Origin of the sequence: Bacteroides sp. D55t1_190419_B8 (assembly GCF_015558905.1) — a bacterium.
GTDB classification, from domain to species: Bacteria; Bacteroidota; Bacteroidia; order Bacteroidales; family Bacteroidaceae; genus Bacteroides; species Bacteroides vicugnae.
Genome location: NZ_JADMOU010000037.1, coordinates 1 through 50,239, shown reverse-complemented (window position 1 = coordinate 50,239; position 50,239 = coordinate 1). Strand labels below are relative to the sequence as shown.

Here is a 50,239-nt window from a genome sequence, read left to right as displayed (position 1 = left end):
ATTCCGAACAGAGAAGTTAAGCCTCGTCACGCCGATGGTACTGCGTAACAGTGGGAGAGTAGGTAGCCGCCGTTTTTGAAGAAGCCCCTTGATTCATTTTGAGTCAAGGGGCTTTCTGTGTTTTATTACTTCTGTTTTTATTAATATTCAACTTCCGTCAGCTTGGTTTCCTGTTTTTTAAGAATTTGGTGAAATACCGATAGCTTTTGTTATTTAATCTTGTATTAATATCCCATTTGCCGTTTTAAGTATCTACATGTTTCCAAATGTCTTTTGGATTTCTTATATTTGTTTTCCGGCTTGAAAAATCCGGTAAATGTGTCATTTAGTAATAAGAAAAGGGCTAAATCGGAACAAAATAGGTGTAGGACTGTAATTTTTTCGCAAATGGTTCTTTTTCTTTTCTTCTTTCTCTTTTTTATCAAATTGATTTTTGTAAATTTGGCGAGAATCTGATAAAGGACACACAGTTAAGTTAATATAGTAATAATACTAAATTCTCCTGTTAATATGGAAAACAAAATTCAAGAGTTGACCGATAAGATTTATCGTGAAGGCGTGGAAAAAGGAAACGAAGAAGCGCAGAGACTTATCGCGAATGCTCAGGAAGAAGCTAAGAAAATCATTGAGGATGCCCGCAAGGAGGCAGAATCAATTGTAAACTCCTCTCGTAAATCTGCTGATGAGTTGGCAGAGAATACTAAATCAGAGTTAAAACTATTTGCCGGTCAGGCTGTGAATGCACTCAAATCTGAGGTGGCTACAATGGTAACTGACAAGTTGATAACCGCTTCCGTGAAAGATTTCGCCCAGGATAAAGATTATCTGAATGCGTTTATCGTAGCATTGGCATCCAAATGGAGTGTAGACGAACCTATCGTTATCTCAACAGCCGATGCGGAATCACTGAAAAAGTATTTTGCAGCTCATGCAAAAGCCTTATTAGACAAGGGAGTGACTATCCAGCAAGTAAATGGTATCAAAACTCTGTTCACAGTTTCTCCGGCGGACGGTTCGTATAAGGTGAACTTCGGAGAAGAAGAATTCATGAATTACTTCAAAGCGTTCTTGCGTCCTCAATTAGTAGAAATGCTATTTTAAAAGAAGCGACTATGAGTAGTAAGTACTATTACTTGGTAGCAGGTTTGCCGGAACTTTCGCTGGAAGACAGCAAACTGAGCTATACAGTAGCCGATTTTAAAACTGAAATCTACAATGGATTGTCTGTTTCAGACCAGAAGTTGATTGACTTGTTTTATCTGAAGTTTGATAATGCAAATGTGCTGAAACTTCTCAAAGATAAAGAAGCGGAAATCGACAAACGGGGAAACTACTCTGCTGAAGAACTCTCTGAATATATTTCTATTCTGAGAGAAGGCGGAGAAATCAGTCCAAAAGAATTCCCAGTCTATCTATCCACTTTTATAACTGATTATTTGAATACTCCGGCTGAAAGTACGGTTTTGCACGAGGATCATCTGGCTGCTCTATATTATGAGTATGCGATGAACTGTGGGAATAAGTTTGTTGCTGCCTGGTTTGAATTCAACCTGAACATCAATAATATTCTTGTCGCATTTACTAGCCGTAAATTCAAATGGGATATTGCTTCCAACGTGGTGGGAAATACGGAAGTATGCGAAGCATTGCGTACATCGAGTGCCCGCGATTTCGGACTGTCCGGTGAAGTGGATGTGTTTGAATCGTTAGTGAAAATCAGTGAGATTACAGAATTGGTGGAGCGTGAGAAGAAGTTGGATGCCCTGCGGTGGAATTGGATGGAGGATGCTATTTTCTTCGACTATTTCACTATCGAACGTATTTTCGCTTTCCTGCTGAAGCTGGAAATGATTGAACGGTGGATTTCACTGGATAAGGAAAGAGGTAATCAGTTGTTCAGAAGCATTATCGAATCGCTGAAGAATGAAGTGCAGATTCCTGCAGAATTCAGATAATAAAATAAAAAAAATATATGGCAACAAAAGGAACTGTTAGTGGCGTTATTGCCAACATGGTGACCCTCGTCGTTGACGGACCGGTAGCTCAGAATGAGATTTGTTATATCTCGACCGGTGGCGATAAGTTGATGGCGGAGGTGATTAAGGTTGTAGGTTCACACGTATATGTCCAGGTGTTTGAAAGCACACGTGGACTGAAAGTGGGTGCTGAAGCCGAATTTACAGGACACATGCTTGAGGTGACATTAGGCCCGGGTATGTTATCGAAAAACTATGATGGTCTGCAAAATGACCTCGACAAGATGGATGGTGTCTTCCTGAAAAGAGGACAATATACATATCCGTTGGATAAAGAACGTGTATGGCACTTCATACCCTTGGCGAATGTAGGTGACAAAGTGCAGGCTTCTGCATGGTTGGGACAGGTGGATGAAAACTTCCAGCCACTTAAAATTATGGCTCCGTTCACTATGAAAGGATCGGCTACCGTAAAAACAATCATGCCGGAAGGTGATTATAAGATAGAAGATACAATTGCTATCCTGACAGACGAAGAAGGAAATGATATTCCTGTGACTATGATTCAGAGATGGCCTGTGAAACGTGCGATGACGAATTATAAGGAGAAACCGCGTCCTTTCAAATTGTTGGAAACTGGTGTACGTGTGATTGATACGCTGAATCCGATTGTGGAAGGTGGTACGGGATTTATCCCCGGTCCGTTCGGTACTGGTAAAACGGTGCTTCAGCACGCTATCTCTAAACAGGCGGAAGCGGATATCGTTATCATTGCGGCTTGTGGTGAACGTGCCAATGAGGTGGTGGAAATTTTTACCGAGTTCCCCGAACTGGTAGACCCGCATACGGGACGTAAGTTGATGGAACGTACTATCATCATTGCGAATACTTCCAACATGCCGGTAGCTGCCCGTGAAGCATCTGTATATACAGCAATGACACTGGCGGAATATTACCGTTCCATGGGATTGAAAGTCTTGTTGATGGCGGATTCTACTTCCCGTTGGGCACAGGCTTTGCGTGAGATGTCCAACCGTATGGAAGAATTGCCTGGGCCGGATGCTTTCCCGATGGATATTTCGGCTATTATCTCCAACTTCTACGGTCGTGCGGGATATGTAAAACTAAGTAATGATGAAACGGGGTCTATTACGTTTATCGGTACGGTATCCCCTGCGGGTGGTAACTTGAAGGAGCCGGTGACTGAAAATACGAAGAAAGTAGCCCGTTGTTTCTATGCTTTGGAGCAGGATCGTGCCGATAAGAAACGTTATCCGGCAGTGAATCCGATTGATTCTTACTCAAAATATATCGAATACCCGGAATTTGAGGAATATATCAAAAATCATATCAACAGTGAGTGGATTGGAAAGGTAAACGAACTGAAAACCCGTTTGCAGCGCGGTAAGGAAATTGCCGAACAGATCAATATCCTCGGTGATGATGGTGTACCGGTAGAATATCATGTGATCTTCTGGAAATCAGAATTAATTGACTTTGTTATTCTGCAACAGGATGCTTTTGATGAAATTGATGCGGTAACTCCGATGGAACGTCAGGAAGACATTCTGAATATGGTAATCGACATCTGTCATACGGAATTTGATTTTGATAATTTCAACGAAGTAATGGATTACTTCAAGAAGATGATTAATATCTGTAAGCAGATGAACTACTCGAAGTTCAAATCGGAACAGTATGAAGGATTCCAGCAGCAACTGAAGGAATTGATTGAAGAGAGGAAACTTCAATCGTAAATAGTAAATTGTTAAATCGTAAATAAGTAAGATGGCAACAAAAGCTTTTCAAAAGATATATACCAAGATTACTCAGATTACCAAGGCTACTTGTTCGCTGAAAGCGACAGGAGTAGGGTATGACGAGCTTGCCACCGTGGACGGTAAACTGGCACAGGTGGTTAAGATTGCCGGTGACGATGTCACTTTGCAGGTATTTGAAGGTACGGAGGGTATTCCGACTAATGCCGAAGTAGTATTCCTCGGCAAATCGCCTACATTGAAAGTGAGTGAGCAGCTGGCCGGACGTTTCTTCAACGCTTTCGGTGATCCGATTGATGGAGGTCCGGACATTGAAGGACAGGAAGTGGAAATTGGCGGTCCGTCTGTGAACCCGGTTCGACGTAAACAGCCGTCGGAACTGATTGCAACGGGTATTGCCGGTATCGACTTGAACAATACACTGGTATCGGGTCAGAAGATTCCGTTCTTTGCCGACCCCGACCAACCTTTTAATCAGGTGATGGCAAACGTAGCCTTACGTGCTGAAACGGATAAGATTATCCTTGGAGGTATGGGTATGACGAATGATGACTACCTGTATTTTAAGAATGTGTTCTCTAATGCAGGTGCGCTCGACCGTATCGTGAGTTTCATGAATACGACCGAAAATCCTCCGGTAGAACGTTTGTTGATTCCGGACATGGCATTGACTGCTGCAGAGTATTTTGCAGTAAATAATAATGAGAAAGTGCTGGTACTATTGACGGATATGACGAGCTATGCGGATGCGCTGGCAATCGTATCTAACCGTATGGATCAGATTCCTTCGAAAGACTCTATGCCGGGATCGCTTTATTCGGATTTGGCAAAGATTTACGAAAAGGCGGTGCAGTTCCCTTCCGGCGGTTCAATCACTATTATTGCGGTGACTACTTTGTCTGGTGGAGATATTACGCACGCTGTGCCTGATAATACGGGTTACATCACTGAAGGTCAGTTGTTCCTGCGTCGTGATAGTGATATCGGTAAGGTAATTGTTGACCCGTTCCGTTCATTGTCTCGTTTGAAACAGTTGGTAACCGGTAAGAAGACACGTAAGGACCATCCGCAAGTGATGAATGCCGCTGTACGTCTGTATGCCGATGCCGCTAACGCTAAGACGAAGATGGAAAATGGTTTCGACCTGACCAACTACGACGAACGTACGTTGGCTTTTGCGAAGGACTATTCCAATCAGTTATTGGCTATTGATGTCAATCTTGATACTACTGAAATGCTGGACGTTGCCTGGGGCTTGTTCGGTAAATATTTCCGTCCGGAAGAAGTGAATATCAAGAAAGACTTGGTGGATCAATACTGGCCAAAACAAAATAATTAGACGATTAGACGATTTACCATTTACGATTGAAGTTTGTTAATTGTAAATGGTCATAAAAGTAATTTCAGTCGTAAATCGTAAATAGTTAAATAGTAAATAGAACATCGTGGCTATAAAGTTTCAATATAACAAAACCTCTCTTCAGCAGCTCGAAAAGCAACTGAAAGTGCGGGTGCGTACGCTTCCTATTATTAAGAATAAGGAAAGCGCCCTCCGCATGGAAGTGAAACGCTGTAAAACGGAAGCTGCCGATCTGGAGGATAGGCTCGAACAACAAATTCAAGCCTATGAAGCCATGTTCGCCCTTTGGAATGAGTTTGACGCTTCATTAATAAAGGTGAATGATGTTCATCTTGGCGTGAAAAAGATTGCGGGTGTGCGCGTACCGTTGCTCGAAAATGTGGAATTCGAGATACGTCCGTACAGTATGTTTAATGCTCCCAAGTGGTATGCCGACGGTATCCATCTATTGGAAGAGCTGGCTCATACGGCAATTGAACGTGAATTTATGCTCGCCAAGCTGAACTTGTTAGAACATGCAAGGAAAAAGACCACTCAAAAGGTGAATCTTTTTGAGAAGGTACAGATACCGGGCTATCAGGATGCATTGCGAAAGATCAAACGATTCATGGAAGATGAAGAAAACCTGTCGAAATCTTCGCAAAAGATCATGAAGTCCCATCAAGAAAAAAGGAAGGAGGTAGAGGCATGATTACAAAAATGAAGAAACTCACATTCCTGGTTTATCACAAAGAGTATGAAGAATTCCTGAACAGTCTGCGTGAACTTGGGGTAGTCCATATTGTGGAGAAACAACAGGGGGCTGCTGATAACACGGAGTTGCAGGAGAATATTCGTCTTTCCAATCGCTTGGCGGCTACCTTGAAGTTGCTTCAGAATCAGAAGCATGAAAAGAATGCTGTGATTGCTACGGAAGGCGGAACGGCTGCCCGTGGTATGCAAGTGCTGGACGAAGTGGATGCCCTGCAAACAGAGCATGGAAAGCTGTCGCAGCAATTGCAAAGCTATGCCAAAGAGAAAGAAGCGCTGGAAGCCTGGGGCAACTTTGAACCGGACAATGTTCAGAAGCTGAAAGATGCCGGTTATGTAATCGGTTTTTATAGCTGTTCGGAAGGAAATTACAAGGAAGAGTGGGAAACGGAATACAATGCAATGATTGTGAACCGCATCTCTTCTAAAGTATTCTTCGTGACTCTGACGAAAGGCGGGCAGGAAGTGGATTTGGATGTAGAACAGGCGAAATTACCTGCATACTCTTTGGCACACCTTGAAACGCTTTACAATACGACCGAACAGGCCGTTGAAGAGAATGAAAAGAAGCTGGTTGCACTTTCCGAAACGGAAATTCCTTCCTTGAAGGCTGCCCTGAAAGAGTTGCAAAGTCAGATTGAATTCTCTAAAGTCGTGTTAAGTACCGAGCAGACGGCCGGCGACAAACTGATGTTGATTGAAGGATGGGCACCTGCATTCAGTCAAGTGGAGATAGAGGCTTATCTGAATGACGCACATGTATATTATGAGATTACCGATCCGATGCCGGGTGATAATGTTCCTATTCGACTGAATAATAAGGGATTCTTTGCTTGGTTCGAACCGATCTGTAAGTTGTATATGCTTCCGAAGTATAATGAATTGGACTTGACACCGTTCTTTGCCCCGTTCTTCATGATCTTTTTCGGACTTTGTCTGGGAGATTCCGGATATGGTTTGTTCCTGTTCCTGGGAGCTACTGCCTATCGGTTGATGGCGAAGAAAGTGACCCCGTCGATGAAATCAATCATTTCATTGATACAGGTATTGGCGGTTTCAACATTCTTCTGCGGTTTGCTGACAGGTACGTTCTTCGGAGCGAACATCTACGATTTGAACTGGCCGATTGTTCAACGTCTGAAACATGCTGTCCTGATGGATAACAATGATATGTTCCAATTATCGTTGATATTGGGAGCTATCCAAATTCTATTCGGTATGGTATTGAAGGCGGTGAATCAGACCATTCAGTTTGGTTTCAAATATGCAGTGGCAACGATCGGATGGATCATCCTGCTGGTTTCCATGGCAGTTTCGGCTTTGTTGCCGGAGGTAATGCCGATGGGAAGCACTGTGCATTTGGTTATTCTGGGTGTTTCGGCTGCTATGATTTTCCTTTATAACAGTCCGGGAAAGAATGTTTTCCTGAATATCGGACTGGGATTGTGGGATTCATATAATATGGTTACCGGTTTGCTTGGCGATGTATTGTCTTACGTTCGTCTGTTTGCCCTCGGACTTTCCGGAGGTATTTTGGCAGGAGTATTCAACAGCCTGGCAGTAGGTATGAGTCCGGATAATGTAATAGCAGGTCCGATTGTTATGGTACTGATTTTCGTTATCGGTCATGCCATCAATATCTTTATGAATGTGCTGGGTGCAATGGTTCACCCGATGCGTCTGACGTTCGTTGAGTTCTTCAAGAACTCCGGATATGAAGGAGGCGGTAAAGAGTACAAACCGTTCAGAAATTGAAAATTTGAAGATTAAGAATTAGAAATTGAGAATTAATATTTTAAGAATTAAACAATAAAAAATAGAATAAGATTATGGAAATGAATTTGTTTATCGCCTACATTGGCATCGCGATTATGGTTGGTTTGTCAGGCATTGGTAGTGCTTACGGAGTAACTATTGCAGGTAATGCTGCTATCGGAGCATTGAAGAAGAATGATAGCGCATTCGGTAACTTCCTGGTATTGACAGCTCTTCCGGGTACACAAGGTCTTTATGGTTTTGCCGGTTATTTCATGTTTCAGACGATCTTCGGTATTTTGACTCCTGAAATTACAGCTATCCAAGCATCAGCAGTGCTTGGTGCAGGTATTGCTTTGGGATTGGTTGCTTTATTCTCTGCTATCCGTCAGGGACAAGTTTGTGCAAATGGTATCGCAGCGATCGGACAGGGACACAATGTATTTAGCAATACGTTGATTCTTGCCGTATTCCCTGAACTTTATGCAATCGTTGCTTTGGCTGCAACCTTCTTGATCGGTAGCGCACTCGTTGCATAATTTTTAGCAAGAATATTTCCTATAAAAGACTTTCAATCCCCTTGTACATGCAGCTTCGCATGTGCAAGGGGATATTCTTTTTTCATTGTAAGGCAACGTTTCTTTCTTCTTCTTAACTCATATTTTTTGTATAAAGTATTATTTTTCAAAGAATAATGTGTACTTTTGCACTCGCATACTAAAAAGAGTTTTAATATATTATATGGTAAAAGATTTATTAACCCCCGATTATATCTTCGAGTCCAGCTGGGAAGTATGTAATAAAGTGGGAGGTATATATACCGTCTTGTCGACACGGGCAAATACATTACAGGAAAAATTCCGCGACAGAATTTTTTTCATAGGTCCTGATGTGTGGCAAGGAAAGGAGAACCCTCTATTCATCGAGTCGGATAACCTATGTGCTGCCTGGAAAAAGCATGCGCTTGAGAAAGACGAACTTTGTGTCCGTGTGGGACGATGGAATATCCCCGGTGAGCCCATAGTCATTCTTGTTGATTTCCAACCTTTTTTTGAAAAGAGAGACGATATATACACAGAAATGTGGAATCGTTATCAAGTAGATTCGTTGCACGCCTATGGCGATTATGACGAGGCTTCTATGTTTTCCTATGCCGCAGGAAGAGTGGTGGAGAGTTTCTATCGCTACAACCTGACGGAAACGGATAAGGTGGTATATCAGGCACATGAATGGATGACTGGAATGGGAGCACTTTATGTACAGGAAGCTGTGCCGGAGGTTGCTACTATTTTTACGACCCATGCTACTTCTATCGGTCGTTCCATTGCCGGTAATCATAAGCCGTTATATGATTATCTGTTTGCTTACAATGGCGACCAGATGGCGCAGGAACTGAACATGCAATCGAAACACTCGATTGAGAAACAGACTGCACACTATGTAGATTGTTTTACTACGGTGAGTGAAATAACCAATAATGAATGCAAGGAATTACTGGATAAACCGGCAGATGTTGTTCTGATGAACGGTTTTGAAGATGATTTTGTGCCGAAAGGAAGCACATTTGCCGGCAAGCGTAAACGTGCACGTGCCTTGATGCTGAATGTAGCCAATAAGTTATTGGGAACAAATCTGGGTGATGATACGTTAATTGTCGGAACCAGTGGACGATACGAGTTCAAGAATAAAGGTATTGATGTTTTTCTGGAATCATTAAACCGTTTGAACAGGGATAAGAATTTGCATAAGAATGTTTTGGCATTCATTAATGTACCCGGTTGGGTGGGAGAGCCTCGCGAGGATTTGCAGGCACGTTTGAAGAGCAAAGAAAAGTTTGATACTCCGCTTGAAGTGCCGTTTATCACCCATTGGCTGCATAATATGACTCATGACCAGGTGCTGGATATGTTGAAATATCTGGGAATGGGCAATCGTCCTGAAGATAAGGTGAAGGTGATTTTTGTTCCTTGTTATCTGGATGGACGTGATGGTATCATGAATAAAGAATATTATGATATATTGCTGGGACAGGATTTGAGTGTCTATGCTTCTTATTATGAACCGTGGGGATATACTCCGCTGGAAAGTGTAGCATTCCATGTGCCGACAATCACTACGGATCTGGCTGGGTTCGGACTTTGGGTAAACAGCCTGAAGAACCAGCATGGCATTAATGATGGAGTGGAAGTGTTGCATCGTTCGGACTATAATGATTCGGAAGTGGCGGATGGTATCAAAGATACGATTACGTTATTTGCGGATAAGACAGAGAAAGAAGTGAAGGAAATCCGTAAGCGTGCTGCTGAAGTTGCAGAGCAGGCTTTATGGAAGCACTTTATACAATATTATTATGAAGCTTATGATATCGCTTTGCGTAAGGCAAGGATACGTCAGTTGAGTTAAGAAAGAAATTATTTATCAATAAGTAAATGAAAACATTATGAAAATCAAAGTTAGTAATGTGAATACTCCCAACTGGAAAGAGGTTACTGTGAAATCACGTATACCGGAAGAGTTGGAGAAGTTGTCTGAAATCGCACGCAACATTTGGTGGGCATGGAATTTTGAAGCGACTGAACTGTTTAGAGATCTAGATCCGGAACTTTGGAAAGAATGTGGACAGAATCCAGTACTGTTGTTGGAACGTATGAGCTATGAGAAGCTGGAAGCGCTGGCAAAAGACAAGGTGATTCTAAGAAGAATGAATGAAGTTTATACGAAATTCAGAGATTACATGGATGTGAAGCCGGATGAGCAACGCCCATCTATAGCTTATTTCAGCATGGAATATGGCTTGAGCAGCGTCCTGAAAATATATTCCGGTGGTCTGGGCGTATTGGCTGGTGACTATCTGAAAGAGGCTTCCGACAGCAATGTTGATTTGTGTGCGGTAGGTTTCTTGTATCGTTACGGCTACTTTACTCAAACGTTGTCTATGGATGGACAGCAGATTGCCAACTACGAGGCACAAAACTTCGGTCAACTTCCTATTGAACGCGTAATGGATGCCCACGGTCAGCCGTTGGTGGTAGATGTTCCTTATCTTGATTATTATGTTCATGCAAACGTGTGGCGTGTGAATGTTGGACGTATTTCTTTGTATCTGCTTGACACAGACAATGAAATGAACAGCGAATTCGACCGTCCTATCACTCACCAGCTTTATGGTGGCGACTGGGAAAACCGTTTGAAACAGGAAATCTTGTTGGGTATCGGTGGTATCCTGACTCTGAAAGCTCTGGGTATCAAGAAAGATGTTTATCACTGTAATGAAGGACATGCTGCATTGATTAATGTTCAGCGTATCTGCGACTATGTAGCTACTGGATTGACTTTCGATCAGGCTATTGAGTTGGTTCGCGCTTCTTCTCTTTATACTGTTCATACTCCGGTGCCCGCAGGTCACGATTATTTTGACGAAGGTTTGTTTGGCAAATATATGGGTGGTTATCCTTCCAAAATGGGTATCTCATGGGATGACTTGATGGACCTTGGACGTAACAATCCGGGCGACAAGGGCGAACGTTTCTGTATGTCTGTTTTTGCTTGCAACACTTCACAGGAAGTGAACGGTGTAAGCTGGTTGCACGGAAAAGTTTCTCAAGAAATGTTCTCTTCTATCTGGAAAGGTTATTTCCCGGAAGAAAGCCACGTAGGATATGTAACGAATGGTGTTCACTTCCCAACTTGGAGTGCAACAGAATGGAAAGAATTATACTTTAAATATTTCAACGAAAACTTCTGGTTCGATCAGTCTAATCCTAAGATTTGGGAAGCTATCTACAATGTGCCCGATGAAGAGATTTGGAAGACTCGTATGACTATGAAGAATAAGTTGGTTGACTATATCCGTAAGTCATTCCGCGATACATGGTTGAAGAACCAGGGAGATCCTTCTCGTATCGTTTCACTGATGGATAAGATCAATCCGAATGCATTGCTGATTGGTTTCGGTCGTCGTTTTGCTACTTACAAACGTGCACACTTGTTGTTCACCGACTTGGATCGTCTTTCTAAGATCGTGAACAATCCTGATTATCCGGTACAATTCCTGTTTACAGGGAAAGCTCACCCGCACGATGGAGCAGGTCAGGGCTTGATTAAGCGTATCATTGAAATCTCTCGCCGTCCGGAATTCCTGGGTAAGATTATCTTCCTCGAGAATTACGATATGCAACTGGCTCGTCGTCTGGTTTCCGGCGTTGATATCTGGTTGAATACTCCGACTCGTCCGTTGGAAGCATCCGGTACGTCTGGTGAAAAAGCTTTGATGAACGGTGTTGTCAACTTCTCTGTATTAGATGGATGGTGGCTGGAAGGTTATCGTGAAGGTGCAGGTTGGGCGTTGACCGAAAAACGTACTTACCAGAATCAGGAACATCAGGATCAGCTGGATGCTGCTACTATTTACAGTATTCTCGAAACTGAAATCATGCCTTTGTATTATGCACGTAATAAGAAAGGATATTCTGAAGGCTGGATCAAAGTGGTGAAGAATTCTATCGCACAGATTGCTCCTCATTATACCATGAAGCGTCAGCTGGATGATTACTATAGCAAGTTCTATTGCAAACTGGCAAAACGTTTCCAGACTTTGGCTGCTAACAATAATGCGAAAGCAAAAGAAATCGCAGCTTGGAAAGAAGAGGTTGTTGCTAAATGGGATTCTATTGAAATCGTGTCCTGCGATACTGTGGAAGAACTGAAGAATGGTGATATCGAGAGCGGAAAAGAATATACTATTACTTACGTTATCGATGAGAAAGGTTTGAATGATGCAGTGGGTCTTGAATTGGTTACTACCTATACAACAGCAGACGGAAAACAACATGTTTACTCTGTAGAACCGTTCAGTGTAATCAAGAAAGAAGGTGACTTGTATACATTCCAAGTTAAACACAGCTTGTCAAATGCAGGTAGTTTCAAGGTGTCTTACCGTATGTTCCCGAAAAATCCGGAACTTCCACACCGTCAGGACTTCTGCTACGTACGTTGGTTTATCTAATAGCTTAAATGGTGGAGGTAGGGAAGTGCTACTTCCTTACCTCTGCAATCGATCGAATTGCAGGGGCTATTTCATGATGTGCAGGATAAAATTAAGGAAGTTGTACTAGAAGCAGTTGGACTTATATCACAATCAACTACGTTAACGGAAATAGGATACGATTTTAAGAACTGTGCCACCTTATTGTCACAACTGTGCCATCAGTGTGGCACGATTGTGACAATAAGGTGGCACAACTGTGACAATGGAGTGTCACAACTATAACTACTCTGTCAAGTGCAGAACCTTCTCTTTAACCTTTGGGGCTTACTTTACAGCTTCTGCAATTTTAGCTTGAAGTTCTTCTCCGTGCAGACCGCGGGCAATAATCTTGCCGCTACCATCGATCAATACAGTGTGAGGAATGCTGTTTACAGCATAAAGCTGTGCACCTTCACTTTGCCAGAATTTCAGGTCGGACATTTGCGGCCAAGTCATGTCTAGCTTCTTGATTGCTTCTTTCCATGCAGCACCATCCTGATCGAGAGATACACCTACGATTTCGAAGTTTTTGCCTTTGTACTTAGCGTATGTTTCTACCAGGTTAGGCATTTCGCGACGGCAAGGACCGCACCAGCTAGCCCAGAAGTCAACCAATACCACTTTTCCCTTACCTACATAATCAGACAACTTCACGCTCTTTCCTTCCGGAGTCTGCATTTCGAAATCAACAAATTGAGTGCCTACAGCAGTCTTTTTCTGTTTGTCAGTCATCTCTTTGATTCTTACGATTGTTTCGTCATTCTGGAAATTTGCAGGAATTTGTTGCAACAAAGCTTCGTTTTCGTCCGTAGAGTTATTGTAGAAAGTTTGTTTAAACAAGAATACTCCAACCGGGTTGGTGATATTCTTCTGTACACCTTCTTTGATTGCTTTGTCGTATTGTTCTTCCAGCTGGGCACCTTCTTTTTGTTTGGCCTCTTTCTGCTCATCACTTAAAGATGTGTCGCCCATTGCTTCATAAATGGCATTCATTTTTTTGCTGATGTCATTGATTTGAGCTCTGATTTCCTGGTATGCATCGTTGTTGGGAGTACCGGTAACAGCATCATTGTCCTTGGTCAGGGCAACGTTGATTTTTCCGTTTTCCAGGAAGAAGTCGATCATCAATGGCTCTCCGTTCACTTCACAAGTGACATAACGGCTAACCACAGAATCTTGTGTGCCTTCAAAGGTAAAAGTGCCTTTGGTGATAACAGCTGTATCTAGTTTGGTCAGATTTCTACCATTGGCTTCTTGAAGATAGACGGTGTCACCATCGCTTGCACCTTCTACTGTGCCTGTGATAGTATATCCGGCTTTGTTTCCGCCAGTACAAGCTATCATGCTTAACGCTGCCGTTGCGATAATTAAATAAGTAAACTTTTTCATGCTTTTGTAAAATTGGTGAATAAATATTTATGCAAAGATAGATTTTTTTTCTATCGGGCATCGAAAAACACTGTTATATTAGATTAACACGTAGGTAGAAACCGCAGAAATGTGTACCTTTGCAGCCCAAACTTTAGTATGAATATGCAAGAAGATAAATCCATCATTGAGGTGAGCCATGTATCGAAGTACTTTGGCGATAAAACAGCATTGGATGATGTGACTCTGAACGTGAAAAAGGGCGAGTTTGTGACTATACTTGGTCCTTCCGGTTGCGGTAAAACCACGTTGTTGCGTCTCATTGCTGGTTTTCAGACAGCTTCGGAAGGCGAAATCCGAATTTCGGGGATGGAAATAACACAAACCCCTCCCCATAAGCGTCCGGTGAATACGGTATTCCAGAAATATGCCCTATTCCCGCATTTGAATGTGTATGATAACATCGCTTTCGGCCTGAAACTGAAGAAAACACCGAAACAGACCATTGAGAAGAAAGTGAAAGCTGCTTTGAAAATGGTAGGTATGACGGATTATGAATACCGTGATGTGGATTCTCTTTCCGGTGGTCAGCAACAACGTGTAGCCATTGCCCGCGCCATTGTGAATGAGCCGGAAGTATTGCTGTTGGATGAACCGCTGGCAGCACTCGACCTGAAAATGCGTAAGGATATGCAAATGGAGCTCAAAGAAATGCATAAATCTTTGGGAATTACGTTTGTTTATGTCACTCACGACCAGGAAGAGGCACTTACGCTAAGTGATACGATTGTCGTGATGAGTGAGGGAAAAATTCAGCAGATCGGTACGCCGATTGATATTTATAATGAACCTATCAATGCTTTTGTAGCAGACTTTATCGGAGAAAGTAATATCCTCAACGGTACCATGATCCATGATAAACTCGTACGTTTCTGCGGTACGGAGTTTGAATGTGTGGATGAAGGATTTGGCGAGAATGTTCCCGTAGACGTAGTCATCCGTCCGGAGGATCTTTATATTTTCCCTGTTTCGGAAATGGCACAGTTGGTAGGAGTGGTGGAGACTTCTATTTTTAAAGGGGTGCATTATGAAATGACGGTGATGTGCGGTGGATATGAATTTCTGGTGCAGGATTACCACCATTTTGAAGTAGGGGCGGAAGTCGGTCTGTTAGTAAAGCCTTTCGATATCCATATCATGAAGAAAGAGCGTGTTTGCAATACGTTCGAAGGAAAATTGCTGGATGCTACTCATGTGGAATTTCTGGGTTGTAACTTTGAATGTGTTCCGGTGGAAGGAATCGCTTTCGATACGAATGTCAAAGTGGAAGTAGACTTTGAAAAAGTGATTCTTCAGGATAATGAAGAAGACGGAACGCTGACGGGTGAGGTGAAATTCATCCTTTATAAGGGTGACCATTATCATCTGACTGTATTGTCAGACTGGGACGAGAATGTATTTGTAGATACGAACGATGTATGGGATGACGGTGACCGTGTAGGTATTACCATCCCTCCAGATGCTATTCGTATAGTTAAAATAACCGATTAACAGGAAAGGAAGTGAATAAGAGGTTTATAGTCTTTTTGTCATCACGTAAGAGTTGGACTCTCCCTTACATTATTTTTTCGGCGATCTTTGTGATCATACCGTTGTTCTTAATTGTCGTATATGCCTTTACTGATGATAGCGGTCATTTGACACTCGCCAATTTCCAGAAGTTCTTCGAACATCCCGAAGCAATCAATACCTTTGTCTATTCGATTGGTATTGCCATTATTACCACCCTTGTTTGTATTTTGCTGGGTTATCCTGCTGCCTGGATCTTGAGCAACAGCAAGCTGAACCGTTCTAAAACGATGGTTGTACTGTTTATTCTGCCGATGTGGGTGAATATTCTGGTGCGTACCCTTGCCACTGTTGCCTTATTCGACTTTTTCAGTGTGCCGTTGGGCGAGGGAGCCTTGATATTCGGTATGGTGTACAACTTTATTCCCTTTATGATTTATCCTATCTACAACACTTTGCAGAAGATGGATCATAGCTATATCGAGGCGGCGCAAGACTTGGGAGCCAATCCTGTGCAAGTCTTTCTGAAAGCAGTCCTTCCGCTTTCCATGCCGGGGGTGATGAGTGGTATCATGATGGTGTTCATGCCGACCATATCGACATTTGCCATTGCCGAGTTGCTGACGATGAATAACATCAAACTCTTTGGTACGACGATTCAGGAAAATATCAATAACAGTATGTGGAACTATGGAGCGGCACTTTCGCTCATTATGTTGCTATTGATAGCTGCTACTTCCCTGTTCAGCACCGATGATAAGGAAAACTCAAATGAAGGAGGCGGGCTATGGTAAAGAAGATATTTGCACAGACTTATTTGTGGATATTGCTGCTCTTGCTTTATTCTCCGATCGTGATTATTGTGATCTACTCATTTACAGAGGCGAAAGTGTTGGGTAACTGGACGGGATTTTCTACCAAACTTTATTCTTCGTTATTCACTACCGGTGCTCATCATTCTTTGATGAATGCATTGATTAATACAATCACTATCGCTCTATTGGCTGCAACGGCATCTACATTGTTAGGAAGCATCGCTGCTATCGGTATATTCAATCTGAAAGCCCGTTCCCGCAAAGCGGTCGGATTTGTGAATAGTATTCCTATTTTGAATGGTGATATTATCACTGGTATATCACTCTTTCTCTTGTTTGTATCATTGGGAATCACACAAGGCTACACAACCGTAGTGCTTGCTCATATTACTTTTTGTACCCCATACGTTGTTTTGAGTGTGTTGCCTCGTTTGAAGCAGATGAATCCGAATATTTATGAAGCTGCCCTTGACTTGGGAGCTACTCCTATGCAGGCCTTGTGGAAAGTCATTATTCCGGAGATTCGTCCGGGAATGATTAGCGGTTTTATGCTTGCACTGACACTATCCATTGATGATTTTGCCGTAACTGTCTTTACTATCGGTAATCAAGGTTTGGAAACGCTCTCTACCTATATCTACGCCGATGCCCGCAAGGGAGGTTTGACCCCGGAACTTCGTCCGCTTTCGGCTATCATTTTTGTCGTGGTACTGGCGTTATTGGTTGTAATCAATTACCGGGCAGGAAAAACGAAGAAAAAAGATTAATAGACTATCAAATGTGCTACTACGTAAATAATATGAAAAGAATAATTCCTGCTATCCTGCTCTTATTGGCTTTGACCGGGTGTTATAATTCCGGTGAACCTCGTGAGCGGGTTCTTAAAATCTACAACTGGGCGGATTACATCGGTGAAGGTGTACTCGAGGATTTCCAGGCATATTATAAAGAACAGACCGGTGAGAATATCCGTATCGTTTACCAGACATTCGATATCAACGAAATCATGTTGACGAAGATTGAAAAGGGGCATGAAGATTTTGATGTGGTTTGTCCTTCGGAATACATCATCGAGCGTATGCTGAAGAAGCATTTGTTGCTACCCATCGATACGAATTTTGCCCATTCTCCCAATTACATGAATAATGTGGCTCCATTTATTCGTAAGCAGATTAATAAATTGAGTCAGCCGGGTGAGAAGGCAAGCCGCTATGCTGTATGTTATATGTGGGGAACGGCTGGTATTTTGTATAACCGGGCTTATGTGCCCGATTCGGTAGCTTTATCCTGGGATTGCCTTTGGAATAAAAAGTATGCCGGAAAGATCCTGATGAAGGATAGTTATCGTGATGCTTACGGAACAGCTGTGATCTATGCACATGCAAAGGAACTGAAGGAGGGAACAGTGACAGTGGAAGAGTTGATGAATGACTACTCTCCACGTGCGATGGAGTTGGCTGAAAAATATTTGAAAGCTTTGAAACCGAATATTGCCGGTTGGGAAGCGGATTTCGGCAAGGAGATGATGACGAAAAATAAAGCCTGGCTGAATATGACTTGGAGCGGTGATGCGATTTGGGCGATTGAAGAGGCTGATGCGGTAGGAGTGGATCTGGATTATGAAGTTCCGGAGGAAGGAAGTAATATCTGGTATGACGGTTGGGTGATCCCGAAGTATGCCAAGAATCCGGAAGCAGCCAGTTATTTTATCAACTTTATGTGCCGTTCGGATATTGCCTTGAGGAATATGGATTTTTGCGGATATGTAAGTTCCATAGCCACTCCTGAAATACTGGAAGAAAAGGTAGACACTACGCTTCAATATTATTCCGATTTAAGTTACTTTTTCGGACCGGGTGCAGATAGCATACAAATTGACAAAATACAATATCCGGATCGCAAAGTGGTGGAACGATGCGCCATGATTCGCGATTTTGGCGATAAGACAAAAGAAGTTCTTGATATTTGGTCGCGTATTAAAGGAGATAATTTGGGAGTGGGTATCACTATTCTTATTTTTGTTGTCGTTGCGTTGATGAGTGGTTGGATGATTTATAAAAGATGGCAGCGTTATAGCCGTCAGAAACAACAGAGACGCAGAAGCAGAAGGAAAAAGGTCAGGAGGAATTAGTTTTTCTCCGGATTACAAACATAAATAAATGACGCAAAAATAAAAGCGGTATCTACAGAAAGGAATAAGAAGCACGGTGAACGGAATGCTGATGGCAGGATGTTTACCGTGCTTTGTTTTTATCGTCTTTTCATTTTCCGGAGAATGTCCTTGGTATCCTTATCTACCCGGAATGACTCGATTGTTTTTTGCAGTGCCTTGTTGTAAGTCCAGTTATCCAATGCGCTATGTTTCAGATACTCCATTGTCTTTTGGGAAAATTTGATAAAACACAGTGATATCATCCATGCCATAGCCATGCGTGCATAATAGGCATCGTGATTGAATGAGTCGGCATATTTCAGTAACGAATCAATATGTGCGTCATCTACATAATGGAAAAGCATCACAATTCCGAAACGTATTTCAAATTCTTTAGAGGATTTCAGATAGGGTTGGATAAATTGCCATACGTTTTCTTTTCCTTTTTTCACGGCAGTTTTCAGTTCACTGCAGAATATGTCGCATACAGCCCAATTATCTATGCGGGGAATGAACATCGTTACGTATTTCATTTGTTCTTCAAGTTCCATTTTTGCTAGTCCGATAATCATTCCCTGAAGCATTGTTTCTTCATAATAGTTAGTCTCGGTTGATTCGACAAATGTGCGCCAGTCTTCTTTCTTTATAATTTCTTTGGCCATTGTTCGCAGTTGGGGGATGCGTACGCCGAGAATGTTGTTAGCTCCCGGGAGGAGGGAAGAGTGAAATTCCTGATATTGGGAATCTACTAACGCCTGTAATTCTTTCCGGATGTTTTCAGTTATAGTCATTTTTCATATCGTTGGTTATTTCACAAAGGTATAAAAAAAGAGTATGCGTACTGTGGCAGGCATACTCTTTTTTGAGACAATTCCCATCATAATGAAAATACTTTGGGAAAGCTTGTCCGATCGGTTACTTCTTGACCATGTCGAAACTGAATGTGGTAATCGGGAAGTCTTTCAACGGCACTCCTTCTACTTCCACCTGGGTTGCTTTGATCACAAAGGTAAGTTTTTTATCTTTATATGTATATTGACCCTGTTCTTCTGCTTCTATGGTTACTTTTACAGTAATTTGAGGATCTTCTTCTCCATCCGCTTTTACTTGAGTCGGGGGCGTATATTTTATTTCCAAAGGTTCAGGTTTCAATTGAAGTAGAATGGAGCCTTTGCCATCATCATTAAAGGCGGCAGTATAAGGAATGTTGTAATTGATATCGTCCAGATTCTCAATGATAACTTCGGCAGCTTCTTCACCGACGATACTTCTGATCAAATCGTCAACCGGAAGTTTTTTAATCATAATTTGATTGTCTTTTACTTCAGCGGTAACTGTGGCTCCTTGCGGTTGTTCTTCTTTGGAGGAGTAGTTTTGTGGATTGACGGATGGAGCGGTTTCTGTCAACATCTTACCGGAATAGTTTCCATCCACATCTTTAAGTGAATATACGGGAATATCTGAATCGTCATCATTGCTGCATGCTGTGAAAGTGCTTATCAGGCCTGGCAATACTACAAGGAGAACAAAGCGATTAAAACAACGAGTTTTTTTTATTTCAGTTAAAATTTTCATACTGTTTAAAATTAGATTATTAATTTTCAAAATTAAGGTGTACGTACATAGAGTAAATGCCGGTATTTGTGAAATACTGCGTATGGAAATAAAAACAAAATGTTTTTTTGCAGGAATGCTGTTGCAGAGGTCCCATTCATCAGGACCTTTGCAACAGATAGCAGACTTCGTATACTATTGTTTTTTTATAATAGATTCGCTTGGTGTTATTCCGAAATATTCTTTGTATTTATGTCGGAAGTTTTTTAGATTCTTTAATCCTATCATTTCCGGAACCACATTTACAGAGTATTTTCCGCTTTCTAACAGTTCACGGGCTTTTTCCATTCGGATTCGGTATATAAAAAATTTAGGTGCTTCTCCTGTCAGCGATTTCCATTTATTGAAGAAAGTAGTTCTACTCATATATAGTTCGGACGCGACTTCATCAATAGTCAGGTTTTCCTGATCTATATTTTTTAGAATATAGTCTTTCACACGATCGATGAATACGTAATTATCTTCATTCAGGTTTTCGTTCTCTTTTATCTTTAAGAATTGTTCCCCGAATATTTTTTGTAGGAATGATTTTCTAAGGAAACGACTATTTTTGATTAGAACGTTTATTTCTATTTTTAAATCTTCTACATGAAAAGGAGTATGTAAAAAGACATCGGCCAGCGAGGCCTCTCTTGTGTTTTGTTGTTTGCCGTCCAGATATGAACCGTAAAGGATAATAGGTATAATAGAGGTCTCTCCGGACGTTTTCAGCCTTGAAGAGAGTTCGTTTCCATACATCCCATGCAACATCATGTCACAAATCACGATGTCCGGGTATTCTTCTCTGATGTATTTCAGGGCTTCCAGACCGTTGTCGAAGCTTTTTACAATGAAGTGTTCGGATAAGCGTGTTTCCAGATAAGACCTGAAGTCTGCATTACTGTCAGCAAGGAGTACTGTAGGCTTGGCTGACTTTCTTTTATGAGTCTCTTTACAGAACAGAGAGTCAATCTTTTTTTCTTCCTGATTGACTGTGAACTGTATGGGAGTATATTCGGACATATTTTTATGTGTATATTTTAATGGAAATCTTAGTAAAACACTCTGTTGGGAGTGATTGATGAGAATCTTGCCGTTGCACAGTCTTAACAGTTTCTTATAAAATATACTTTTATCGAAACTATATTCAAGTTCTTCTCCCCGTTTGAGTAATTGAAGCTTTTTGTATGTGTAACATTGGGTCAATCTCCTGCTTTTGTAACCGGTTATTCTAATTTGCCAGTGTTGAGGGTTTATAGAAATAGCCAAGATAATTGTTTGCTTTTGTCCGGCGTGGTCTATGGCGTTTCTTATGAATTTATCAATGATTGGAGATACCTTACTTTGGTCGAACCAAGTACTGGCATACTTGAATTCTGTCTTTATTTCCAGTTTTATTTGATTGTTGATGGCATGTTCTCTTAAAGAGTCGACTTTGTTCCTGATAAACTTTCCGAGTTCATATTCTGCAATATCCACACTTCCGGAATGGGTGAATAACTGTTTCAAATTCATCAGTCCGGTTAAATGTTCGTTGAGACAATCGATCTTTCGGATTGCCAGTAATAACTCCGTTTTGGCATTTTCGGGACAATGATCATTGTATATTGTTTTTAATGGAGTATGAATCGATGTGATCGGGGTACGAATATTCCCGAAGGAGTCCATTAAATATTGAATCCCTTCTTTTAATAAATTCTTTTCTTTTTGTATAAATATGAAAGACCAAATCCAATAAATTGAAATTCCGCCTGCAATAAACAGTGGGACAAGGTATAATTGATAAATAAGAAGTATAGTTATGACAACGGGAACGAGAGGTGATGTTGTTATTGAGTATTTCATTTTAATTTGTTTTAATGGTGCCACTTAGATGGGATACACCTATTTCCTACGTTTGAGATAAAAGAGTAAATTCACTGTAACTATAATCTCACAGTTATGTATTCATAAACTCAAAATATAAATATTTATGGATTTATATTTTGAGAGGTGATAGTTGAAAGTAAAATTTATATGAGGAGCTTGAATCCTAACAATTTGAATCATTCTTTGAGAAATGGTGGATTTCCTCCTGGCAACAATGATAAATAGATCTATTTTTGTTTATTGAATGTTTTTATTTACCGTGTGGTAATACTGATGAGGGGGGGGAACGTATTGCATATTCGGTACTATCGATACATATCCCGATAAGTACCACTTTGGATTTTCTCATATAAAGATAGAAAGGAAGTACGATTTATTCCTGCGAAGTAAAAATAATGATAAGTTGTAACAAGTGGATGATGATATGAATATTGGATGACAGTTTATTGTCGTTTGGTGTGTTTGTTGTGAAAGATGGTGAATTATAATTGTGATTTTTTAACCAACTGTCTGTCGTCGACAGAGTAAGGTTCCGTTTTCGTATTCAACTCATATAAAAAGTTGTATCATTAGATGGGCAGGACTATAGAAAGGTGCGGCGATGTTGAGAAAACCATATTTCACTTCTTCGTTGTCGAATCTCAACATATAGGTATGAAAACGTTGGTCGTATGACTTTATCGCTAAGTAGCCGCTTTGATAAATCATCGGAACAGGATTACTGATGTTCGCTCTGTTATCACTCAATGAGGCGGAAGAGACTTCAATGCCATCCAGTTGGCGAAAGTCGAAGTCCTTCTTTTTAAGTATTTCTATCAAGAATGTTGGTGTTCCGCTGGCAAACCAATAATCGCCGAAACGTGACTTGGAAAGGGCACTACATATTCAATATAACAGTACTATATACAAAGGTAACAAACATTTGTATATTACGTAATGAACATTAGTAATAATAAATTCAGGCTTCCTGTTAGCTATTTTATATGGATGTTTTAATCTTGCTGTTGGGTAACTGTAGGGAATGCATAACTGAGTCAGGCTTATTGCATAAGTCTGTCCATATAAATGCACAAGTGTAATTTCATTGTTGTTTTATTATCTGATAAGCCATGTCGTAAAAAGTGCAGTTCTCTTCTGATAAAATGTGGCAGCATTTAAAGTTTAAAAAATTTCGGTTGCTACTACTCTTATTTTTGCTCGAAACTTTCCCTCCAGTTAATTCTATGAGCATTGGAAGAGTTAGTAGCTTCCGAAGGATAATTGTTTGAATAGGGGAAGACCGGACACTGTTCTGTAATAGAACAGTGTCCGGAATCTTCCTACTTGGTTATTCTTTATTTTTCTGAGTCACCTCGATACCTGCAGGCCACAATACTGCTTTATTATGGGCTTTTGCATCATTCCCGTGGCCGGAGAAATCTTTGGCTATATCGCCTTCGCCTTCGTTGAACTTCCAGTAGGCGCATAGACCCGGGGCATTTTCTGGGTCTTCTATATTATACATGTTTTTGTAGATTTCCTCTTGAGTGCGGGCTGTGTTCCATATGCGTACTTCGCAGATTTCGCCGTCAAGTTGTCGACTCATGTCGTCAGGCTCACCATAAGAGTGGCCTATTTTGAACATGAATTGTTTACCACGCTCTTGCATACCGAGGTTGATGGGTAAGCCGTTTCCGTAGTCTTCGGCGCGGCTTTGTTCACGTCCATCAAGGTAGATGGAGGCGGTACGCGCTTCAGTGTCATAAACTACGGCTACGTGGTACCATTCATTGGGAAGTAGTAGTTTACTGTTGTCAGCGTTGGGTATTTTGTTTTCGTTGGCGGCGAATTGTAGTTGTTGTAAGGGGAATCCTGTATCGCCAAGGCGCAACAGACAATATTGCTCAATGCCCATGATGGTACAGATGTTTTTCGTTTTGGCGCCGTATTTGAAGTCATTCACACGAATGATGGCTTCGTAGGTGAGTTGCTTCAGATCGTTGACGATGTCGGCAGTGGGGCTGTTTTTGTCGAAGCCGGGCACTTCGAAGTAATTATCTTTCAAATTGACAGCGGTGGTGATGGCACTGGAACGTCGGATGATATAGCAGATGGTTTTCGAACCGTCGAGAATGCCGATTCCTCCTGTTGCCTGACTGATGGTGACGGGGAGTAGATAGCCGGCGTCGATAGTGAGTTCGGTGAGGGCGTCGAAGTCAATGGTGACAGGCGCTGAGATGGTTTTACCTTGCGGAATAACGGCTTGCTCGGTGGAGAGAGTGTAGTATTTGGGGTCGAGCAGGGTGTAGTCTGTTTCCAGGCGGGCGTTGTAGGTGTTTACCAAGGTAGGATCTACTTTAATGCTGACGTTGACGTCGCTTCCCGTCGGCTGTGAGAGCTGAGCGGCGATTGTTTGTTGACCGGTTTCGATGAGGCGGTTGAAGGTGAAGCTCGTCACGTCCTTCTGTTGGGCGACATCGAGGTAGACTACGCTGTCGAATGGGGAGGCGTTGCTATAGTCCTTGTTGTCGCAGGCGGCTAGTGACAGTAGCATAGCTGCGGTGAGGCTTGAGAGAGAGGCTGTGCATAGGATGCTTCGGAAGATTTTTGTTGTTTTCATGGCATTTGAATTTTTTGTTTCTTTACGGGATTGATAGATATATGTTGTTTCGAATTTCTTCGTTGATATTCTGTTTTTGTTAGCGTCCGTCCGTCGGGTGTTGCCGATGGGGGGGGACGTTGCTGATGCTTCTTTTTACGGGGAAGCATTGTTATAAGGATTAGCGTTGTTCATAGCTGCTGGCTCTGGTTTCGAAATGAGAGAAGCCGGGAGTGCTGCTTGTGGAAGCATAGCTTTCGGAACAGTCTACTTTCGTGCGGACACTCCCGGTCTTTTCTTTTTTTAATTTGCTTTGTTTAGCGCAATGCTTACTTTTCAGCAGCCGTTGCAAAAAATTTAGCTATGAAGGCCATGACCCTACTAGTAGTTTTTAGGATATGAAGTACCGGTATAGCTAACTGTTTTTCCACCCCATACTCGTGAAGCAAAATTGTTCATTGTTCCGGAAGCATCATAATTACGTACATTAAACATCATGATTGCACCATAATCGCCATAGTTTTGCGCAGCACTTTGGATTTGTCTTGCACTAGGATAACCGTCGGTGTATTGTATTGACATACTTGCCCATTTGCTGTTTGAAAATCCGGAAGGAGCACCATATCCGTAACCGAAGTTAGGCCACATATAATTCATAGCGTTCAGAGCATTCTGATTGAAATATTGGGCATAGCCGTAATGGAAAGCAGTAATTAACTTACCAGACATTTTCGGATTCGCGCGTAAGGCTGTAATCAACGAACTGAAGTTAGTACCGCTGGGTGACGGGGTACCTGATATTTTTCCGTATTCAGCATATTCGTCATCAAAGTCTACACCATCAAGTCCATTAACTTCAATACAATCAGCCACTTGGTTAGCGAATGAAGTTATTTGCGCACTGGTTAGATTAGCAAATCCCACACCTGTATGATCACCCAGCAAACCGAGCAATACTTTGATACCCTTGTCCTGCAATGGTTTCACCAATGTATTTCTGTTGTTCAGAATGTAAGTCTGATTCGGGTTGTGATATAACTCTACAGTCGAAACTGTGCCGCGAATGTTCGATGCGAACAATATCACGTGATCCACTACATAGTCTTTGTCCGCTTCTGTACCGGTGAAGTAGTATTCACCCATATTTAACGGATTGATATCGTTTGTCTCGATATACGTTGTCAGTTTCGGTGTTTTAACGGATACACCACGGGTCGCTACCGGCTGGGCATCTTGAGATGCTACTACCAAGTCTTCATTGTTGCTGCAACTTGTAACGAACAATACCATAATTAATGTAACTAGAGTAAAAAATAAATTCTTCATGATTTTTTGATTTAAAAGTTAATAACTAATTGTGAATGGGAATTTTTTCACATATAAACACCTCCTTTTTTCTTTTAATTCTTATTATCTGATTATCATTTTTTATCTTGGTTTCTTTTGGTCAGATTATGATTGATCTTTATTTACCAGTCTTTCCTATAAGGATTGTTTTCAGGACCTCCATTTATCCTATTGTCCAAAGCTTTTCCATCATACAATACATCTCCCCATATTACTTCGTCTCTATTAAAATCCCAACTATCACCGTCATCCATGAATGGAAGAAGGCTATATGTGCCTAACATTATACCAACTGCTGTTTCATAGCCACCATACTCATTACCGATGAGATCATTTCCATAAACTATAATATTGCTTTTTTTATATCCTGCGGATTTCCATTTAGCTATTGTCTCTGCTGCCTGGTCTCTATGTTTTATATCAGTGCTAGAATACAGAGGTACATTTACACTACCGTAACATTTTTCATCCAATCCGGCAATGGGTTTTCGCGTGTATTTACTATAAACCTGTGTACCTTCCGGGTTGGGAGTGATGGCTTGCAAGTCTTCCGTTGGCGAAACGTAGCCGTGCCATGCATAATCAATGTGTTTGCCTACTTCGATGCCTCCACATTTGTTGATGTCGTAGAAATATTCCGTAGCGTCTCCTTTATCTACCAATGTGAGCAATTTGCCGGGTAAGGCTTCACGCAATGTCTTGATCAGCATGGGGTATGAAGTGGTGTTCATTGCCGGTGTTCCTGCTTTGCCGTATTTACTGTCATCATCCAATAGGTTTACGCCATCTAGTTGATAACGATTTACCGTAGCTTTCACTTGACTGACGAAATCGGTTATCTGTGTGTTGGTCATGCTGCAAAAGCCTATTCCTTTGCCACCATTTTCAATACAAATGCATACTTTGTGGTCATACTCCTGGAGATGGCGGATGTATTTATCTCTATGTTCCAATACGTAAGACAGGTCGCTACCCAAGCTGAACAAAGCACGTCCACTGGTAGCGTCATAGTCTATTGTTGCTTTTTTGAGGTTTACAATATTCCCCATGTTATATATTGGTGCAGGCATGGTTGAACCTTCCGCTTTGACACTCCATGCGTTGGCGATCAAAGGCTGATACGTTTCTGTATTTACATAAAATACTGAAGTCAGACCGGGCATCATCGGTGGGATTGGTATTGGTTCGTAGCCAGGTGTGCATGTCGTTATCTTTTCCCGGAAGCTTATTCTGTAATAAATCACTTGTTTGGCAGCTTGCACTTCTATACCTGCAAAGTCCCGTTCGAGCGTAATTGCCAACAGGTAGAGCGTTCCAGCTTCCAGTCCTTCGGGAGAAAGGGTGACACTAATATTTTCGGATACTTTCTTTCCAGTGGGTATGGTGAGTGAACCGCCGTCCTCAAAGGTCACATTGGTGACAGGAAATTCTTTCATTTCGGTGCTGTTGTCACTGTTGTATTTCGCTACGAGTTCCGGTGATGGAACAACTTTTACTGTAACGGTCGTTGTAGCGGGCTTGGTTAGTGCGTAAACTATTTCTTCGGTGGCTGCGCCATCGTCTTCATACATGCCCACGGTAATCATGTGGGAAAGAGTCTTTCCACTGTATAGCTGTCCTCCCATGCTATTCATAGGTGTTTCGTCAGGCAGCACACCTCCGATTTGTGTGATATCTCCTGCGGTGCATCCCGTCAATGCTACCAACAACATGGAAAGGGCGAAGTATTTGAATGAGTTATTCATAAGATTGATTTTATAGTATTTATGCATTGTTTTTTATCATTAGTTTCGGTTTCCTGCAAACTAATATTCCATAATTTCCATCCTCTTACTTTCGTCTACATGGATGGATTCATCGTCTGTATAGCCGTCCGGCAAGTATGGTAATTCTTTTCAGGTTGATAATAATCTTCACCTATGGAGTATATTGCCATTCCTCCCAAAGGACCCAAGCCAACTACACGGTTAGGTATTTCGAGCACGGCGTTATGCCATGTTCCGTTTTCGTCCGCTAACTTGCCGTTCATCTTGGTGGCTAGTATCAGTTGCTTTTTTGATAGCGTTGTATGCGTCTCCAGTGTATTTGCCACAAGCAGTTTCAATGCCACGGCTCTCTCTATGTCGGCGGTGTTGAGCACTACGTAGTTCAGTTTCTCCATGTCGGCAGCGTCTACAAAGGTGGGATCCCCTTCAAAAACGAGTGCTTTTCCTGTGGCGGATAGTTTGGAGACAATTAACCGTGCGGACGCTTTGCGTGCAGCCTGTTCAGTATCCGTACCACCATAAAGTGGTATGCCGCTGAAAGCGAAACCATCCATGTTTAACTCTGCAACAGTGGCTACCGCTTTGTCCAACCATGCGCCCAAAGCGGCGTCATCGGGAAGTTCCGTCATTTTCTTGGCATAATCTACGTGGTAGAGCACGCGGGTACTTTTCTCTTGTAGTCCGGGGATATCCTCACGGTCGGCAGCGGTGATGTTCTCAGAGTTTGCCAACGTAACAAAGTCCAGTGAATCGGGCAGGGAACGGAGATAGTTGCCTTCGTTCTTTGAAGGCTCAACGCCGTTGTTGAAGCTCGCGTATGTGATGTAGTGTTCGCGTTCGAGCTTGTAGATGCGAAGCGATTCCATATAACGTGCCCAGAGTTCGGGATTTTGCTTGTCCGGGCCTTGGATGGTGTAGTCCACCTCTTCCGGATCTGTCCAGTCTTCACAAGACGTAAACAGATATCCTCCGGCTATTGCGATTGTCAGGAGACAAGCCATTAAATTGGATCTCAAATAGCTGTGTTTCATATCTTTTTGTTTTTCAAGGTTTTACTTTTATTAATTATTCGGTTTGCAATCCCACCAGAGGCGAATATTTATTTGGTCTCCTCCCAGCATCTGTGCGGCTTCTTCCACGTGTCCTCCGTTGAGGCTGTATTCACTGGCAGGGTATTGCAGGCGACGTATTCCGATGTTAGTAAGTTCGGAATATGAGCTCTTATTGTCAACGATGGGGAGCATTTTGGGATAACCCGTGCGGCGGCGTTCACTCCATGCTTCGATGCCCAGTGGGTAAATGGCAATCCACTTCTGGGTGATGATGCGTTCGAGGTTTTCTTCAAAATGATCTTCCTTGCTGTCCGTGTTCCACGCGATTTTGATGTTGGATGGGGCACTGGTGTCGTATTTGCCCAGCGGATCGGCATAGGCTGCTGGCACCATGCTGTTGTCGGCAGCGTAAGCTTCGGCTCCCGATGCTCCGTGTTGGGCAAAGGAGAGGGCTATGCCTTGCTCATAGAGGTCTTTGGCCTCTCCACCCATTGCCCATCCTCGCAATGCGCCTTCGGCACGGAGGAATGCCACTTCGGCGGCGGTCATCCAGGTGTAAGGGTCGGTGGCGGTCATGAGGCGGTTGGAGTAGACACTTTTCAGTTGGTCGTCGGTCACGCCTGTCGGTAGTGTGCCGATGCGGATACCGTAATAGCCTTCCTTACTGCCGGCGGTGCCGTCTGTTTTGCCGTTGCCTTTACCCATGGTGAAGTATTTTTCGCGGCGAGAATCCTGATAACCGTTCATGTAGCATAGAATGTCGGCACCAATCCGATAGTCGTTCCAAGTGTTGAAACAGAGGGCAGAACGGTTTTCGGCTACGTGAAATAGGGCGTTGTCGGCATTGTCAGTAATCACACCCGCCTTCACTGCCGCTTCGGCTATCCGTTGCACTTCTTCTTTCATCTCTGGCACGTAGCAGAGACGCATCGCCATGCGAAGTTGCAGAGAATGGAGGTATTTGCGCCATTGCTCCACGTTTCCGTAATAGACGTCGTCAAGCTTCTTCAGGGCATCGGGGTCGAGTGTGAGGTTGTCCTCAAATGCTTGGTCGGCTTCATCCAGTTCCTTGAACATCTGCTTGTAGATAACATCCTGCGAGTCGTAGGGAGCACTCAATGCAGCGGCTTCTCCTTCCACCACTATCTTGCTGTAGGGGATGGGTCCGAACATGTCGGTAGTGCGTTGCATGATCGCCACTCGCAGCACTTTGGCGATGGCTTGCGGAACGGGCACGTCATTCAGTTTCATCAGATTGCGGTAGTTAGGATAGGTGTTGGTGAAGATGGTGGAAAAGGCTCCTTCCAACCAATCCGACTTGGGATTATATGTTGAAAATTTTTCAATCCATCCGGTGTGCGTGTCACTAAAATATCCACCATAAGCACCACCGCACATGGCTTCCATAAATTGATACAAATGTTCCTGCGTGGGGATCACCTGACCTTCAAGTGTTTTTAATTTGGAACCTACGTTATAGTTGTCTCTCCCCATCTCTTCCTCAGTGGTTTCAAAAGGGTTTCGATTGATATCATTGTCCATGCAACTACTAAAAATAAGCAGCGTGGCAATTGATATCATTGTCAGATTGAACTGTTTTATGTATTTCATGCTATTCATCGTTTTTAGAAGTTAAGCTTAATGTTGAACCCGATGTTGCGGCTGCTCGGCATCATGAAGTAGTCGATACCCTGGTAGAAGTTGCCGGTAGAGGCTACGCTTTCGGGGTCGAACGGCGCTTTATTGTATATCATCCAAAGATTGCGGCCTACAAGTGATACATTGATGTCGCATACGTTGCCTATCCAGCGGCGGGGGATGGTATAACCGATGCGCGCTTCCTGAAGGCGGACATTCGTTGCGCTGTATGTATAGTACTGTGGCAATCCGCTGGAACCGGCGATGACCTCAAACCACTTTTGTGCGTCTACCATCGTACGGCCGTTGACGAGCACTCCACCGGCATCACGGGCGGCAGCGGTTCTTTCGGAAACTCCGTACTCATCCATAGCGGCCTGTGTAGCTGAATATGCGATACCACCGATGCGGGTGGAAATAAGGAATCCCACGTTAATGCCTTTGTAAGAGAAGGAGTTGTTCCATGCCAGATTAGCTTTCGGGAATACGCTTCCCAGTTTGATGTCGTTCAGGTTACCCACTTTGGAGACGTTGCCGGTGGCGTCTATCTGGACTTTTCCCTTGTCGTCGCGCACCACGTCGGAGCGGGTGTAAAGGTCGCCTAGCGAACCACCTTCTTTCAAGATGAACTCAGCCTGTGCCAATCCGCGTCCGTCAGACGTCTTCAGCGGAAGCCGGTCTTTGTTGATGATTTCTCCGGTTTCGGGATGCACGTAGTTTCTTACCAGTTCGGTCAGCATGTTCTGGTTGCTGGAAATGGTGAAGCTGGTGTCCCAGTTGAAGCCGCTCCAAGTGTGTGCATAGCCTAACATAGCTTCCACGCCCACATTGCGCACGGAACCGGTCTGCACATACAGCTTGTCGTAACCGGAAGATACCGTAATCTGCGGGTCGAACGTTTGGTTGTGCGTGTTGGCGTAATAGAAGGAAGCGCTTATTTTGAAGTCACGGAACAGCGTTGCGTCCAAGCCTACTTCCCAAGAATTGGTGCGTTCGGGATAAAGTGTGCCGATGGGGTAGATGGATTTCTCTTTCCACTGTTGCAGTGTGGCGTCATACGGAAAAGTCGGTATGGTCAGGTAGCGGGGGTAAGGAGAACCCACAGAACTGTATGAACCGCGCACTTTCAGGTAGCTGACCCATTCGGGCAATTTCACCATTTCGGTGATTACTGCCGACAGACCTACCGATGGATAGAAGAAGGAAGGGTCTGTGGTGCCGTGAATTTGTGAAGCCCAGTCGTTACGTCCTGTCAGGGTGAGGTAGAGCATACTTTTCCAACCTACTTCCACGTTGGCGAAGATGGAATACGTCACGTCTCTCCACGCTTCCTGAACGGCACGTTTTTTCACATTGTCGAGGTCGAACACGTTGAATACGTTCGGGATTCCGTTCTCTTGTATCGGTCCACCGTAACTAAAGGTACTGCTGGCATTGTTGCTCAAACTGGTACCGATGTTGGCTACGAGGGTGAAGTCTTTGATACGTTTGTTGATATTCACCAAAAAGTCGGCGTACGTTTGGCTCGTTTCATTCTTAGCAATTGTATAATGCCCCTGGTTGCCGTCGGTCAGCGTGGCGATGGTTCCGGCATAAAGTTTCTGCTCGTATGTATTATTGGAGTTGTCGATACGGATACGCCCCGACAGGTTCAGCCAATCCAGTACATCGTAAGTCAGTCCGGCGGACATCATATAACGCTTCTTGTTGTTCTCGTGGAGATTGCGGTATGAAATCCAATACGGATTCTGCATACGGAGGTTACCTTCGCCCTGTGGCCAGTAAGGTAAGTTGATCTTGCGCGCGTCGCTCCAGCGTTCAAAAATCTTCACCAATGAGAAGTCATCGCTTCGAGGGAACAGGTAAGTCGATACCAAAGGGTTGGAGTATACACCCTGATTAACCATGTTGCGGTCATTCTGGATGATGTAACTGGCTCCTACATCGAGCTTCATCTTGTCGTTAAGGAAACTGGTCGTGTTGCGGAAAGTAAAATTATATCTGTTATACCTATTGTTGGGAACCATTCCGTCGGAATTAGTCGCTGCTGCGGAGAAGAAGGTCTGGTTCTTTTCCGTTCCGGCAGACAAGTTGACGGAGTTGGAATATACTGCTCCCGTCTCGAAAAAATCAGTGGGTTCGTACCCCATACGGCTCGCTTCGTTCAGCTTCGGTCCCCAACTGAGAGTTGTAGAGCCGTTTGCTTTGCCATAGCTTCCTGTTCCGTAGCGATTCTGGAATTTAGGCATTACGAATGGATTCATCCAGTCGATGCCGGTGGACACGCTTGCCTGTAGCTTTCCTACTTTTCCTTTTTTGGTGGTGACAACAATAGCTCCATTGGCTGCGTTGCTACCGTAGAGGGCTGCCGCTGCCGCACCTGTCAGTACGGAAATGCTTTCGATGTCTTCGGGATTGATGTCGGCGATACCTTCCGTAGCACCTTTTGAATCGAATTCCGTACCGCCGCCACCGCCGAAATTAAACATCGGGATACCGTCGATCACATACAGTGCATTGCTGCTCTGCTCAATGGACTTCGTTCCACGCATCACCACTTTACTGGCACCACCCACACCGGATGAACTTGAATTGATTGTGACACCCGCTACTTTACCGTTCAGGCTATTAACGAAGTTCGCGTCTTTGATTTGAGTTAATTCGTCTGATTTTACCTGCTGTACATTATAACTTAATGCCTTCTGTTCGCGCTTGATGCCGAGGGCTGTTACTACTACTTCACTTAATTGCTTGGTGTCGCTCAGTAATTTTACGTCATAGATGTTTCTATCTGTTATTTTCACATTTTGAGATGCATATCCTATATAAGTGAAACTTAATGTACTGCCTGGAGAAGCGGTAATTGTGAAATTACCATCTATATCGGTGATAGCTCCTTCGGAACTTCCTTCCACCTTGATGTTTACTCCGATCAAAGGTTCATTGCTCTCGTCAACGACTTTTCCTGTTACTTTCTTTGCAGGAATTTCTTTAGGCTTGTTGTCCGGAATAATCATAATATATTTCCCCTTGAACAGGTAAGTGAATCCGCTCCCTTTAAGGATTTGTGAAAGGGCGTTCTCTAATGTGACAGCTCTTAGGTTAAGATTTAAGACGGGCTTGTCTTTCAACTGGGAATCATTGTATCCGACAGACAAGTCGGATTGTCTTTCAACTTCTTTAAGTGCCTCAATAATAGATATATTTTTCTTTTGAATGGTAATTTTGGCACTGTTTTGCGCAAAGGAGGGGGTCTGCATCAATAACATGCAGAAAAAAAGAATAAAACTTCTTCCCTTTGCTGTTTGGTTTACTATAAATTCATAAATTTGTAGCATTTTCTTAGTATTAGGTTATTAACTAATTTATTTCACGGTAATTAAGAGTAGAACTCTAATATTGAGAATCTTGATTTCATATCCGGGATAGAGTTCGGGCTCTGTTCCGGATACTTTTTTGCATGTCTGTAAAGGGTTAAAAAGGTTTGTGCTATATTGTATATTTTTACTGTTTGCTGTTTTTTCAGGTCATCTGTTACTTGGGAATCAAATAACAGCGTTTTCCTTTTATTTTATAGTCCATTTGACCGACAACATTTACTATAACGTCCATCACTTCTGATAATGTGGCCTGTTCTTTGAACCGGAAACTATATTTGTCTTCTTTTATATTTTTGAGCTGGTACTCGAATGTGTACGGATATTTGCGTTCGAGTATCGTTATTATGTCTTGGATATTCATTTCTCTGAATACTAGCTCACCACGTTGCCAGGCTGTCACATCCATCATGTCGGGGTTGTTCAGACAATGGAAGCGTGTATGCCTGTTGTACGCCAATTGCTCGTTAGGGCTTAAAATGACTTGTGAGTTCAGATTATTATATTCTACAAGTACGCTTCCCGAAATCAGGGTTGCAGCGGTTATCGCATTTTCCGGATAAGCTGACACATTAAACTCTGTACCTAATGCTGTAACTTGAAAGTCGTTGGATTTGACGATAAACGGGTGTTTTTTGTCAGGCTTGACTTTGAAATTGGCTTCACCAAGAAGAAATACACTACGGTCTTTGCCTGTGAATTCCTGCGGATATAAGAGCGTACTTTGTGAGTTCAGTTGCACTTCGGTTCCATCGGGCAGGATAAGAGTCCGTGTTTCTGCTGTCGGGATGTATTGTTGCAGCAAGTCAGGGGTTGCATCTTTTCCTATTGTAGAGAGATAGATGGAAGAAGCTGCCAAAAGGAAAAAGACGGCGGCGACTGCCTGCCAGATATGAACCGGACGAATCCTGCGTTCTTTCCGTATGGAAGGAATATTCGCATTCTTTCTTAATTGCTCGTATGATTGGTGTGTATTAGATACAATCTTTTGTTGAAGAGCTTCCTGCCAGAGAGTAAGTAATGCATCTTCTTTTTCGGAAGTATGTTCTTTGTCTACCAACCATCTGTAAAATTCTTGTTGAGTAGATTTCGGATATTCGCTTCTAGTGAATAAGGTCAATATTTTCTGGAAATAATTTTTCATTTATGCTATTTATTATTGGTGTTATATAAATAGCACACTTGAAGCGGATGAACTACTTACACGAAATAGAAAAAAAATGCAATAAAAATAATCTTTTTTAATTCCAGCATGGTTCGGTAGATTTGATGTTCTACTGTGCGGACGGAAATATTCAGTTTTTCGGCAATCTCTTGATTGCTCATATTTCTAAGACGGCTTAGTACGAAGATTTCTCTACGACGTTCCGGAAGACGGCTCAGAACCAGACGTACCAATAGCTCTGCTTCTTTATAATAGATAGGTTCGAGTGTGTTATCTGTTTGGAAAAGTTCTTCGATGAGGCTTTTTTCGATCACGCTTTCCTGATATTCTTCTACTATTCTTTTATGTTTGATGAAGTTGATAGTGATGTGTTTGGTCATGGCAAAGATATAATTGGATATCTCTGTGCTATCCCGATCCGACCATATTTGAGGTTGCGTCCATAATTTGGTGAAAACATCTTGGGTGATGTCTTCCGCATCCGCTTCGGATTTTAGTAGCATGAAGGCGAAATATTTCACCGCTGAATAATATCCGGTAAATATCGTCTCAAATTCGTGTGCTAGGAGTATGTCATCTCGGCTTTCGGTCATCGAATTAACAAATTGTTGGAAATTGATTGACAAATTTAAACAAATAAATTAAGATACGAAGAAAAAAAGAATTCTTTATAAAAAAAGAAAATAAAATAGTGACGCTATCCGGGTGGGATGGTGTCACTATAAGTGTTGGATAGTGACGGTATCTTATCGGGATAGCGTCACTATTTTTTAGTCTGTATTTTACCAGTTTCTTTTCACTGTACGGTAGCCATAGCCGATAATTACAAGGAAGCAAATAAACGGAAGAACGAATGAAGCGTTGACAGCGGGCAACCAGCCGACTTCTTTCAGATCAATAATGCTTGCTTGTAGCGGAGGGAGAATGGAACCACCCAGAATAGCCATGATGAGACCGGCGGCTCCGAACTTGGCGTCGTCTCCCATGCCTTTCAGTGCGATGCCATAAATGGTGGGGAACATCAACGACATACATGCTGAAACTGCCACAAGGCAATATAAACCGAGGATATTCTGCAGGAAGATGGTACCTAATGTAAAAATACCTCCGAAGATAGCAAGAATCATCAGTAACTTTCCGGCATTGAGATAGCGCAGGATAAAGGTACAGATAAAGCGGCTGATACAAAAAATAACCATTGCCACGATATTATATTGTTGTGATAACACTTCTGCACTTTTTTCGTCCATGCCTTGTGACATAAACAGTCGTGTTCCATACTGAATGATGAACGTCCAGCACATGATTTGTGCTCCCACATAAAAGAACTGGGCTATCACACCTTCACGATAACGTGTTTCCTTGAAAATGCGTTTGAGTGTAGGGAAGAAGTCTATTTTGTGATTCTGATCTCCGTTTTTAGGCATTTTGACGAATCGTATCAATAGCAGCATGGCAACGATAACCAGTCCGATGATGAGATAAGGAGCGATCAGGACACTAAGGTCACTCTCTTTGATCGCCTGAAATTCGCTGTCGTTAAGCAATGCGCGGTCTTCGGTACACATCGGATGCAATTTCGCTTGAATGAACTGCATGGCTACATACATTCCGAGAAGCGACCCCATCGGGTTGAAAGACTGTGCAAGATTCAAACGCCGGGTAGCCGTTTCTTCCGTTCCCATGGAAAGAATATACGGATTACAGCTTGTTTCGAGGAAAGACAATCCGCAGGTCAGAATGAAATAAGCAATCAGAAACGGATAATACTCACCCGTCATTTTGGCGGGGAAGAATAAGAATGCTCCGAAAGCATACATACCCAGTCCTAACAAAACACCTGCTTTGTAGGAATATTTGCGGATGAAGATGGCAGCCGGAAAAGCCATTGCAAAGTACCCTCCATAGAAGGCAACTTGTACCAATGCTCCATCGGTGGCACTCATCCGGAAGATTTTAGAGAATGCCTTTACCATCGGATTGGTAATGTCATTGGCAAATCCCCATAACGCAAAACAGGAGGTAATGAGAATAAAAGGTATAAGATAACTGATGCCATCTTTCGAAAGGATGGACTGCTTGGTGTGTTTCATGGTTGTTTCTGGTATTTTTTTAAGTATTATACAAATGGAACATTCTTTCCATCGGTTTCCATTTCTCTGCGGAACTCATTCCGGGTGCGGCTTGTTGGAAGATAGCCATATATTCTTCCCACTCCTGTTGGCGGGGAAGGGTGTTCAGGCGTTCCATAGCTGTGTCCCAGTCAAAATCAAGGGGAGTTTCGACAATCATAAACAGTCGTGTTCCCAGAATATAAATTTCCATTTCCAGGATGCCAACTTCCCGGATACCGGCAAGGATTTCCGGCCATGCTTCCGCTTGGCTATGTCTTTTCCGATATTCGGCGATTAGTTCCGGAGAATTGCGTAAATCAAGGGTTTGGCAATATCGTTTGACGGGAACGTCATAAGATTGAACCTGATAACCGGTTTTGGATGTTTCCATATACTTTTATTTTTTAGGGTAATATACTTGTGGTGTAACGCTGCGAGTGACAATTTCTCGCAATTCACGAAGATCGGCAATTTCTCCTTTAGCCATTGCCTGCGTCAGAATGTTTCCCATTGCAGTAGCTTCCACCGGACCTGCATAAACAGGAATGCCGAGTTCGTCAGCTGTCAGTTGGTTGAGTAACTTATTTTGTGACCCTCCGCCGATGATATTTAACTGACGGATCGGAGCGGGGAGACAACGGTTGAGCTGTTCCACAGCCTGACGATATTTGAAAGCTAATGACTGGAGTACACATCGTACAGTCTCTGCTTTGCTTTGGGGAACTTGCAAAGCATGACTCCGGCAATAATGAATAAGCGCGTTTTCCATATTTTCCGGATTCATGAATGTGGCGTCGTCTACAGGGATGATTGTATCAATCTTGGCTTTGGCAGCCTGCGGGATGATTATATTATAATCTTGTTCCTCACCACATACTTTCCACTCATTCATCAAGCGTTGCAGAATCCATAATCCTGTTATATTCTGGAGGAAACGGATCTTGCCGTCAACACCTCCTTCATTGGTGAATTGAGCTTTTCTTGCTTCTTCCGTCAGTATAGGTTCGTCCACTTCAACTCCCAGTAGCGACCAAGTGCCGGAACTAAGGAAAGCGATGGGGCTTTCTGTGGCAGGAACTGCGGCTACGGCACTGGCTGTATCGTGTGAACCTACGGCAATAACGTCTACGGCACCCAGTCCGGTTTCGCGTGCGATATCCTCTTTTAGTGTGCCCCTGATTGTTCCGGGAAGAATAATCTCGCCGAACAGATGTTCGGGAAGACCTAAGGCGTGTATGGTATTGAGTGACCAGTTCCGTGATTTGGCGTCCAGTAATTCGGAGGTGGAAGCGATGCAATATTCATTATTGGCTACTCCTGTCAGGAAGTAACTGAAGAGATCGGGCATGAATAGAAGTTGCCGGGCGACTTCCAACTGTATATCTTGATTCTGTTTCATGCTGTAAAGTTGAAACAGTGTATTGATAGGCATCACCTGGATACCGGTCTCGGCATAATGTCGGTGTTCATCTATAAACTTGAATACTTCTGCCGGCATTCCCTCTGTTCTCGCATCCCGGTAACAGACAGGATTTCCTAACAGGTTTCCATGCTTGTCAATCAGTCCGAAATCCACTCCCCAAGTATCAATACCAATACCTCTTACGGCATATCCTTTTTGTGCAGCCAGTTTTAGTCCGGTTTTCATATCTTCGAATAGAGACGGGAAGTCCCAGTAAACATGATTGCCAAGTTTGACCTGCCGGTTGGAGAAGCGGTATACCTCTTCCAATTCCAACTTACCGTTGAAAAGGAAGCCGGCGATGATCCGTCCGCTGCCGCCTCCGAAGTCTGCTGCTAAATAAGTGTGTTTGATGGTATCTTTCATGGTAATGTGCCCGGATGCTAGTTGCTTTTCTTTCCTAATACGTAAATTTCCAAATCTTCAATTTCTGCCGGTGTGAGCACAGAATAATCACCACCGGATTGAACGATGATGCGGCAAGCCATTTCGAAGAAGGTAGCCCGTTCGTATACTTGATCGAAATCTTTTTCGCATACCACTTGCCCGTGGTTAGTCAGTAAAACCGAGTTATGCTTTTGCATGGCTTCTACTACGGCTTTCGCCAGTTCCGGTGAGCCCGGACGATAATATGGAATCACCGGTATTTCCGAACCTACATGGCAAGGAATTTCTGCTGTTACGTTGAAGTTTGCCGGCTTGTTTTTCATGCAGGAGACAGCAGTGGCATATTCCGATTGGAAATGGAGAACGACATTGACGTCCGGACGTTCGCGGAGAATACCTAAATGGAATGTGCTTTCCATAGAAGGTTTTACGCTATTGGAAGGAGTGCCGCTGGCAATATTGCAGATCGAAACTTTTTCTTTGCCAAGTGTGGGAACCCAAGAACCCGTACCGGAAATCAATGCTTCTTCACCGATTCTCCAAGAAAGGTTACCGCTGCTGCAAAGCATTAATTTTGCATCCCCGTAACGGTGTGCTTGTGCAATGAATTGTTCAATATGTTCGTTAGTAATCATAGTGTTCTTATTTAAGTCGTTGTAGGGGAGAGGCTGTTCCGATATTTATTGGGTATACCAGAAGAAGGTAGCCCGCCCCCTACGAACGGCAAAGTTAAAATATTTATTTATACAGGACGAAAAAAACTTGTTTATTTATAGATCGGGCCGTAAGTTGCACAAGCTCTGTAGTCTGCTCCTTCTTTGTCCATGCCGAAGGCATTCCAAGCGGCCGGGCGGAACATCCGGTCTTCTTCCACATTATGCATACATACCGGGATGCGGAGCATGGAAGCAAGCGTGATTAAGTCTTGACCGATATGGCCGTAGCTGATGGCTCCATGATTGGCTCCCCAGTTATTCATAACTGAATATACATCTTTGAAAGCCGGTTTATCGCACAGGCGGGGTACAAACCAAGTGGTAGGCCATGTCGGGTCTGTACGCATATTGAGTTTCTGATGGATTTCCGGATCGATTTCAACTGTCCATCCTTCTGCAATTTGCAGGACAGGGCCTAAGCCTTTAATCAGGTTCAGACGCATCATGGTTACAGGCATTCCACCTTTTGACAGGAAGTTGGACGAGAAACCACCACCACGGAAGTAATCACGGTCTGCCGGATACCAGGTTGTTGCTTTGAGACAGTTCTCTACATCAGCGTCCGTCAGGTTCCAGGGTTCTTTCATAACCGGATTACCTTCTGCGTCTACTGATTGGCCGGAACCGTCGAGAGTTGTTGCACCTGAATTGATAAGGTGGATGATACCATTGGCTGCCAGACCACTCAATTCTTTGCCGGTTACACGTTTTACAGCTTCAGGACTCCAGTATGTACGTACGTCGGAGAATATTTGTGCACGGTTGGTCAGCAGATGTCCGAACAGCATGGCTACACCGTTGCAAGCGTCATTTTCGGTAGCTACCACAAATGCTTCACGGATGCCGTTCCAGTCGAAAGAAGTATTGAGTAAAGCTTCCGGATAGTCACCGTTAGGATAAAAGTCTGTCCATTGGCGTTGTCCTTGGAAACCGGCTGCAATGGCATTGTGTCCCAAAGCTTCTTCCTTGAATCCCATTTCTTTCAGTTTGGGATTTCCGGTCATCAGGTCGCGCATGATAATTGTCATTTTTACGATGAACTCCCAGTCTGCATCTTTCTGCTCACGGGTTTTACGCTTTTCAGGGCGGTTCTTGAAGTCTTCACCTTCGTTGGTCTTGCAATGTTTTTCAGTCCACTCCATTGCTTTGGCGTATTCTTCGTGGTCATAGATACCTTCATCCATCCGGCGGATGATTTCTGTGAGGTCTATTGATTCATTGCGCATTCCCAGATATTCCTGGAAGAAATCAGGATTAACGATAGAACCGGCGATACCCATGGATACACTACCCATTGACAGGTAAGATTTGCCTCTCATGGTAGCTACTGCCTGTGCAGCGCGTGCAAAACGAAGAATCTTTTCCGATACATCTTCAGGGATTGTATTATCGTCCAGATCCTGAACATCACGTCCGTAGATACCGAATGCAGGAAGTCCTTTTTGTGCATGTCCTGCCAATACCGCTGCCAAATATACAGCTCCCGGACGTTCTGTACCGTTAAATCCCCAAACAGCTTTCGGATAATGAGGATTCATGTCCATTGTTTCCGCACCATAGCACCAGCAGGAAGTGACGGTAATGGTAGAGCCTACTCCTTCTCTTTCAAACTTTTCCGCACAGGCGGCACTTTCGGCTACGCGTCCGATAGTGCTATCGGCAATAACACATTCTACCGGGCTGCCGTCGCCGTTTTTCAGATTACTGCTGATTAATTCGGCTACTGCCTTTGCCAGATTCATTGTTTTTTCTTCAAGACTTTCGCGAACGCCACCTTGGCGACCATCGATTGTGGGACGAATCCCGATTTTCGGATACTTTTTCATGGTTTCTATCTATTAAAGGATTAATTAATATCTGTGCTGAACTGTGCTGATTATATTGCAAAAAAAATTAAAGCGACTTTCGAAGTCTTACTTCTGTCGGCAAGAACTTTTGTACCGTTACATTATTAAGAACGAAATTAGCAGCTTCGTTTCCCATCATTTCCCAGTCAATACTCAATGAGGTTATTCCTTCGTCAATCACTTCGTAAGAAGGAATATCATTGTATGCCAACAAGCCGAAATCTTTTCCGCATTTCAGCCCTTCCAATCTGCCTTGTTTCACTACCTTTACCACATCTTGTTGCTTGATAGCAATGTAGGCAACTCCCTTGCATATTGTCAGATTCTCGATGTCCTCCTGAACCTCACAGAGGAATCCCTGTTCCTGACAGAAACGGGTGAAATATTCCTTGCTGCTTTGAGGGTGCTTCAGGCTTTTCGGAAACAGAAAAACAAGTTGGTGATAGTTTTTCAGCCTTTCCCTGAGCAAATGCAATGCCTGATAGAAAGATTCGTCGAAATCTTGACAGATATATGAATACTTCTCTTTTTCGAACTTGCCGAAATCAAGAAGTAGCAATTTGGTGGGATTAATTTTATTGAGAGCTGTGCTGAATTTCTCGTTATCGAAATTCATCACGATGTATTTGTTGTATTTTCCTATGGATTCCCGGATGATGGTGTTAAATAACCGTTCGTTGTATTGATGAAACAATAAATCTACCTTATAATTAATAGGCAGATGCTTGACGAAACTATTGTATAATGCTTCTTTGAAAGGAGTGTATTGGTCGAGCAGTAATAAAACATTGGTTACCTGGCTCGTCACGTAATATCCTTTTCCGGGAGTGGAGTCGATCAACCCTCGTTCGCGTAAATCAAGGAAAGCTTTGAAAACGGTGTCGCGTGATACTCCGTATTGAGCACTCAACTGATTGATGGAAGGCAAAGAATCTCCTTCAAGAAATTCTTTCCTGGAGATTGCCTGGCTAAGTGCGTCCGCTAGTTGCGTAACCTTGCTCGACTGTTGTCCGAATGTTGCCTTTTTATCAGTTCGTTTCATGCTGTAAAAATAAGTAATACTGTGCTGAACTATGCTGATGCAAAGAAAGACATTTTATTCTGAAAGAGAATAATTATTTGCTATGTTTTATAGCATAAAGTAATAAAAAAATCCCCTCCGGCGAACCGGAGAGGATTATAGCTTTTTCCTAATTTCTTATTCGGAATCTGCTGAAATTTATTCAGCAGCAGCTTCTGTTGCAGGAGCTTCTTCAGCCGGAGCTGCAGCTTCTTCTGCAGGTGCTTCAGCAGCAGCCTTTTCAGCAGCTTCAGCAGCTTTCTTTTCAGCGAGTGCTTTTGCTTTCACTTCGTTGATTTTCTTTTCTGCTTCCAGACGTGCTTTCGCTTCCGCTTTCTTAGCCTCGTCCTGTTTAGCTTTCAAAGTAGCCAAACCTGACTGTTTGTTGTTTTTCCAAGCTTCGAATTTAGCTTCAGCTTCTGCTTCTCCGAATGCGCCTTTTGCTACACCGCCCAGAAGATGTTTCTTCATGTAAACTCCTTCACGAGAAAGGATGTTACGTACAGTGTCACTTGGTTGTGCACCTTTCAGTACCCATGCCAATGCAGCGTCGAAATTCAAATCTACTGTAGCAGGATTGGTATTTGGGTTGTAAGTACCAATCTTCTCAATAAATTTACCATCACGTGGTGCTCTGCTGTCTGCAATTACAATTGAATAGAACGCGTAACTTTTACGTCCGTGTCTCTGCAATCTGATTCTAGTTGCCATTTTTAATAATTGTTTTTAATGATTGATTTGAATTATGCTATTATCTCGTAATAGCGGGCACAAAGATACGGCTTTTCTTTTGATTGACAAACATTTCGCCTCTTTTTTACGAATACCGTTTCGGATAGCGGAACAAGATTGCGAGCAGGGCGCATGCTCCCATTGTAAATGGATAATAGAGATTGCCGATGATACTGATAGGGGAGATGCTGGCAAGTCCTGCTGCAATCAGCATCTGTGCTCCATAAGGGATAATTCCTTGTATCAGGCAGGAGAAAGTATCGAGGATACTGGCTGTTTTTCTCCGGTCGAGATGGAATTTTATGGCAATATCTTTGGCAATCGGTCCGGTTGTGATAATGGCAATCGTGTTGTTGGCAGTGCATAAATTGGCAATGCTCACCAGGGCGGCAATGCTTAGTTCGGCACCCCTCTTGCCATTGACATGGCGGGTGAGTTTCCGGATGATGAAATCAATACCACCGTTATAACGGATGGTTTCGAGCATACCTCCGGCCAGCAGAGTGATGATAATCAATTCTCCCATGCCTGTAATTCCTGTCCCCATGGCGCCAAACCAGTCGAATATACCGAAGCTACTGGTAGCGATGCCGATGATACCAGTAGTCAATATACCTATTATAAGTACGAGCATTACATTAATTCCGGCAATGGCTGTTCCTAATACTATTATATAAGGTATCACTTTGAGCCATTCAATGGTTTGTGTTTGAGTGGGAGCAGTAATGGACAATCCTTGGAATATATAAATACCCAGCACGATGATGGCTGCCGGCACCACTATCATCGAGTTTACCCGGAATTTGTCGCGCATTACACATTCCTGAGTTTTGGTAGAGGCAATGGTGGTGTCTGAAATAAACGACAGATTATCTCCGAAAAAAGAACCACCGACTACGACAGCCACCATAAAAGGGAGTGCTATCTCCGTCTTTTCTGCCAGTCCTACAGCAACGGGAGTGAGGGCGACAATAGTTCCCACGCTGGTTCCGATGGATAAAGAGATGAAACAGGCAGCAATAAAGATGCCGGCCAGCAGCAGATTATCCGGGAGAATATGTAGTGTCAGATTGACGGTGGCATCGATTGCGCCCATTTGCTTGGCGCTTTGTGCAAAAGCTCCGGCAAGAATGAATATCCATATCATCAGGAGGATGTTCTTATTGGCAGCTCCTACTGAGAATTGGTAGATACGCTGGTCCAGTTTCAAGCCGGGGGTAATGGCGATGGCATAACAAGAAGAGACGAGAAAGGCCACAGTGATAGGCACTTTATAAAAGTCGTTGACGAGGATGGACGTCACCAGATAGAGGCAGAGGAATACGAGTAACGGACTCAAGGCCCACCAGTTTCCGGGACGGTTTTTATGTGTTTTTTCTTCAGTCATAAATGGACGTTGTGGTATTTATTTTATTCTAAATATTTGAAATAGCGGTGCAAAAGTAGTGTTTTTCGCAGGAAGTGGCAAAAAAGAATAGCTAAAGTAACATATTTATAACAAGCCCGAATATGTTATTGTTTCTAAAGAGAGTGGCTTGAATATATCATCTCCTATTTCATGGTTTTCACGGTCTTAAATAAAATAGGAGATGATATATTTCTTTTACAGTAAGATGATGCGCTTTTGTACGATGTCTATTAATTGGGCTTTTAACTGTTGTGCATTAATAGGCTTAGGCATATAACCGTCGAACCCACTTTCTATCACCTTCTGCTCATCTGAAGCATAGGCAAAGGCGGTAATGGCAATAATTGGCACTTTAGCCGAGTATTTCCGGATTTCTTTGGTTGCTTCGTAGCCGTCCATAACAGGCATATTGATGTCCATTAGTATGATTTGCGGATTATACTTATTGAACATTTCTACTGCTTCTTGTCCATCCCAAGCATGAATCAATTGATATTCTCCCTTTAATATGGATGCAAATAATTTGTAGTTGCTGTCATTATCTTCTGCAATCAGAATGCTAAGTTTGTTTTTCTCTATGGTTATTGGTTGGAGCTCTGTCTTTGCAGTGTCTTCATCTACAGCCACTGCGGCTTTATATGGTAGTGTAAACCAGAATGTGGAACCTTTTCCTTCTTCCGAATTTACTCCGATAGATCCTCCCATGTGCTCTACTAATGTCTGGCAAATAGAAAGTCCTAACCCTGTACCTTGTTCAAAGCTGTTTAGTTTGACAAAACGTCCGAAAATGCTCTTCTGTTTGTCTTTGGGTATACCGCAACCTGTATCGCTGACATAAAAATAAATTTCTTTGTTGCGAAGTTCATAGCCAAAACGAATATACCCCTCGGTTGTAAATTTGATAGCATTGCTTATCAAATTGATGAGTAACTGCGATAGACGGTTCTTTTCAGTATGGATAAAGCAGGTTTCCATTGTCGGATGACAGCTTAGCTGTACTTTATCCGATTTAATTTTTAGCTGTAATGAGCTTGTTAACTCATTCATCACCTTATTCAAATCAATGTTGGAATACTGAAATTCCAATGTTCCGGCTTCAATCTTTGATAAATCCAGAATATCGCTGATTAATTGTAATAACAGCGTGTTATTATTTTCAATGATGCTCACATACTCCTGCTTTTCTTCTTTTTCGTCTGTTGATGCTAATATACTGGAGAAACCGACAATAGCATTGAGAGGAGTACGGATTTCATGACTCATGTTTGCGAGGAAAGCTGATTTGAGACGATTGGATTCTTCTGCCCGGTCTCTGGCTGTCATCAATTCCATTTCCATCTTTTTTCGTTTGGTGATGATTAAAGAGGAGCCGACCAGAGACAGTGGCTTTCCGTTTTTATCACGAGTCTCTACAGCAGCTTGCGCTTCTACCCATTCTATTCGATGGATGTGATTCTGTATGTTGACTACCCGATATTCTTCCCTAACCTTATCCGAACGTCCTTTTAGCAGATCTTCGTAGGCTTTTTCTACACGTTTGCGGTCTTCTTTGAATATTTTAGAGAAATATTGAGAGTCGGGTACTGCTAATTGTTCTTCACTTATATCTTTTTCATTTGTACTGAGTTCGATGGGTTTGTTGATGTCGCAAAGTATAGTTTTGCTTAATAAATCCCATTTCCAGGGCACAATATTGGCTACGTCCAGTGCCATTGCAAGCTTGTTGTTGGTAGCACTCAATTTTTGTTGGGCTTTGTATAGTTCTGTACTGTCCAGACAGAAAATATCGACAATGTTATTGTGGTGAGTACCTTTCAGGACTATATCATAGAATGCATCTATCTGTTTAAAGTAATATGGGAAAGTGATGGCTTTGTTTTCAGTAAGTGATATTTTGGTGAAATGCAGAAACTCTGGCATGGATTCAGGGAATAACTCACTGGCCTTTTTGCCTATTACGTCTTCTTTGCGGAAGAAGTTTTTTTCAAAGTGAGAGTTTACATTCCGATATATTAATTCTATTGGCGTGCCTTCTTCGTTCATAATTAACTCTTCTTGCATATAAAGTATAGGCATATTGTTAATCAGATTCTTGTAGGAAGTCATCGTGTCAATCTCTTTCTGTTGTAACTTCTTTAATTTATTCAGATGATTGATACGGTATTGAAAGAGTAGAGCAAGCAGTATGAAACAAACGACTGATCCTAAAATGAAATATCCGTATTGTTCCCAAAAAGTAGGTGGCTTGTTAAAGAAAATTGTGTTGGAAGGACATAGATTCGGTGATAATCCTTTACGGAGCAATACACTGTAATTGATTGTAGGGGCGGCATTCGAAGGTTCGTAAAAAGGAATTTCGGCTGCTTGTTTCCCATCTAATATTGCTTGGATTGTTTCTACTATTTTTTTGTTGTATGTATCTTGGTCGTAGACGTATCCTCCTATCGTTCCTCCTGTATTGTCTTTGATTGTCAACATGCCAAGACTGAATAAAGGAGCGGATGTTGTGGGGATTAGCCGGTGAGAATTTATAACCAACGAAGTGTTACCGGCAAATGTGTGTTTGTAGAACCAGGAAGAAAAGAGTATTCCTGTTATTTGGGGGTCAATAGAATAAAGAGTGTCTAACAAATGGTTAATCCGCATCTTTCGAGGAGATATGAATTGATAATTGATATCCGGATGATCCTTTGCTAATTCTTGCTCAATAACTGTGTTGTAAGTCTGGTTGTTTTGCCGTTCATCACCGATAAATATGAAATTCTTTATATGGGGAGTCATTCGGCAAATTAGTTCTATATTCTCTTTAATATAGAAATTAGAATGTAAGAAAGTTAGATTATAAGGTTTGGCTATGTCCGCTATTGGGATTCTTGCAGTTACGTCAATCGGTTTCTTTTGGAGATAAAACTCTTTCGGTCCGATATAATCTTCTTCGGCGCATAGTATAATCGGAACATTCCCCCACATCTTCCTGAAGTCATCCCGTAATATCATACTGGAATTTCCTATCAATATCAGCATTCGTGGAGAATGTTGTCTGTATTTTTCCAGGATCGTTTGTTTGAACTCTTTTAAAGTAGAGTCTGCATCCATCATTAGCATATTCATATGTTCGGTATAGAGTGCTAGTTGAGGAAGAGTTTGAGTGTATTCGGTTATCGCGGAAATCATTCTAAAACTCCAGGGAGCTGCTTCTGTATATGAATTAATAATTAGAAGATAATTGGAAGAGTTTACTGAATCTTTTTGAGCTAGACTCGGAGTGGTGAAAGAAAACAATAAACAGAACGACAAAAAAAGTTTTATAAGATAAGAGGTATTTGCTTTTATTTGATTGTGTGTTGTCATTAAATTTTAATGTTTTTTGATGGTTTATTAAGTTTATGTGATTACAAAGGTATTAATAATAAATGGATTAAACTAAACTTTGGTCATGAAAAGTAAATAAAAGAGAGAAATTTATACGCTTTTTAGACGGGCTTCTTATTTGACTTTATAAGGGTGCGTGAACCAGAAACGGGAACCGGTCCCTAACTTGGATTCAACACCGATAGTCCCCCCGAGGTGCTCGATAATACTTCTGCAAATAGACAGGCCTAACCCTGTGCCTTTTGAAAAAGAATTGAGTTTTACAAAACGTTCGAAGACCCGACTTGCTTTATCCGGAGCAATCCCCATACCCGTATCTGTGACGGAGAACTCTATTTCATCTGTTTCTTTTTTATGATGATATTCAAGGAGAATTTGGCCTTCTTTGGTAAATTTGAGAGCGTTATTTATGAAATTGGTGATTACCTGCATTAAACGCTTTTTATCTGTATAAATATAATATTGAGGTAAGTCCGGAGTCAGCAAAACGGGGACGGGCTTATCTTCTTTTATATCATAATTGCGCATTATATCTTCACAGAAGCTCTTGATGTCCAGATGATCCATGGTGAAGTCGAGTGTTCCGGCCTCTATTTTGGATAAATCGAGAATATCGGATATCAGTTGTAAGAGAAGTTCTGTGTTTTCCTGCATGATATCGACATAATCCTGGCGGTCCTTTTTGTCATCCGATTCGACCAGTAAACTGGCAAAGCCGACAATCGCATTTAACGGAGTGCGGATTTCATGACTCATATTGGCAAGAAAGGCCGATTTTAAACGATCCAGATTTTCCGCTTTTTCTTTGGCTATTCTTAGTTCTTCCTCTATTGTTTTTTGATGGTTAATATCGACACTGGTGATTACGTGTGCCATCTGTCCGTCTATCCAGTCAAATGCGGCACTGAATACACGAAACCAACATTTGTCAAATGGACGTTGATAATCCCAGGAGTAAACTTTAGTTGGCAACCCGTTTTCATCTATCAAATGTTTCTTCGGGCAAAACTCACATTCTCCGGTTTTATCTTTATATAGAGCCTGCCAGCATTTTTTTCCTTCAAAATGTTCAATTCCTCCGTATGGAGCAGCCATGGATTCATTGGCATATAGCATATCATGAGAGTCGAAAGAGTTTACATAGATGTCAACTCCCATGTTGTTCATGATACTACTTAAAGTCTTGCTTGCCCGTACTTCCCTTTCTTTATATTCACGCACTGCTATTTCCTTGGAGAGTGATCCTAAAATGAGATGAATTATTTGCAGTTCCTCATCGGTGAAAGATATTGCATGCTCCCTGTCTGCAAATCCGATGAATCCGATGATTTTTCCTTCGGAGTCTTGAATTTGCCGGATCAGTAAAGAATTGACTCTATAAAAATCAATGATGTCTACATCATCCCAGGAAGCGTTTTGGGTTCTGCAGGCATAAAAAGGTTTGCTTTTGCCATTTGCGTGGGCAACGTGTTGATTGCTCATTTCACTGATTTCAAAACGCTGGCGCAGGATATTGTCGTTATTTCCAATTGTTTCCTTTAAATAAAAGTAGCGAAATCCGTCCGTTTGATAAATGAATGCTCTTTTAAAACCATAGTATTCGCAAATGTCCGTAAGTGATTCTGTGATTTTTTTCTCAATAGAGTCACAGCTATTCAGTCTTTCTAAGAAATGAAGTAAAAATGCATGGTAATTCTCTCTTTCTCTGATCATATTGTTTTAGGCATCTTGTTTGGTTATTTAAACTCGAAAGGAGTATGCTGTTTATCTCTTTCAAATCTTCAAGCTGCTAATATACGGACTTTAAAAAAATGATGAATGCTGTTTCAGATTTTTGTAATGTTCCGTTTTTCTTTTTCTTGGTACGAAAAGAGAATGTAATAAATGATATTTCCCTTGGATTTTAGTTAACTAACAACGATCTTTTAAGAAATAAATAGGTGAACTTGTACGGATTTGTTGAATTAAACGCTGTTGGGGGAAGTTAGTCGGTATTTGAATTTTTCGAATCTGTAAGTGATTGATTATTAATGCGTAATAAATGTGCATTTTTCCTTTAAAACCAACGGGTGGTTCCTTTAAAAGGAACCACCCGTTGCACACCGAGAAAAAGCACGTTCCTTTAAAAGGAACGAAATAGGGCTTCGTGTGCCCCTTAGGGCATATGGAGCCTTTGTTGTACGTTTTCTATTTTTTATGGGGGTTAC

General features: G+C 42.4%; 35 protein-coding genes and 1 pseudogene. 13 read left to right on the top strand and 23 right to left on the bottom strand.

From position 1 onward, the window contains the following. Positions 1 to 510: 510 nt before the first annotated feature. The 9 genes from I2I13_RS21795 to I2I13_RS21755 all read left to right on the top strand — a co-directional run bounded on the left by I2I13_RS21795 (position 511) and on the right by I2I13_RS21755 (position 12,624). Positions 511 to 1,101 (top strand): V-type ATP synthase subunit E family protein, encoded by a 591-nt coding sequence (locus I2I13_RS21795; RefSeq protein ID WP_008999644.1) that lies wholly within the window; start codon positions 511 to 513, stop codon positions 1,099 to 1,101. 11 nt (positions 1,102 to 1,112) lie between these two features. Continuing rightward, positions 1,113 to 1,955 (top strand): DUF2764 domain-containing protein, encoded by an 843-nt coding sequence (locus tag I2I13_RS21790; RefSeq protein ID WP_148367583.1) that lies wholly within the window; start codon positions 1,113 to 1,115, stop codon positions 1,953 to 1,955. Positions 1,956 to 1,972: 17 nt separating this feature from the next. Next, positions 1,973 to 3,733: a V-type ATP synthase subunit A gene (locus tag I2I13_RS21785; RefSeq protein WP_195650495.1), complete on the top strand. Its 1,761-nt coding sequence runs from the start codon at positions 1,973 to 1,975 to the stop codon at positions 3,731 to 3,733. Positions 3,734 to 3,764: 31 nt separating this feature from the next. Beyond that, positions 3,765 to 5,093, top strand: a complete 1,329-nt coding sequence (locus I2I13_RS21780) for a V-type ATP synthase subunit B (RefSeq protein WP_004297639.1) — start codon at positions 3,765 to 3,767, stop codon at positions 5,091 to 5,093. A gap of 106 nt (positions 5,094 to 5,199) precedes the next feature. Further along, the gene (locus I2I13_RS21775; RefSeq protein ID WP_004297640.1) at positions 5,200 to 5,805 is read left to right on the top strand and encodes a V-type ATP synthase subunit D; all 606 of its coding nucleotides are present in this window, start codon (positions 5,200 to 5,202) and stop codon (positions 5,803 to 5,805) included. Then, entirely contained in the window at positions 5,802 to 7,619 is a 1,818-nt protein-coding gene (locus tag I2I13_RS21770; RefSeq protein WP_195650494.1) for a V-type ATP synthase subunit I, read from the top strand. The genes I2I13_RS21775 and I2I13_RS21770 overlap by 4 nt, the downstream gene beginning before the upstream one ends. Positions 7,620 to 7,693: 74 nt before the next feature. Next, entirely contained in the window at positions 7,694 to 8,158 is a 465-nt protein-coding gene (locus I2I13_RS21765) for a V-type ATP synthase subunit K (protein ID WP_004316776.1), read from the top strand. Positions 8,159 to 8,360: 202 nt separating this feature from the next. Further along, the gene (locus tag I2I13_RS21760; protein ID WP_148367587.1) at positions 8,361 to 10,022 is read left to right on the top strand and encodes a glycogen/starch synthase; all 1,662 of its coding nucleotides are present in this window, start codon (positions 8,361 to 8,363) and stop codon (positions 10,020 to 10,022) included. A 37-nt stretch (positions 10,023 to 10,059) separates the two neighbouring features. After that, entirely contained in the window at positions 10,060 to 12,624 is a 2,565-nt protein-coding gene (locus tag I2I13_RS21755) for a glycosyltransferase family 1 protein (RefSeq protein WP_195650493.1), read from the top strand. 306 nt (positions 12,625 to 12,930) lie between these two features. Here I2I13_RS21755 and I2I13_RS21750 read toward each other — a convergent pair whose 3' ends face one another. After that, positions 12,931 to 14,034, bottom strand: coding sequence for a DUF4369 domain-containing protein (locus I2I13_RS21750; RefSeq protein ID WP_148367590.1), 1,104 nt, complete (start codon positions 14,032 to 14,034; stop codon positions 12,931 to 12,933). A 138-nt stretch (positions 14,035 to 14,172) separates the two neighbouring features. Here I2I13_RS21750 and potA point away from each other — a divergent pair, with 138 nt between their 5' ends. Genes potA through I2I13_RS21730 form a run of 4 tightly spaced genes read left to right on the top strand, consistent with a single transcriptional unit; the run spans position 14,173 to position 18,528 of the window. After that, positions 14,173 to 15,564: a polyamine ABC transporter ATP-binding protein gene (gene potA, locus I2I13_RS21745; RefSeq protein ID WP_099147245.1), complete on the top strand. Its 1,392-nt coding sequence runs from the start codon at positions 14,173 to 14,175 to the stop codon at positions 15,562 to 15,564. An 11-nt stretch (positions 15,565 to 15,575) separates the two neighbouring features. Further along, positions 15,576 to 16,376, top strand: a complete 801-nt coding sequence (locus tag I2I13_RS21740; RefSeq protein WP_004308090.1) for an ABC transporter permease — start codon at positions 15,576 to 15,578, stop codon at positions 16,374 to 16,376. Then, on the top strand, positions 16,370 to 17,164 hold the full coding sequence (locus I2I13_RS21735; RefSeq protein ID WP_148367591.1) for an ABC transporter permease: 795 nt from the start codon (positions 16,370 to 16,372) through the stop codon (positions 17,162 to 17,164). Before I2I13_RS21740 ends, I2I13_RS21735 begins: the two co-directional genes overlap by 7 nt. 32 nt (positions 17,165 to 17,196) lie before the next feature. Continuing rightward, positions 17,197 to 18,528, top strand: coding sequence for an ABC transporter substrate-binding protein (locus I2I13_RS21730; protein WP_148367592.1), 1,332 nt, complete (start codon positions 17,197 to 17,199; stop codon positions 18,526 to 18,528). 119 nt (positions 18,529 to 18,647) lie between these two features. Here the strand turns inward: I2I13_RS21730 and I2I13_RS21725 are convergent, their stop codons facing one another. From I2I13_RS21725 to I2I13_RS21620, 22 genes and pseudogenes are all read right to left on the bottom strand, one after another. Beyond that, positions 18,648 to 19,340, bottom strand: a complete 693-nt coding sequence (locus I2I13_RS21725) for a DNA alkylation repair protein (protein WP_148367593.1) — start codon at positions 19,338 to 19,340, stop codon at positions 18,648 to 18,650. A gap of 124 nt (positions 19,341 to 19,464) precedes the next feature. Further along, on the bottom strand, positions 19,465 to 20,124 hold the full coding sequence (locus I2I13_RS21720; RefSeq protein WP_004303851.1) for a DUF4840 domain-containing protein: 660 nt from the start codon (positions 20,122 to 20,124) through the stop codon (positions 19,465 to 19,467). A gap of 174 nt (positions 20,125 to 20,298) precedes the next feature. Further along, entirely contained in the window at positions 20,299 to 21,987 is a 1,689-nt protein-coding gene (locus I2I13_RS21715) for a response regulator transcription factor (RefSeq protein WP_148367595.1), read from the bottom strand. A gap of 574 nt (positions 21,988 to 22,561) precedes the next feature. Further along, positions 22,562 to 22,896: pseudogene (locus I2I13_RS21710) on the bottom strand (AAA family ATPase); the annotation flags it as partial. Between the two features lie 442 nt (positions 22,897 to 23,338). Beyond that, the gene (locus tag I2I13_RS21705) at positions 23,339 to 24,610 is read right to left on the bottom strand and encodes a DUF1735 and LamG domain-containing protein (protein WP_195650492.1); all 1,272 of its coding nucleotides are present in this window, start codon (positions 24,608 to 24,610) and stop codon (positions 23,339 to 23,341) included. A 360-nt stretch (positions 24,611 to 24,970) separates the two neighbouring features. Then, positions 24,971 to 25,915, bottom strand: coding sequence for a glycosyl hydrolase family 18 protein (locus tag I2I13_RS21700; protein WP_195650491.1), 945 nt, complete (start codon positions 25,913 to 25,915; stop codon positions 24,971 to 24,973). 143 nt (positions 25,916 to 26,058) lie between these two features. Continuing rightward, the gene (locus I2I13_RS21695; RefSeq protein ID WP_229128695.1) at positions 26,059 to 27,681 is read right to left on the bottom strand and encodes a BT_3987 domain-containing protein; all 1,623 of its coding nucleotides are present in this window, start codon (positions 27,679 to 27,681) and stop codon (positions 26,059 to 26,061) included. A gap of 95 nt (positions 27,682 to 27,776) precedes the next feature. Then, complete coding sequence (locus tag I2I13_RS21690; protein WP_229128694.1) at positions 27,777 to 28,733, bottom strand: glycoside hydrolase family 18; 957 nt, start codon at positions 28,731 to 28,733, stop codon at positions 27,777 to 27,779. Positions 28,734 to 28,763: 30 nt separating this feature from the next. Next, on the bottom strand, positions 28,764 to 30,365 hold the full coding sequence (locus tag I2I13_RS21685; RefSeq protein WP_272225279.1) for a RagB/SusD family nutrient uptake outer membrane protein: 1,602 nt from the start codon (positions 30,363 to 30,365) through the stop codon (positions 28,764 to 28,766). Positions 30,366 to 30,379: 14 nt separating this feature from the next. After that, entirely contained in the window at positions 30,380 to 33,730 is a 3,351-nt protein-coding gene (locus tag I2I13_RS21680; protein ID WP_195650488.1) for a SusC/RagA family TonB-linked outer membrane protein, read from the bottom strand. Positions 33,731 to 33,926: 196 nt separating this feature from the next. Then, entirely contained in the window at positions 33,927 to 34,913 is a 987-nt protein-coding gene (locus tag I2I13_RS21675; RefSeq protein ID WP_195650487.1) for a FecR family protein, read from the bottom strand. Positions 34,914 to 34,969: 56 nt separating this feature from the next. Beyond that, positions 34,970 to 35,527, bottom strand: coding sequence for an RNA polymerase sigma-70 factor (locus I2I13_RS21670; RefSeq protein ID WP_195650486.1), 558 nt, complete (start codon positions 35,525 to 35,527; stop codon positions 34,970 to 34,972). Between the two features lie 189 nt (positions 35,528 to 35,716). After that, positions 35,717 to 37,027, bottom strand: coding sequence for an L-fucose:H+ symporter permease (gene fucP, locus I2I13_RS21665; protein ID WP_195650485.1), 1,311 nt, complete (start codon positions 37,025 to 37,027; stop codon positions 35,717 to 35,719). A 19-nt stretch (positions 37,028 to 37,046) separates the two neighbouring features. Beyond that, a complete protein-coding gene (locus I2I13_RS21660) occupies positions 37,047 to 37,439 on the bottom strand; it encodes an L-rhamnose mutarotase (RefSeq protein ID WP_004303848.1) in 393 nt (130 codons plus the stop codon). A 6-nt stretch (positions 37,440 to 37,445) separates the two neighbouring features. Further along, positions 37,446 to 38,876, bottom strand: coding sequence for a rhamnulokinase family protein (locus tag I2I13_RS21655; protein ID WP_148367597.1), 1,431 nt, complete (start codon positions 38,874 to 38,876; stop codon positions 37,446 to 37,448). A 17-nt stretch (positions 38,877 to 38,893) separates the two neighbouring features. Beyond that, positions 38,894 to 39,532, bottom strand: a complete 639-nt coding sequence (locus I2I13_RS21650) for a class II aldolase/adducin family protein (RefSeq protein WP_195650484.1) — start codon at positions 39,530 to 39,532, stop codon at positions 38,894 to 38,896. A 131-nt stretch (positions 39,533 to 39,663) separates the two neighbouring features. Continuing rightward, positions 39,664 to 41,439, bottom strand: coding sequence for an L-fucose isomerase (fucI, locus tag I2I13_RS21645; RefSeq protein ID WP_148367599.1), 1,776 nt, complete (start codon positions 41,437 to 41,439; stop codon positions 39,664 to 39,666). Between the two features lie 67 nt (positions 41,440 to 41,506). After that, positions 41,507 to 42,502, bottom strand: a complete 996-nt coding sequence (locus I2I13_RS21640; RefSeq protein WP_195650483.1) for a GntR family transcriptional regulator — start codon at positions 42,500 to 42,502, stop codon at positions 41,507 to 41,509. A gap of 177 nt (positions 42,503 to 42,679) precedes the next feature. Beyond that, the gene (locus I2I13_RS21635) at positions 42,680 to 43,231 is read right to left on the bottom strand and encodes a 30S ribosomal protein S16 (protein WP_004325681.1); all 552 of its coding nucleotides are present in this window, start codon (positions 43,229 to 43,231) and stop codon (positions 42,680 to 42,682) included. Positions 43,232 to 43,337: 106 nt separating this feature from the next. Further along, the gene (locus I2I13_RS21630) at positions 43,338 to 44,639 is read right to left on the bottom strand and encodes a Na+/H+ antiporter NhaC family protein (protein ID WP_195650482.1); all 1,302 of its coding nucleotides are present in this window, start codon (positions 44,637 to 44,639) and stop codon (positions 43,338 to 43,340) included. 216 nt (positions 44,640 to 44,855) lie between these two features. Beyond that, a complete protein-coding gene (locus I2I13_RS21625; protein ID WP_195650481.1) occupies positions 44,856 to 48,011 on the bottom strand; it encodes an ATP-binding protein in 3,156 nt (1,051 codons plus the stop codon). Positions 48,012 to 48,146: 135 nt separating this feature from the next. Next, a complete protein-coding gene (locus tag I2I13_RS21620) occupies positions 48,147 to 49,745 on the bottom strand; it encodes a HAMP domain-containing sensor histidine kinase (RefSeq protein ID WP_195650480.1) in 1,599 nt (532 codons plus the stop codon). Positions 49,746 to 50,239 lie beyond the last annotated feature (494 nt).

Coding starts and splice junctions, on each gene's coding strand:
- I2I13_RS21705 (WP_195650492.1), bottom strand. CDS start 24,610: ATGAAAACAACAAAAATCTTCCGAAGCATCCTATGCACAGCCTCTCTC.
- I2I13_RS21630 (WP_195650482.1), bottom strand. CDS start 44,639: ATGACTGAAGAAAAAACACATAAAAACCGTCCCGGAAACTGGTGGGCC.
- I2I13_RS21625 (WP_195650481.1), bottom strand. CDS start 48,011: ATGACAACACACAATCAAATAAAAGCAAATACCTCTTATCTTATAAAA.
- I2I13_RS21770 (WP_195650494.1), top strand. CDS start 5,802: ATGATTACAAAAATGAAGAAACTCACATTCCTGGTTTATCACAAAGAG.
- I2I13_RS21660 (WP_004303848.1), bottom strand. CDS start 37,439: ATGGAAACATCCAAAACCGGTTATCAGGTTCAATCTTATGACGTTCCC.
- I2I13_RS21765 (WP_004316776.1), top strand. CDS start 7,694: ATGGAAATGAATTTGTTTATCGCCTACATTGGCATCGCGATTATGGTT.
- I2I13_RS21790 (WP_148367583.1), top strand. CDS start 1,113: ATGAGTAGTAAGTACTATTACTTGGTAGCAGGTTTGCCGGAACTTTCG.
- I2I13_RS21655 (WP_148367597.1), bottom strand. CDS start 38,876: ATGAAAGATACCATCAAACACACTTATTTAGCAGCAGACTTCGGAGGC.
- I2I13_RS21675 (WP_195650487.1), bottom strand. CDS start 34,913: ATGAAAAATTATTTCCAGAAAATATTGACCTTATTCACTAGAAGCGAA.
- I2I13_RS21650 (WP_195650484.1), bottom strand. CDS start 39,532: ATGATTACTAACGAACATATTGAACAATTCATTGCACAAGCACACCGT.
- I2I13_RS21750 (WP_148367590.1), bottom strand. CDS start 14,034: ATGAAAAAGTTTACTTATTTAATTATCGCAACGGCAGCGTTAAGCATG.
- I2I13_RS21640 (WP_195650483.1), bottom strand. CDS start 42,502: ATGAAACGAACTGATAAAAAGGCAACATTCGGACAACAGTCGAGCAAG.
- I2I13_RS21695 (WP_229128695.1), bottom strand. CDS start 27,681: ATGAATAACTCATTCAAATACTTCGCCCTTTCCATGTTGTTGGTAGCA.
- I2I13_RS21685 (WP_272225279.1), bottom strand. CDS start 30,365: ATGAAATACATAAAACAGTTCAATCTGACAATGATATCAATTGCCACG.
- fucP (WP_195650485.1), bottom strand. CDS start 37,027: ATGAAACACACCAAGCAGTCCATCCTTTCGAAAGATGGCATCAGTTAT.
- I2I13_RS21785 (WP_195650495.1), top strand. CDS start 1,973: ATGGCAACAAAAGGAACTGTTAGTGGCGTTATTGCCAACATGGTGACC.
- I2I13_RS21690 (WP_229128694.1), bottom strand. CDS start 28,733: ATGAAACACAGCTATTTGAGATCCAATTTAATGGCTTGTCTCCTGACA.
- I2I13_RS21735 (WP_148367591.1), top strand. CDS start 16,370: ATGGTAAAGAAGATATTTGCACAGACTTATTTGTGGATATTGCTGCTC.
- I2I13_RS21635 (WP_004325681.1), bottom strand. CDS start 43,231: ATGGCAACTAGAATCAGATTGCAGAGACACGGACGTAAAAGTTACGCG.
- I2I13_RS21755 (WP_195650493.1), top strand. CDS start 10,060: ATGAAAATCAAAGTTAGTAATGTGAATACTCCCAACTGGAAAGAGGTT.
- I2I13_RS21730 (WP_148367592.1), top strand. CDS start 17,197: ATGAAAAGAATAATTCCTGCTATCCTGCTCTTATTGGCTTTGACCGGG.
- I2I13_RS21725 (WP_148367593.1), bottom strand. CDS start 19,340: ATGACTATAACTGAAAACATCCGGAAAGAATTACAGGCGTTAGTAGAT.
- I2I13_RS21680 (WP_195650488.1), bottom strand. CDS start 33,730: ATGCTACAAATTTATGAATTTATAGTAAACCAAACAGCAAAGGGAAGA.
- I2I13_RS21670 (WP_195650486.1), bottom strand. CDS start 35,527: ATGACCGAAAGCCGAGATGACATACTCCTAGCACACGAATTTGAGACG.
- I2I13_RS21715 (WP_148367595.1), bottom strand. CDS start 21,987: ATGAAATACTCAATAACAACATCACCTCTCGTTCCCGTTGTCATAACT.
- fucI (WP_148367599.1), bottom strand. CDS start 41,439: ATGAAAAAGTATCCGAAAATCGGGATTCGTCCCACAATCGATGGTCGC.
- I2I13_RS21760 (WP_148367587.1), top strand. CDS start 8,361: ATGGTAAAAGATTTATTAACCCCCGATTATATCTTCGAGTCCAGCTGG.
- I2I13_RS21720 (WP_004303851.1), bottom strand. CDS start 20,124: ATGAAAATTTTAACTGAAATAAAAAAAACTCGTTGTTTTAATCGCTTT.
- potA (WP_099147245.1), top strand. CDS start 14,173: ATGAATATGCAAGAAGATAAATCCATCATTGAGGTGAGCCATGTATCG.
- I2I13_RS21780 (WP_004297639.1), top strand. CDS start 3,765: ATGGCAACAAAAGCTTTTCAAAAGATATATACCAAGATTACTCAGATT.
- I2I13_RS21700 (WP_195650491.1), bottom strand. CDS start 25,915: ATGAAGAATTTATTTTTTACTCTAGTTACATTAATTATGGTATTGTTC.
- I2I13_RS21620 (WP_195650480.1), bottom strand. CDS start 49,745: ATGATCAGAGAAAGAGAGAATTACCATGCATTTTTACTTCATTTCTTA.
- I2I13_RS21795 (WP_008999644.1), top strand. CDS start 511: ATGGAAAACAAAATTCAAGAGTTGACCGATAAGATTTATCGTGAAGGC.